Origin of the sequence: Psychrobacter sp. DWR1-2-3 (assembly GCF_049896465.1) — a bacterium.
GTDB lineage: Bacteria > Pseudomonadota > Gammaproteobacteria > Pseudomonadales > Moraxellaceae > Psychrobacter > Psychrobacter maritimus.
Map to the genome: position 1 here is coordinate 383,528 of NZ_JAFCUJ010000001.1, position 57,671 is coordinate 441,198.

Annotated in this window: 49 protein-coding genes and 1 tRNA gene (2 of these 50 running past the window's edge); 21 read left to right on the forward strand and 29 right to left on the reverse strand. The window is 43.2% G+C overall.

The features are described 5' to 3' along the window. Together ACP7AA_RS01500 and ACP7AA_RS01505 are read left to right on the forward strand one after the other, a co-directional pair. Positions 1-1,056, forward strand: the 3' portion of a protein-coding gene (locus ACP7AA_RS01500) for an isocitrate lyase (RefSeq protein WP_201544899.1). 531 nt of this gene lie to the left of the window's left edge; 1,056 of the gene's 1,587 nt are visible here — the last part of the coding sequence; its start codon lies off the left edge, out of view; it ends in the stop codon at positions 1,054-1,056. Between the two features lie 278 nt (positions 1,057-1,334). Continuing rightward, complete coding sequence (locus ACP7AA_RS01505; RefSeq protein ID WP_426222428.1) at positions 1,335-3,014, forward strand: CYTH domain-containing protein; 1,680 nt, start codon at positions 1,335-1,337, stop codon at positions 3,012-3,014. Positions 3,015-3,131: 117 nt separating this feature from the next. On the opposite strand, the gene ACP7AA_RS01510 is transcribed toward ACP7AA_RS01505, so the two are convergent. Both ACP7AA_RS01510 and ACP7AA_RS01515 read right to left on the reverse strand, forming a co-directional pair. After that, positions 3,132-3,746, reverse strand: a complete 615-nt coding sequence (locus ACP7AA_RS01510; RefSeq protein ID WP_406947538.1) for a nitroreductase family protein — start codon at positions 3,744-3,746, stop codon at positions 3,132-3,134. 210 nt (positions 3,747-3,956) lie between these two features. Beyond that, positions 3,957-4,484 (reverse strand): L,D-transpeptidase, encoded by a 528-nt coding sequence (locus ACP7AA_RS01515; RefSeq protein WP_201620141.1) that lies wholly within the window; start codon positions 4,482-4,484, stop codon positions 3,957-3,959. A gap of 146 nt (positions 4,485-4,630) precedes the next feature. Here ACP7AA_RS01515 and ACP7AA_RS01520 point away from each other — a divergent pair, with 146 nt between their 5' ends. Next, entirely contained in the window at positions 4,631-5,908 is a 1,278-nt protein-coding gene (locus tag ACP7AA_RS01520) for a hypothetical protein (RefSeq protein ID WP_426222429.1), read from the forward strand. 277 nt (positions 5,909-6,185) lie between these two features. On the opposite strand, the gene ACP7AA_RS01525 is transcribed toward ACP7AA_RS01520, so the two are convergent. Further along, positions 6,186-7,424 (reverse strand): argininosuccinate synthase, encoded by a 1,239-nt coding sequence (locus tag ACP7AA_RS01525; RefSeq protein WP_201620143.1) that lies wholly within the window; start codon positions 7,422-7,424, stop codon positions 6,186-6,188. Positions 7,425-7,871: 447 nt separating this feature from the next. Between ACP7AA_RS01525 and pyrC the strand changes: the two genes are divergently transcribed. From pyrC to ACP7AA_RS01540, 3 genes are all read left to right on the forward strand, one after another. Next, a complete protein-coding gene (gene pyrC, locus ACP7AA_RS01530) occupies positions 7,872-8,942 on the forward strand; it encodes a dihydroorotase (protein WP_426222430.1) in 1,071 nt (356 codons plus the stop codon). 477 nt (positions 8,943-9,419) lie between these two features. Further along, a complete protein-coding gene (gene rnt / locus ACP7AA_RS01535) occupies positions 9,420-10,115 on the forward strand; it encodes a ribonuclease T (RefSeq protein WP_414706339.1) in 696 nt (231 codons plus the stop codon). Between the two features lie 348 nt (positions 10,116-10,463). After that, a tRNA-Glu gene (locus ACP7AA_RS01540) sits at positions 10,464-10,539 on the forward strand. Positions 10,540-10,822: 283 nt separating this feature from the next. On the opposite strand, the gene ACP7AA_RS01545 is transcribed toward ACP7AA_RS01540, so the two are convergent. From ACP7AA_RS01545 to ACP7AA_RS01595, 11 genes are all read right to left on the reverse strand, one after another. After that, complete coding sequence (locus tag ACP7AA_RS01545; protein ID WP_201563076.1) at positions 10,823-11,446, reverse strand: BLUF domain-containing protein; 624 nt, start codon at positions 11,444-11,446, stop codon at positions 10,823-10,825. A 491-nt stretch (positions 11,447-11,937) separates the two neighbouring features. After that, positions 11,938-12,735, reverse strand: coding sequence for a 2-C-methyl-D-erythritol 4-phosphate cytidylyltransferase (ispD, locus tag ACP7AA_RS01550; protein ID WP_426222431.1), 798 nt, complete (start codon positions 12,733-12,735; stop codon positions 11,938-11,940). A gap of 132 nt (positions 12,736-12,867) precedes the next feature. Beyond that, positions 12,868-13,176: an FtsB family cell division protein gene (locus tag ACP7AA_RS01555; RefSeq protein WP_183620640.1), complete on the reverse strand. Its 309-nt coding sequence runs from the start codon at positions 13,174-13,176 to the stop codon at positions 12,868-12,870. Between the two features lie 149 nt (positions 13,177-13,325). Next, on the reverse strand, positions 13,326-14,642 hold the full coding sequence (gene eno / locus ACP7AA_RS01560) for a phosphopyruvate hydratase (protein ID WP_426222432.1): 1,317 nt from the start codon (positions 14,640-14,642) through the stop codon (positions 13,326-13,328). Between the two features lie 331 nt (positions 14,643-14,973). Next, entirely contained in the window at positions 14,974-17,322 is a 2,349-nt protein-coding gene (locus ACP7AA_RS01565; RefSeq protein WP_191692423.1) for a heavy metal translocating P-type ATPase, read from the reverse strand. A 313-nt stretch (positions 17,323-17,635) separates the two neighbouring features. Then, a complete protein-coding gene (locus ACP7AA_RS01570) occupies positions 17,636-17,860 on the reverse strand; it encodes a heavy-metal-associated domain-containing protein (RefSeq protein WP_068407122.1) in 225 nt (74 codons plus the stop codon). Positions 17,861-18,132: 272 nt separating this feature from the next. Beyond that, on the reverse strand, positions 18,133-18,387 hold the full coding sequence (locus ACP7AA_RS01575; protein ID WP_068407125.1) for a hypothetical protein: 255 nt from the start codon (positions 18,385-18,387) through the stop codon (positions 18,133-18,135). A gap of 45 nt (positions 18,388-18,432) precedes the next feature. Next, positions 18,433-19,308, reverse strand: coding sequence for a 3-deoxy-8-phosphooctulonate synthase (gene kdsA, locus ACP7AA_RS01580; RefSeq protein WP_426222433.1), 876 nt, complete (start codon positions 19,306-19,308; stop codon positions 18,433-18,435). A gap of 256 nt (positions 19,309-19,564) precedes the next feature. Further along, entirely contained in the window at positions 19,565-21,199 is a 1,635-nt protein-coding gene (locus ACP7AA_RS01585; RefSeq protein WP_087814434.1) for a CTP synthase, read from the reverse strand. A gap of 229 nt (positions 21,200-21,428) precedes the next feature. Beyond that, positions 21,429-22,580, reverse strand: a complete 1,152-nt coding sequence (locus ACP7AA_RS01590; protein ID WP_426222434.1) for a porin — start codon at positions 22,578-22,580, stop codon at positions 21,429-21,431. A 577-nt stretch (positions 22,581-23,157) separates the two neighbouring features. Continuing rightward, the gene (locus ACP7AA_RS01595; protein ID WP_426222435.1) at positions 23,158-25,356 is read right to left on the reverse strand and encodes a malate synthase G; all 2,199 of its coding nucleotides are present in this window, start codon (positions 25,354-25,356) and stop codon (positions 23,158-23,160) included. A gap of 714 nt (positions 25,357-26,070) precedes the next feature. Here ACP7AA_RS01595 and ACP7AA_RS01600 point away from each other — a divergent pair. Further along, the gene (locus ACP7AA_RS01600) at positions 26,071-26,784 is read left to right on the forward strand and encodes a tRNA-(ms[2]io[6]A)-hydroxylase (RefSeq protein ID WP_426222436.1); all 714 of its coding nucleotides are present in this window, start codon (positions 26,071-26,073) and stop codon (positions 26,782-26,784) included. A gap of 183 nt (positions 26,785-26,967) precedes the next feature. Here ACP7AA_RS01600 and ACP7AA_RS01605 read toward each other — a convergent pair whose 3' ends face one another. From ACP7AA_RS01605 to mtgA, 6 genes are all read right to left on the reverse strand, one after another. Then, positions 26,968-27,204, reverse strand: a complete 237-nt coding sequence (locus tag ACP7AA_RS01605; protein ID WP_426222437.1) for a hypothetical protein — start codon at positions 27,202-27,204, stop codon at positions 26,968-26,970. A 129-nt stretch (positions 27,205-27,333) separates the two neighbouring features. Then, on the reverse strand, positions 27,334-27,708 hold the full coding sequence (locus ACP7AA_RS01610) for a hypothetical protein (protein ID WP_426222438.1): 375 nt from the start codon (positions 27,706-27,708) through the stop codon (positions 27,334-27,336). Positions 27,709-27,831: 123 nt separating this feature from the next. Then, positions 27,832-28,089 (reverse strand): hypothetical protein, encoded by a 258-nt coding sequence (locus tag ACP7AA_RS01615; RefSeq protein WP_426222439.1) that lies wholly within the window; start codon positions 28,087-28,089, stop codon positions 27,832-27,834. A 130-nt stretch (positions 28,090-28,219) separates the two neighbouring features. Then, positions 28,220-28,390 carry a hypothetical protein gene (locus ACP7AA_RS01620; RefSeq protein ID WP_426222440.1) on the reverse strand — a complete coding sequence of 57 codons (171 nt, stop codon included), beginning with the start codon at positions 28,388-28,390 and terminating at the stop codon, positions 28,220-28,222. Positions 28,391-28,735: 345 nt separating this feature from the next. Next, positions 28,736-31,030 carry a polyphosphate kinase 1 gene (gene ppk1 / locus ACP7AA_RS01625; RefSeq protein ID WP_426222441.1) on the reverse strand — a complete coding sequence of 765 codons (2,295 nt, stop codon included), beginning with the start codon at positions 31,028-31,030 and terminating at the stop codon, positions 28,736-28,738. A gap of 170 nt (positions 31,031-31,200) precedes the next feature. After that, positions 31,201-31,887, reverse strand: a complete 687-nt coding sequence (gene mtgA / locus ACP7AA_RS01630; protein WP_201563101.1) for a monofunctional biosynthetic peptidoglycan transglycosylase — start codon at positions 31,885-31,887, stop codon at positions 31,201-31,203. A 464-nt stretch (positions 31,888-32,351) separates the two neighbouring features. Between mtgA and ACP7AA_RS01635 the strand changes: the two genes are divergently transcribed. The 4 genes from ACP7AA_RS01635 to ACP7AA_RS01650 all read left to right on the forward strand — a co-directional run bounded on the left by ACP7AA_RS01635 (position 32,352) and on the right by ACP7AA_RS01650 (position 36,096). Next, a complete protein-coding gene (locus ACP7AA_RS01635; protein WP_426222442.1) occupies positions 32,352-32,675 on the forward strand; it encodes a glutaredoxin family protein in 324 nt (107 codons plus the stop codon). 80 nt (positions 32,676-32,755) lie between these two features. Next, on the forward strand, positions 32,756-33,943 hold the full coding sequence (locus ACP7AA_RS01640; RefSeq protein WP_191692416.1) for an alpha-hydroxy acid oxidase: 1,188 nt from the start codon (positions 32,756-32,758) through the stop codon (positions 33,941-33,943). Positions 33,944-34,208: 265 nt separating this feature from the next. Then, positions 34,209-35,207 (forward strand): rhomboid family intramembrane serine protease, encoded by a 999-nt coding sequence (locus ACP7AA_RS01645; RefSeq protein WP_426222443.1) that lies wholly within the window; start codon positions 34,209-34,211, stop codon positions 35,205-35,207. 76 nt (positions 35,208-35,283) lie between these two features. Beyond that, positions 35,284-36,096, forward strand: coding sequence for a MipA/OmpV family protein (locus ACP7AA_RS01650; protein WP_426222444.1), 813 nt, complete (start codon positions 35,284-35,286; stop codon positions 36,094-36,096). Positions 36,097-36,244: 148 nt separating this feature from the next. Here the strand turns inward: ACP7AA_RS01650 and ACP7AA_RS01655 are convergent, their stop codons facing one another. The 3 genes from ACP7AA_RS01655 to fumC form a co-directional block, all read right to left on the reverse strand. Further along, entirely contained in the window at positions 36,245-36,940 is a 696-nt protein-coding gene (locus tag ACP7AA_RS01655; RefSeq protein WP_426222445.1) for a hypothetical protein, read from the reverse strand. A 285-nt stretch (positions 36,941-37,225) separates the two neighbouring features. Continuing rightward, complete coding sequence (locus tag ACP7AA_RS01660) at positions 37,226-37,657, reverse strand: DUF7606 domain-containing protein (protein ID WP_426222446.1); 432 nt, start codon at positions 37,655-37,657, stop codon at positions 37,226-37,228. 423 nt (positions 37,658-38,080) lie between these two features. Next, entirely contained in the window at positions 38,081-39,484 is a 1,404-nt protein-coding gene (fumC, locus tag ACP7AA_RS01665; protein ID WP_426222447.1) for a class II fumarate hydratase, read from the reverse strand. A 141-nt stretch (positions 39,485-39,625) separates the two neighbouring features. Between fumC and ACP7AA_RS01670 the strand changes: the two genes are divergently transcribed. Both ACP7AA_RS01670 and ACP7AA_RS01675 read left to right on the forward strand, forming a co-directional pair. Further along, positions 39,626-40,348, forward strand: a complete 723-nt coding sequence (locus ACP7AA_RS01670) for a 5-formyltetrahydrofolate cyclo-ligase (protein WP_426222448.1) — start codon at positions 39,626-39,628, stop codon at positions 40,346-40,348. Beyond that, the gene (locus ACP7AA_RS01675) at positions 40,345-40,602 is read left to right on the forward strand and encodes a hypothetical protein (RefSeq protein ID WP_426222449.1); all 258 of its coding nucleotides are present in this window, start codon (positions 40,345-40,347) and stop codon (positions 40,600-40,602) included. The genes ACP7AA_RS01670 and ACP7AA_RS01675 overlap by 4 nt, the downstream gene beginning before the upstream one ends. Positions 40,603-40,742: 140 nt before the next feature. Here the strand turns inward: ACP7AA_RS01675 and ACP7AA_RS01680 are convergent, their stop codons facing one another. After that, positions 40,743-42,104 (reverse strand): Na+/H+ antiporter family protein, encoded by a 1,362-nt coding sequence (locus tag ACP7AA_RS01680; protein ID WP_426222450.1) that lies wholly within the window; start codon positions 42,102-42,104, stop codon positions 40,743-40,745. Between the two features lie 514 nt (positions 42,105-42,618). Here ACP7AA_RS01680 and lon point away from each other — a divergent pair. The 4 genes from lon to ACP7AA_RS01700 all read left to right on the forward strand — a co-directional run bounded on the left by lon (position 42,619) and on the right by ACP7AA_RS01700 (position 47,285). Continuing rightward, positions 42,619-45,054: an endopeptidase La gene (lon, locus tag ACP7AA_RS01685; RefSeq protein WP_426222630.1), complete on the forward strand. Its 2,436-nt coding sequence runs from the start codon at positions 42,619-42,621 to the stop codon at positions 45,052-45,054. A gap of 143 nt (positions 45,055-45,197) precedes the next feature. Beyond that, positions 45,198-46,220, forward strand: coding sequence for an META domain-containing protein (locus tag ACP7AA_RS01690; RefSeq protein ID WP_426222451.1), 1,023 nt, complete (start codon positions 45,198-45,200; stop codon positions 46,218-46,220). A gap of 123 nt (positions 46,221-46,343) precedes the next feature. Beyond that, entirely contained in the window at positions 46,344-46,556 is a 213-nt protein-coding gene (locus tag ACP7AA_RS01695; protein ID WP_426222452.1) for a hypothetical protein, read from the forward strand. 171 nt (positions 46,557-46,727) lie between these two features. Beyond that, positions 46,728-47,285 (forward strand): superoxide dismutase family protein, encoded by a 558-nt coding sequence (locus ACP7AA_RS01700; RefSeq protein WP_183620600.1) that lies wholly within the window; start codon positions 46,728-46,730, stop codon positions 47,283-47,285. 130 nt (positions 47,286-47,415) lie between these two features. Here the strand turns inward: ACP7AA_RS01700 and topA are convergent, their stop codons facing one another. Beyond that, positions 47,416-50,094 (reverse strand): type I DNA topoisomerase, encoded by a 2,679-nt coding sequence (topA, locus tag ACP7AA_RS01705; RefSeq protein WP_281491070.1) that lies wholly within the window; start codon positions 50,092-50,094, stop codon positions 47,416-47,418. Between the two features lie 282 nt (positions 50,095-50,376). Continuing rightward, positions 50,377-50,937, reverse strand: a complete 561-nt coding sequence (locus tag ACP7AA_RS01710; RefSeq protein ID WP_271134556.1) for a hypothetical protein — start codon at positions 50,935-50,937, stop codon at positions 50,377-50,379. Positions 50,938-51,278: 341 nt separating this feature from the next. Between ACP7AA_RS01710 and ACP7AA_RS01715 the strand changes: the two genes are divergently transcribed. Beyond that, positions 51,279-51,818 (forward strand): DUF2799 domain-containing protein, encoded by a 540-nt coding sequence (locus tag ACP7AA_RS01715; RefSeq protein WP_426222453.1) that lies wholly within the window; start codon positions 51,279-51,281, stop codon positions 51,816-51,818. A gap of 255 nt (positions 51,819-52,073) precedes the next feature. On the opposite strand, the gene ACP7AA_RS01720 is transcribed toward ACP7AA_RS01715, so the two are convergent. The 3 genes from ACP7AA_RS01720 to ACP7AA_RS01730 all read right to left on the reverse strand — a co-directional run bounded on the left by ACP7AA_RS01720 (position 52,074) and on the right by ACP7AA_RS01730 (position 54,363). After that, positions 52,074-52,475, reverse strand: a complete 402-nt coding sequence (locus tag ACP7AA_RS01720; RefSeq protein ID WP_201563135.1) for an ExbD/TolR family protein — start codon at positions 52,473-52,475, stop codon at positions 52,074-52,076. A gap of 106 nt (positions 52,476-52,581) precedes the next feature. Then, positions 52,582-53,289, reverse strand: a complete 708-nt coding sequence (locus ACP7AA_RS01725; RefSeq protein WP_426222454.1) for a MotA/TolQ/ExbB proton channel family protein — start codon at positions 53,287-53,289, stop codon at positions 52,582-52,584. Between the two features lie 111 nt (positions 53,290-53,400). After that, a complete protein-coding gene (locus tag ACP7AA_RS01730) occupies positions 53,401-54,363 on the reverse strand; it encodes an energy transducer TonB (RefSeq protein ID WP_426222455.1) in 963 nt (320 codons plus the stop codon). A 428-nt stretch (positions 54,364-54,791) separates the two neighbouring features. Between ACP7AA_RS01730 and ACP7AA_RS01735 the strand changes: the two genes are divergently transcribed. The 3 genes from ACP7AA_RS01735 to ACP7AA_RS01745 form a co-directional block, all read left to right on the forward strand. Further along, positions 54,792-55,844 carry a siderophore ABC transporter substrate-binding protein gene (locus tag ACP7AA_RS01735; RefSeq protein WP_426222456.1) on the forward strand — a complete coding sequence of 351 codons (1,053 nt, stop codon included), beginning with the start codon at positions 54,792-54,794 and terminating at the stop codon, positions 55,842-55,844. 70 nt (positions 55,845-55,914) lie between these two features. After that, on the forward strand, positions 55,915-57,015 hold the full coding sequence (locus ACP7AA_RS01740; protein WP_426222457.1) for an ABC transporter permease: 1,101 nt from the start codon (positions 55,915-55,917) through the stop codon (positions 57,013-57,015). A gap of 120 nt (positions 57,016-57,135) precedes the next feature. Then, positions 57,136-57,671: the 5' portion of an iron chelate uptake ABC transporter family permease subunit gene (locus tag ACP7AA_RS01745; protein WP_426222458.1), read on the forward strand. The gene runs 559 nt beyond the window's last position; the window shows 536 of its 1,095 coding nt (coding positions 1-536); it begins with the start codon at positions 57,136-57,138; its stop codon lies beyond the right edge, outside the window.

Consider the following 57,671-nt stretch of genomic DNA (forward strand, 5'->3'; position numbering starts at 1 on the left):
CCAATCATTGCTGATATCGATGCAGGTTTCGGTAACGAAGAAGCGACTTACTTGCTAACTAAGCAAATGATCGAAGCTGGCGCTTGTGCTATTCAGGTTGAAAACCAAGTATCTGACGCTAAGCAATGTGGTCACCAAGCCGGTAAAGTAACGGTACCGCATGAAGACTTCATCTCTAAACTAAATGCGATTCGTTATGCATTCCTAGAGCTAGGTGTTGAAGACGGCATCATCGTTGCTCGTACTGACTCTGAAGGCGCATCACTAACGCAAAAAATCCCAGTATCAAATGAGCCAGGCGACCTTGCTTCTAAATACATCGACTTCATCGAAATGGAAGAAGTGACTTTAGAAAATGCAAAAGAAAACGACAGCTTACTTAAGCACAACGGCAAACTAGTACGTCCAGTTCGCTTGCCAAACGGTCTATATCAGTTCCGTGAAGAAACGAACATCGACCGCGTTGTCCTTGACTGTGTGACCGCTCTAGAAAACGGTGCTGATCTACTATGGATCGAAACACCAACTCCAGACGTAGAACACATCAAAATGATGGTTGACCGTATCAAAGAGCAACAGCCTAAAGCCAAGCTTGTATACAACAACAGCCCATCATTCAACTGGACGCTTAACTTCCGTAAGCAAGTTATCGCTCAGTGGGAAGAAGAAGGTAAAGACATCTCTGCATACAATAAAGATGACTTGATGAGTGCTGATTACGATGGTACTGAACTTGATACCGCAGCTGACGAAGCGGCTAGAAACTTCCAACGTGATGCATCACGTGAAGCAGGTGTATTCCATCACTTAATCACGCTACCTACTTATCACACTACTGCTCTTAGCGTTCATGAACTTGCTAAAGGCTATTTCGGTGATGACGGTATGCTTGCTTATGCAGCTGGCGTACAACGTAAAGAAATCCGTGAAGGCATCGCTTGTGTTAAGCACCAAGCAATGGCCGGTTCTGACCTTGGCGATGATCACAAAGAAATCTTCTCTGGTGAAAACGCCCTTAAAGCTGGCGGCGGCAAGAACACGATGAACCAGTTCTAATGTCCGACCACTTATAAGTACACTTTATAAGTAAAAGTTTTAAGAAAAGCCGTCCTACTTTGTAGGGCGGCTTTTTTATGCGCTATACATAACCCCATCTCCTGCAATAACAGTGCTACTTAAGCAATCGTTTCATTAACTGCCGTTCATTTACTCACTACTCCTATTACTTGAGTCAACCAAAACAAAAGTTTTACTTGTTATTCACCGATAGCTTTCATACGATGGTAATCACTTAGATAATAATTTACATAGTATTAAAATAATCGGGAGCCATCATGCAAGAGATAGAGCTAAAGTTTTTGGTACCAGAATCACGACTAAAAGGCTTGCTGCGTCAAGCGCAAGTTAAATCATCTGAAGTAACGCAACTGGCGGCCCATTATTACGACACCCCTGACCAACAGCTTGCACAGGCGGGTATTGGCTTACGTATTCGTAAAGAAGGCGATGCATGGGTACAGACCATCAAAGCGGGTGGCGACGGTATTGCGGCACGTTTAGAGCACAATGCGCCACTGGATAATGAGCAGGTACAGGCAATGCTCGATAGTAATACGCTTATGCCCGATTTAAGCATTTATAAAAACACCTCTGTCGCTCCTGCTTTGGCTGAATTTAAACTAAAAAAACTGGCCAAAAATCTTACTCGGTTATACGTGACCGATGTCGAGCGCACCACACGATTGCTGGTAGATGAGAGTGACGATGAAGCAAATAACCATATCGAGATGGCATATGATTGTGGAGAAATTATCCACGGTAATGATGATAGCCAGCGCGACGCTATTCAAGAAATTGAGTTTGAGCTAATATCAGGCGATATAGACTTTTTATTTGCCACTGCTAAAACGTGGTGTAAACGCTATAAGCTTTGCCTGTCTACGGTGACCAAGGCTGAGCGCGGTGGTTTGCTGATTACAGGGCAACATCATAGCCCAGCCGTCAGTGCTGACCTTGACCAGCTGACTATCAACAAAGACAGCAGCATGCCTGCATTTATACGGGCAGTAGTGCATAACTGTCTGTTGCAAATACTGCCAAACAGCAGTGCTATCGTCGCGGGCAGCGAAGATGATGACCATATCCTGCAACTGTACATTGGCATTGCCCGCTTGCAAGCTGCCCTACAAGCATTCGCCAGCTATTCTGACGAAATCAATCCAGACTGGCTACCAATAATAAAACAAACAGCGGCTTTAATTAATGACTACCAAAAGCTTGCCTATCTCGCCTCCGATATAGAGCCTGATTTACAACAGCACGGCGCACCTATCGTCGATTGGACAGCTGACATTGATACGCTCAAGATTACCCCAAAAGATGCCGTCGGTGCCAATGATTTTCAGCTGACCTTACTTGAGCTGATTGCCTTTACCATGAGCGACCCAAGCCTTGAACCGCAAGCGGATAAACCCGTCATCGATAAGCTGGCAAAAACGCTATCTAAACAGTATGCAAAGCTTGGCAAAGTGGCGCAAATAATAGAGAGTAAAAAGGCTACGGACTCAGATAGCATTACTGTAGAGAATAATGATTTAAAAAATGATGAGTCACGAAGTGTTGATTCAGAAATTACTGACTTAGAAAACGTCAATTCAGAAAGTGACGATATAGAAAAGATTGATACAGATGACAAGGATGCAGAGCAAGCAATGCATAAGCTGCATCAGCAGTTAACAGCTTTACTTTATATCAGTGAATTTGCCGCGCCATTATTAGAGAAGAAAAAGTCAAAAAAGAAAACCAAGCGCTGGCTAAAACGTTTGGTCAAAGCGCAAACAGCTTTGAATCACTATCGCAATCATATAATGTATCAACAGCGCTATCAGTTGAAATCAGAGACAGACAGCAATGCGCTATATGGCGCTGGTTGGTTTGCAGCCATGCTAACAAGAGACCATAAGCGCAGCGAAAAACGCTTGGCTAAAGTGATAGACAGCTCAATATTTTGGTAAAAACACTCTTAGCAGTATGGATAAAGCTTAGAATAAACACAGCTCCAAACAAAAAAAATTAGCATAAAAAAGACAGCTCATTATATATGGGCTGTCTTTTTTATAAACTTAGCGCTTTTATAAACCTAGCACTTTCATACGCTCATTGACTGGCTGATAGGTTTTCTCGCCAGCAGGCTCAACAATGTTACCGAACGGCATTTGCGCAACCAATTCCCAACTATCTGGGATAGCAAAAGCTTTAGCGGCATCTTCATCAACAAGCGGATTGTAGTGCTGTAGGTTGGCACCAACGTTCAAGGTACGTAGCTCTGTCCACATGGCATATTGATGCATGGCCGAGGTTTGCTGAGCCCAAACGGGGAATCTGTCTGCATATAACGCAAATTGTTCTTGCAGCGATTGAGTCACGTTTTTATCTTCATAAAACAGCACAGTACCCGCGGCAGCACGGAAGCCGTCTAGCTTTTGCTTACTGCCAGAAAAGTCGCCATCACCAACGGCTGCACGCAGTTTCTCTTCGGCGATATCCCACAGCCGCTGATGCTCGGCACCAAACAATACCACCAAGCGCGAAGATTGTGAATTAAAAGCAGAAGGCGTATGCAATAAAACACGCTCGGCCATATTGACAATCGCTTGGGGCTCTACTGGTAGCTCATTGCCCAAAGCATATACCGAACGGCGTTCATCAAAGGCTTGTTGTAAAGTGACTAGACTTTCTTTAGACATCATCATTATCCTGATAATTATAATAGAATGTAGATTAAACGTGCCGTATTTGGCATGACACGTTGATATTAACAAGGAGGCTATTATATCAATATACTAAATAACGTCTAGACTCTATAAAGTTTATTTTATCAATCACTCTATAAAGTTATTCTGTTTTACTTAAGCTTGAATGAGTAATAATAAGCTTGAATGAGTAATAAATAGCAGTTAATTAGCGATAATCGTCACTGCTGTGCCCTCTTTAACCTGCTCGAATAATTCCATAATATCCTCATTACGCATACGTATGCAGCCATGTGAGAGTGGCGCGCCCATCGGCTCGCTGTCTGGTGTACCATGAATATAAATATAGCGCTGATAGGTATCACAGCCACCTTGGCTATTGCTGCCTTTATTAAGCCCCTCTTCCAGTCCACTTAACCAGAGAATACGGCTTAATATCCAATCGCGCTCAGGATGGCGCTTGCCAAGCTCTGCACTATATATCTCGCCCGTAGGAATACGGCCAATAAATACCGCATTCATAGGTTCATTTGCGCCGATTTTCTTGGCGATAAAATGTTTACCAAGGGGCGTACAGCCGCTATCTTGCTGACTGCCAATGCCATTTTTAGCAGTAGATACCGTATATTGAGTCAATTCTTTATCGTCTTGGTAAAGAGTTAAATTTTGCTGAGCAATATTAATCACTAAATGCACATTAGATTTTTTGTTAAAGTTTTTATTATTTGTCATAAAGGGATTCCAGCGGTCATTCATCTAATGGATGTCATTATTGACCGCGTGATGAGTAAGTTGATTGAATTTTTCTATTATTAAGGGATTGTATCAAGGCTTTTGGCACCGTAATATAGGGGCACACTTTTTGATGCTAGCAGATTATGACGACTATTTCACCGACACGTGTGTCGATGTATGATTTTCTCTATCAAGATACCAAGCCGATGGTGTCCTTATTGGCAGATGCGGCCAAGCTTTCATTACCGCAAGCACGCTTGGCAATGGATGCCAGCTTGCAAGCCATTGTCAGTGCCTTGCTTGCTTATCAGCAGCATAATGATGGGCAAGCGGTGAGCAAAAAGCTGTTTGGGCGCGGCGCGGTTAAAGAGCTGCGCCAATATAACTCGATGAATTTTTCCACCATCAATGCGACGTTATATCATCGCCATGAAGCGGCGGATGCGATATTTTATGATAATGCTCGCGTGATTAAAGCCAGTGAAGCCATTGCCAAACAGATTGACGCGACGACATCGCAAGTGCAGATATTGCTCACTTCTCTATGCGTGATTGTCTTACGCGAGCTGGCTATTTTAGCCGAATATAGCCAACTTGATAACGACGAGATGGATAAATGGTTCGCCTTACAACCGCAGTTTTTATCAGCTGCTCGTTTTGCCGCCAATGAACCAACTTCTATCGAATCGAATGAAGCTAAAGCTCTAATTACAGCGCCACAAGGTGCTCTAGACTCGGCAGCAGAAATAAAAGCAGAAGTCGAGAATAGCCCTAATACAGAACGTACCTTATTAAGTACAGAGCAGCTCGCTGATACCCCACCAGCTTTTAATCCTTACTGGCATGAATTGACGACATTTAAACCTGAACGTCATGAGCCGGTGCAAGATATGCAGCTGGCGACCGGTAATTATTTAAAAGTCATCGGGCGCTCATCTGCAAATGCTCAGCAAGGCAAACATAATGACTTATTGATGTTTGCAGAAATGACCGCTATCAGCTTACCGCACCAACGCTGGTTGCTGCAATTGGCTAAAATTTCAGAAATATACTTGCAGCGTAATCGCCTACGTATTACCTCCGAACCTGCCAGCGCACCAAAACCACCTTTGGTCAGTTTGGGTCTAATCGGTAGCAATAACGACAATACGCCGACCACCACCAGTGAAAAGCCCATCGAATACGACGCGCCTATACCCCTCTGGAAAAATCCCGTTATCTTGATTATTATAGCTGTTATCGGGGTGCTTGGCGGGCTTGCCGCTCTTAAATATCAAAGCCAAAAATCTGATGGCGTGTTACTGGCGACAGAAGAGGTCGTAGAGCAAGACCTTATTAAGGAGCGTCAACAGCAAGATGTGGCTATCGTCATGGTAGACGATGATGAAGATGGTGCTGAAGAAGCAAAAACGGCTCAATGATAAGTGGCAGCAATTAATACATAACTTTTTAATCATCAAAAAATAGTCGAACAAACCTGCAAAAACCCATAAAAAAAGGCGCTATCTTAATAGCGCCGTTTTTATTTCTTCTTGCTTATGTTGTGTCGCTAGTAGACTGACTTTAAAATCGATATAGTGCGACTGGAATGAATTTTTCGTAGCCTCTGTGATAACAGCAAGCAAGGAAAATTTATAACAGTCGCACGTGACTATTAACGTATCATTTTTATCTCGAACTGACTACCGCAAATCTGGCTTACTTCGATAAATCACGACCACGGCTGGCTTCAATCGCCAAACGTAAACCATTTAGACGGATGAAACCTTCGGCGTCTTTTTGATCATAGGCGCCTGCATCGTCTTCAAAAGTGGCGATTTTTTCATCAAATAATGAATCATCTGACTTACGACCAACGACGCTTACCGCACCTTTATATAATTTAACGCGTACAGTACCGTTGACATATTCTTGTGATTTGTCAATCAGAGCTTGTAGCATCATGCGCTCAGGGCTGAACCAATAACCGTTATAGATAATCTTAGCGTAACGTGGCATCAGCTCATCTTTTAGATGCGCCGCTTCACGGTCAAGCGTTAATGATTCGATACCGCGATGTGCTTTTAGCATAATAGTACCCGCTGGGGTTTCATAGCAGCCGCGTGACTTCATACCGACATAACGGTTTTCGACGATATCTAAACGACCGATACCATGCTTACCGCCAATCTCATTAAGCTTAATCATCACTTCATAAGGCTTAAGCGCTTCACCATCGATAGCAACGATGTCGCCTTGTTTGTATTCTAATTCTAGATATTGTGCTTCGTCAGGTGCTTCTTCTGGGCTAACTGACCAGCGCCACATATCGTCTTCTGCTTCGGCGTATGGATCTTCTAAGATGCCGCCTTCATATGAGATATGCAGTAAGTTGGCATCCATTGAATACGGAGATTTTTTCTTATTGCCGGCATAATCGATAGAAATATTATGTTCTTCAGCATATTTCATCAAGCTTTCACGGCTCGATAAATCCCACTCACGCCATGGCGCAATGGTGACCACATCAGGAGACAAAGCAACGGCGCCAAGCTCAAAACGTACTTGGTCGTTACCTTTACCGGTCGCACCATGGCTAATAGCATCGGCGTTATGTTCTTTAGCAATTTCAACCAAACGCTTAGCGATTAGTGGGCGCGCGATAGAAGTCCCTAGCAGATACTCGCCTTCATAGATGGCATTGGCGCGGAACATTGGGAATACATAATCACGGGCAAATTCTTCACGTAAATCTTCGATATGGATATGCTTGATACCCATCGCTTCAGCTTTGGCGCGCGCAGGCTCAACTTCTTCACCTTGACCAATGTCAGCGGTGAAAGTAATCACTTCTGCGTCATAGGTTTCTTGTAGCCATCTGGCGATAATTGAGGTGTCAAGACCACCTGAATATGCCAAGACGATTTTATTAATAGTTTTTGGATCAAGCTGAGCCATGAAGAACTCCTAATATAAGAATTTATTGTCGAATACATTTAATGGGACGTAAAATGCGAATGATGGGATGAAATCAATAAAAGATAGATTGCCTGCTCAGTGTACATCATATTTACTAGCGGCAAAAGTAGCACTGCCATCAGGCACTGGGTTTTCCCTTATATTTGAGGTTAATTCTATAAATCCGGTTATTTCAAATAACAGTCGCTTTCAAATAACAGCTACTTTCAAATAACAGTCGCTGTAAACAACCATCATTAAACAACCCTCGTTTTTAACAACGTTCTTAAAACTCTGGCAAAAGTTAATCCGGTAAAAAATCGCTTATCATTTATGTACAGATATTTTTCCGCATATTTAGTCAGGTAGGCAAATCTGTTATGATAGCAGCACAGCAAGACTCCCCCCTTCACTCCCGTATATCACGATATAGAGCGCGATGACACCATGACTGATTCGATTAGAGAATTAACCATCCTGCAGCCAGATGATTGGCATATTCATTTGCGCGATGATAAAGCGTTAGCAACCACCGTTCCGCATGCCGCCCAAAGCTTTAACCGCGTCATCTGCATGCCAAACCTTGTGCCACCTGTTAAAAATGTTGATGATGCCCACGCTTATCGTGCGCGCATCATGCAGCAGTTAGAAGCAAGTAATTTGAGTACTGAGCGCAAAGCAGCTTTTGACCCACGGATGACCTTGTATCTCACGGATAACACCAGCGCCCATGATATCGAAATGGCGGCAAAATCAGGTATCGTCCAAGCGGTCAAGCTCTACCCTGCTGGCGCAACCACCAACTCTGCTGATGGCGTTACTGATATCAATGCCCGCGTCGATATCTTTGAAGCGTTAGAAAAATACAATCTGCCATTACTGCTACATGGTGAAGTGACTCACGACCATGTCGATATTTTCGACCGCGAAAAACGCTTTTTAGACGAAGTATTGGCACAAATCATCGTTAAATTTCCAACCATGAAAATTGTAATGGAACATATCACTACCAGTGATGCCGCTGACTTTGTTTTAGCCCAAGGTAACCAAGTTGCTGCCACCATTACGCCGCAACATCTGATGTTTAACCGCAATCATTTATTGGTCGGTGGTATTAAGCCGCACTTTTATTGCTTGCCTATTTTGAAGCGCGAAAGCCATCAAAAAGTATTGTTAGATGTCGCCACCAGTGGCAATCCGAAATTCTTTTTAGGCACAGATTCTGCGCCTCATGCAACGGACGCAAAAGAATCTGCTTGTGGCTGTGCCGGTTGTTATAGCGCCGCTAATGCGATACCGCTATATGCCACCGCTTTTGATAGTGTCGGTAAAATTGATAAGCTTGAAGGGTTTGCGAGCCGCTTTGGCGCTCAATTCTATGGCTTACCAGTCCACGAAAGCACCATTACTTTGATAAATACGTCGATGCAAGTACCAACCGACTACCCTTATTTTGATGGTTCGTCGTTAACGCCATTAATGGCGGGCGAGATATTACCTTGGTCTATTAAAGACTAGCCTTGGTCTATTAAAGCCTAATAGTGATGACGTAAAACTGCCTGCGTCTCTATTATCTATTCGATCCCCTATAAAATAAACATCGTGCTATTGGTATAAATTTTGCGCAGCCTCTGGAGTGCGAAGCGCACAGCAAGCAAGGAAAATTTATACCAATAGCACATTATAATATTTGTACTTATTTTATTTAGGGCTATCTCCTATGATAGACAATGTGCTTCTGCTAAAAGGTAACTTCATTAACAAAAGCAATACTCGTATCATAAGATGTTTATTTTTTAGCTATTTTTAATTTAATTCTTTAACTTAATTTTTTACTTCAATGCCACAGCACGACTGATAAAAGCGATTTAACTTGATATGACCATTCAAAACGATGCCGCCCTACCTGAAAACAACGCAAACAATACTAGCAATGTCACTAATACTAGCAATGCAACCAACACGACCGATGGCAACACAGACGAACAAGCGCCAATGACCTTAAAAGAGCGTTTTCGTAAGTTCTTGCCTGTCGTCGTCGATGTCGAAACAGCCGGCTTTAATGCGCAAACCGACGCCTTATTAGAGATTGCCTGTATTCCTGTGCTGCTAAATGAGCAGGGCGTGTTTTATCCGGGCGAGGCTTTAAATGCTCATATCGAACCCTTTGAAGGGGCAAACCTTGAGCCAAGCGCCCTCGCCTTTACCGGTATTGACCCTAAAAACCCACTACGTAAAGCCATTGCCGAAGATGAAAAAACTGCCCTACGCCGTATTTTTAAAGGTTTAAAGGAAGTACGCCGTACTGAAGACTGCCGCCAATGCGTCCTAATCGGCCACAATGCGCATTTTGACTTGGGTTTTTTAAATGCGGCGGTACTGCGTACCAATAGTAAAAACCATAACCCATTTCACAATTTTTCAGTCTTTGATACCGTGACCCTGTCTGCCTTAGCATTTGGACAGACAGTATTAGCACGTGCCTGTAAGGCGGCTGGCATCGACTTTGATGGTAAAGACGCTCATTCAGCGCTCTATGATACCCAAAAGACCGCTGAGCTGTTTTGTCATATCCTAAACAGCTATCCTATGCTATCGAATGCGATGCATCTTGAGCAGAGTAACTCGGAGGTGACAGAAGATAGCACCGCAGACACTACCGTACAAGCAACCGATAGCGACACCAAATAACATAAAGCACACGCCGTCCATTGTTAAACGCAAATAATAGTGCTATCTATAGTTAATAACCTGCTATGGATTATTTGAGCTTAACAAAAGGGACTTTGCTATGGAGCCACAGTTTAAGTTATGGGCAACCATCATCGGTTATATGCTGCTCGCTTTAACCATTAGCACTTGTACGTCATTATGGATTCGGCATCATTTAAAGCGTAATGACCTACATCCACGCCGCGCGCTCAAAAAAAGATATTTAATTTTAAAAAGACGCAGAAAAAGGCTTGACAGAAAACGCAGACGCCATTAGAATACGCACCACTTCAGCATAAAGGTGAAAGCAGCTGAAGCGTTGTACTAGTCCCCATCGTCTAGAGGCCTAGGACACCGCCCTTTCACGGCGGTAACGGGGGTTCGAATCCCCCTGGGGACGCCACTATTTGGCGTCACTTGTTAGCAAGTTTGCTGTAAAGCATTGATAAGACTAATAAGCGCACCATCAAAAAGCCCATTCACATTTTTTGTGAGTGGGCTTTTTTTATGCCTGTTTTTATAGCTGCTCATTTCTTATGCGTTGTTATAATTTCGTATCAGTGACAATGCAGCGGTTTATGATGACTTTTTATGATAAATTTATAAAAGCAAAACGCTTATGACAGCAAAAAGCCAGCGATTAATGCTGGCTTTTTTAATATATGAGTTTTATTTTTTAGAAAAGCCTACCAAATCTTATCTGCTAGCATCAGCCAAAGTAGCGCCAATACAATCAAGCCGCCCAATATGGTCTGAATAAGGAAAAAGGCTTGGTGCTGTCCGACTACTTTGCCCAAGGTTACCCCTAAGGTATTATATTTTATCGGCTGCGTATCAAGCTCGCCGGATTTTTCTTGTTCTTCATAATAACCTTGCAGAATATCCAAAAACCGCTGCCATTCATTAGCGCCCCACGTATTGGGCTTAAACGGCATAAAGGCTTTAAGCTTAGGCTCATTCACCATCCAACGCTCAAGCGTAATAGAACGTAGTGACCAGCCAGCAAAACGGCGCTCAGCAATCGCTGAAAAATCCAATATCTTTAAATCTTGATGTCGATCATCTACCAATAAGCGATTTTTGAGATTGGTTAATGCTTGCTCAGAACCTTCCACACACTGGAAAAAGTATCCGTTGCCGTAGCAAAGAATACCAGTAATGTTATCGGCTTTGTTCAGCTTAATGGCGACTTCTGCGATGTCGTTAAGCGTACTCGCACTTGCAAGACCAGTCGACGTAATGTGGCTCAGATATACAAGCTGGCAGAGATCTGGCGTTACTGGATTTGTCGAATCATTGACTGTTGACAATCAGCTTCTCCCTATTTTCAGGTAAATGTAGCTAAGACAACCATACTAACTTTCGATAAAAAATACTGACAAGACGTTTGAGGATAGCAAATCCGCTTGTTATATTATTGATTTATAAATGTTTATATTAATTGTATTAAGTTGGTTACATCATAGGCTATTTTCGTCATCAAAGCAATATATGTTTATCTTAAGCCTCTACTTATTAATACTAAGCTATGCTTTAGAATTATTTATATACAAAATATGATATGAATATGTCTTCCTAGAATAAGCAATTTAAAATTTTTAGAGACATAAAAAGAAAAAATAGGCGCATGAAGTTATAAGCGCTCAATTTAGTTATTGAGAACAGTAAAATTTATAGCAAAATAGTTTAGATGGAAAATAGTTTAGATGGAAAACAGATTAGATAGAAAACAGTTTACATAGAGAATAAGAATAATAAATCAAGAATGCTTTATCGCTTCTTATAGGTGCTTTATCGTTTTTTATGATAGTTCGGACTGGGCGGTAAGAATCGCTGCGAGCAAGATAGCGTCGTCAGGATAAGTCAGTTTGATATTTTGTCGACTGCCAGACACTAAGCGAATCGGCAGCTCTAAATGTTCAAAAGCGCTGGCCTCATCGGTAATTTCTAGCTGATTCTCAGCAACATAGGTTAATACTCGCTGCAACTCACCGAGGCGAAATACTTGCGGCGTTTGTGCTTGCCACATATGACTACGGTCGATAGTTCGCTTAGCGTAAGAGTGGCTGCTGCTGCTATTGACAGGCTGATCTATAACGCCGTTTGTGGTCTTAGATTGAGCATGAGGCTGGGTGTAGGACTGTTTTAAGGTATCCGCTACTGGCGTGGCGAGAATAGCGCCATAAGGCTCTAGCATCGCCGCTTCAATCACCTTATCAATATCCTGTTGCGGCACCGCAGGACGTGCAGCATCATGTATCACGACCAAGTCTGAATCTTTAGCACCTGTCTGACGAATGGCTTCTACCCCTGCATGTACCGATTGCCAACGCTCAGCGCCGCCAATGGCATACTGTATCGGCAGCGCAAAATTGAGTGTCTTTGCCGTGCTGTCATCTGCCGCTATAACCAATAAGCACTTATCAATATAAGCACTATTAGCAAGCCGCCCCACGCTATGCTGTAGCAAGGTCTGCCCTTGTAGCATGGTATATTGCTTGGCGATAGAGGCACCAAAACGACTACCGCGACCAGCAGCGACAATCATGGCATGTATATTAGGTGTGGTATTCATAAGGTGGTTTTGATTGATACTCATGGTTGGATTCCATGATGATAGGACTGGGGAGAAGTGAAAAAGAGGTTTAGATTTTAACAAAAAATATTTTAAGACCAATAATGTGACTACTGTAGATAGTAGAAAACACTCATTTTGTAAAATTAAGAGCGATTAATAACGGCTGTGCGTCGTCGGCGCTGTTGATACTTGTACAAAGGTCTCATTTGGCTTAATTAAGCCCAAATCTAAGCGCGCATGCTCTTCTACTGCTTCAAGACCGGTCTTTAAGTCATGAACGTCAGTGCGTAGCAAGTTATTTGCCGCTACTTGGTTGTCATTTAAGCGCTGCTGCTCATCAATTTGTGTCAGTAATTTATTATGCTCAAACTGACCGTTTTCACCCAGCCAATACTGATATTGCAGTCCTAAAAGGACGGCAACGGCTAAAGCAAGTAGCATAAATTGGCTAAAATATTTCATAAATTGATCACGCCAAACGATAAAGAGACAATAGAAAACAGATAATAGAATAAAGTAAAAAACTAAGTAGGCTTATTAAGCGATATATCATCACATCAATGACGATATATCGCTTAGCTTTAAGCCTAACTGCTTAGCTGTATAGCTTATTAGCCACGTAGACCGATAAACTCTTCACGGCCACGGTAGCTTGCACGTACTTGTTGCTCGATACGTAATAACTGATTGTATTTTGCAACGCGGTCTGAGCGGCATAGTGAGCCAGTTTTAATCTGACCAGCAGCCGTACCCACTGCCAAGTCTGCAATGGTGCTGTCTTCAGTTTCACCTGAACGATGCGAGATAATCGTTGCATAGCCGTTTTTCTTCGCCAGATAAATCGCATCTAGCGTTTCTGATAAGGTACCGATTTGGTTAAACTTAATCAAAATCGCATTAGCAATTTTCTTATCGATACCTTCTTGCAAGATAGCAGGATTGGTCACAAATAAATCATCACCGACCAATTGGACTTTATCACCAATCTGCTCAGTCAAATACTTCCAGCCATCCCAATCCGACTCATCAAGACCATCTTCGATAGAGATAATAGGATATTGACGCGCCAAGCCTACTAAATAGTCAGAGAAACCTTGGCTATCAAAGGATTTATTACCCTCGCCTGCCAAGATATATTGCCCGTCTTTATAAAATTCACTGGCCGCGCAATCTAAAGCCAAATGAATATCTTCTCCAGCTTTATAACCAACTTGCTCAATCGCTTGCATGATAACGGTGATAGCTTCTTCGTTGCTACGTAGGTTTGGTGCAAAACCGCCTTCATCGCCGACGGCAGTATTTAAACCCTGTGCTTTTAGGACAGATTTTAAGCTATGAAAAATCTCTGTACCCGCACGCAGCGCTTCTGAGAAGCTGGTGAAACCAACCGGCTCAATCATAAACTCTTGGATATCAACGGTATTGTCTGCGTGCTCGCCACCGTTCAAGATGTTCATCATCGGTACCGGCATGGTCAATGATGTCTGATTGCGCAAGTTTGCGATATATTGATGCAACGGTAGGCTTTGTGACTTAGCAGCTGCTTTTGCCGTTGCCAAAGACACCGCCAACATGGCATTAGCGCCAAGGTTGTCTTTATTTTCTGTACCATCGAGCGCAATCATAGCGTCATCAATCGCTTGCTGTTCAGTGACGTCTTTGTCCATAAGCGCGCTACGAATCTGGCTATTGACATTGGCAACGGCTTTTTTGACGCCTTTACCCATGTAGCGATCTTGATCGCCATCACGCAGCTCAAGCGCTTCACGTGAGCCAGTTGAGGCGCCACTTGGGGCAGCAGCACGGCCAATTGTGCCGTCAGCTAAGATGACATCAGCTTCAATCGTTGGGTTACCGCGCGAGTCTAAAATCTCACGAGCGCGAATGTCTATAATTGCGGCGAAGTTGGTGGTTTCTTCAGCGTACATAATGTCTGTTAATTCCTATGGTCATGCCAAGTTTGAGGGATAAATAACGGCAACTACAATACAAAAAAGGTAAAGCAAAATATCGTATAGCACTTATAGCAAAACCAACAATATCTATTCATATAATTGACTGGTTTCATGCCTTATTAAAGCTTCATCTAATACTTTAACTGTCAGCTATCGTGCTTGGCATCATAGCATAAATTTTGCCAAACTTCCCTTATCTTACCCCAACTTGCGCCCATAAAATGAAATATAGCCTGTAATATCAGCCATTAAAGAGGGGGTGCAATCCCTCTTAACAGCGACGATATGACAGGCGGTTTGGCATTTATGTTTTTGTTAAACGCTTACTGTCAGTCTGAGTATTAGAGACGGTGTTATTTAGCTCAACCTCGGTTTTGAAACGCGTCAGACGTAGCGCATTCATCAATACCGAAATAGAGCTCAGCGCCATTGCTGCAGCGGCAATCATAGGATTTAAAAAACCAAAAGCGGCAAGCGGAATACCTAGGCAATTATAGATAAAAGCAAAGAATAAATTTTGCTTGATATTGCGCACCGTTGCATTGGCAATTTTTTGCGCCGCATCAATATGCATGAGCGACTCACCCATCAAGCGTGCAGAGGCACTATGCTGGGCGACATCCGTACCCTCAAACATCGCAAAGCTGGCATCGGCGGTTGCCATTGCTGGCGCATCATTGACGCCGTCGCCCGCCATCGCCACTTTGTGACCCGCTGTTTGCAATAGGGCAATTTGGCTCGCCTTATCACGTGGGCTCATTTTACCGTACGCTTGCTCAATACCCAACTGCCCTGCCACATGGTCAACAACCGACTGCTTATCACCACTCATTAATATAACATTGATACCCGCATCTTGTAGCGCAGTAATTGCCTGCGGCGTGTCGTCTTTTAAATCGTCAGCTAAGGCAAACGCGCCTAGCGGCTCATCGTTGATACTAATGGCGACAGTACTGGCAATTTGCCATACTTTTGGCATCAGTTTTGGCAGGGTTAGATTAGCAAACTCTGCCGTACCAACTTTTACCACACCTAAGCCTTCGATATTGGCTTGTATACCCGCACCTTTGATGACACTGATATCCGTGACAGTCATCAGTGGTAAGTTACGCTCGCTAGCCGCGTTAATCAACGCCGTCGCTAATGGATGGCTGGCGTGCGCCTCAACACTTGCGGCAATTTGCAGCACATCATCGACGGCAAGCGATTTATCCACCATGACCTGATCGACGATGGTTGGCTTACCGATAGTTAATGTGCCCGTTTTATCGAGTACCACGGTATCAATATTACCTGCCGCCTCTAAGCTTTGCGCGTCTTTGAACCAAACGCCATGACGGGCGGCGACGCCCATACCGGCCATAATAGCCGCTGGCGTTGCCAACCCAAGCGCACATGGGCAAGCAATGACCAACACCGACACCGCATGCATCAAGGCAGTATCAACCATACCCGTTAGCCACCACGTCAGCCCAAAAGTAACCAAGGCAATCGTTACTACCACAGGGACAAAAATAGCCGTTACTCTATCAGCAAGGCGCGCTAGATTGGCTTTTGAGCCTTGCGCATCGCTCAGCGCTTGTACCATGTCACCGAGCTTGGTATCGCTGCCCTTTGCACTGACGCGATAGAGTAAGCTGCCATTTTCGACCAACGCCCCTGCTAGCAGTACATCACCTGCTTCTTTTTTAAGCGGTACGGACTCGCCGGTTAAATGACTCTCAACGCACCAGCCAGCACCGCTGATAACGACACCATCGGTTGCCACACGGCTGCCTTGTTTGGCACGCAGGATATCGCCTACTTGCACCGCTTGTAGCGCGACATTATGAAAATCACCATTTGGCTGTTGCTGCTCAACCTCATCAGGTGTTAGGGATAATAATAAATCAATACTGTTTAAGCTATGCTTTTTGGTGCGCTCCTCTAAATACTTACCCGTACGCACAAAGGCAATAACCATTACCCCTGCTTCAAAATAAACAGCTGGTCCGTGTCCGCCTGCATGCCCGCTTTGTAATAAGCTGCTTAACGTGCCATCGCCATGGGTCAGCCATAAATAAGTAGAATACGCCCAAATGGTTACCGTGCCAATGACCACCAATACGTCCATATTGGCAAGACCACCTTTGATAGACGCCCACGCGCTTTTGTAAAATGGCAATGCCAGCCCAAATTGGACAATGGTCGCTAAGATAAACTGAATCCAAACAGGCGGCATCCACGCCATACCTTGCCCAACCAGCATGCCTGCCATACCAACCAAGAACGGTAGCAAACAAACCCACAGCGCAATCAGGCGCCATGGATAAACAGTTGCGGTATCTTCATCCGACTTAGCAAACAAACTATCAGCGGCCTGCAAATTGGCCACAAAACCAGTTTTATTCACCCATTCTGTTACCTGCTCAGGTGTGGTTTGCGTTGGATCATAATCGACGTTAGCCGTCTCGCCAGCGAAGTTAACATTGACTTCATAGACCGCCGGCTTCTTATTAAGGACTTTTTCAATGCGAGACGCACAAGCCTGACATGTCATTCCCTCAATCGCCAGTTGCAGGTGCGCACGCTTGGGCGCAAGCGGCGTATTTGACTGGATATCAGTCTCAACTTCATAGGGGTCATTGTTAGCGGTACGGGTAGCGTCATTCATAGAGAGAACTCGTTATTGCGTTAAAGCGCGTGATAGCGTTTAGATATTTAGGCATTCGTTTGCGCGGAAAAAAAGCTCAATAGCTTGATAAAGGTGTTAGACGAAAGCGTATTTGAATAGCCCTTTTCTAAACCTACTGATGATAAATACTAAATGGTTATGATTGGCGGTAATTCAACTTTTTCTATGCTTGCAACTCATCAAGAGCTATTGGCGTATAAATGAAAAGACATTAGTTATTGCTGCCTCGTTATTTTTTAGCCATTAAAAAAACCAGCCATGAGAGCCGGTTCTTTTATAAATACAAATAATCTTAAGAGTTAGCAACGGTGGCATCGAAACCTGCATCATCGATAGCAGTTGCTATCTCCTCGATAGTGGTCTTAGTGTCATCAAAGGTCACGGTCGCTAAATTATCAGCCAAATCAACAGAGATTGTCTCTACGCCGTCTATGCCGTCAGTCGCTTTATGTACGCTTGCCACACAACCACCACAAGTCATGCCATCGATATTAATAATTCTAGTTTGGTTTGCCATGAGAGGCTCCTTATTCTTATAACGGATTTTTTATTAGTGAATTTTTTATAATGTGCAAAAACTGTTTTGATAATGCTCTTTATGCGCTTAATTACCAATACAGCATGCAACTAGCATAAGCCGTATTACTGTTAACAACAAGTCCGTTTGGTTGTAAGTTTATTAAAGCGTTGTTGCTTCAAATATTTTTATAAAAACGAAATTTGTATAAACATGGCTTATGAAACTATCAAGCGTTAAAAATACCGCAGTAAATAGTCACTCACTAAACGTTAATCATGATAACGCGGGTTTTGCGGGGCATCGATAGGAAACGGCTGAGTCACGTAATCAACCATGCTGATTGCCGCAACAAATGCATGCACCGTCGTTTTGGTATCATCATAATGGATAAATGCCATTCTGTTTTCAGGCTGTAGCTCAATTTCTGTGACACCAGTAATGTTTTTTAGCGCCGTCATCACGCTCTCAAACCCTTCGGTATCATCGATATTCTCGATACTGACTTGTGCAACTTTAATCGCCATGATCTTATCCCCTCGTCATTTATAGCATTTATAGCATTTATAGCATTAATGCGTATCCAATACCTCAAAGCCTTTAACCAAATCATCTATCTGCTTGAGCTGCCGTAAAAATGGCTCTAACTGACTGGTTCGCAACGCACAAGGGCCATCACATTTTGCAACTTCTGGGTTTGGATGCGCCTCTAAGAACAGCCCTGCTAGCCCTGTCGCCATACCTGCGCGGGCAAGGGTGGTGATTTGCTCACGGCGTCCGCCGGCACTATCACTACGCGCACCCGGTTGCTGCAAACTGTGCGTTACATCAAAAAATACCGGAATATCCATCTGCTTCATGGTATCAAAACCAAGCATATCGACGACCAGATTATTATAACCAAAGGCACTACCGCGCTCACAAAGTATCAGCTTATCGTTACCACCTTCAAGACATTTATTGACGATATGACGCATCTCATGCGGCGCTAAAAACTGCGCTTTTTTAATATTAATAATCGCATCGGTCTTTGCCATCGCATGTACCAAGTCAGTCTGACGCGACAAAAACGCTGGCAGCTGGATAATATCGGCAACTTCAGCGACGGGCGCTGCTTGATACGGTTCATGGACGTCAGTGATAATCGGTACTTGGAATTTTTCTTTAATTTGCCCAAGCCAATCGATACCTTGCTCTAACCCAGGACCTCTATAAGAATGTAAGCTTGAACGGTTGGCTTTATCAAAGCTGGCTTTAAAAACATAGCCGATACCCAAACGCTGGCATATATCAACATACTGCTCGGCAATTTCAAACGCCAATTCTTTTGATTCTAAGACATTCATACCACCGAATAATACAAACGGCTGATCATTACCGATATTGATTGTATTGCCATTTGGCGTCTTAAGTTGAATATGCGATTGCGCCGTTAATAGATTTTCCATGAAGCGGTAACCCTCATTATTGTTATTTACTGTTATTACGAACAGTTATTATTAATGCTACTTCCCCGTATTGTAACCGATAGCCCCATAAAAAAAAGTATCTAAGCGTAATTACATCTCGCTGATACTGTAGATTACTTAATAAAAGCGCTATTGCTAGAAACCGCTATTAAAAAATGGCTAAATAAAGAGTAAAAAAAAGACCAATCCGAAAATCAGTCTTTTTTATAACTATCAAGCTGTCATACGATAACGATTATTTATTATCGCTATAGGTTCTTGCTGCTTTTACAAAGCTGTTAAACAGTGGATGACCACCGCGTGGCGAGCTGGTAAATTCAGGATGGAACTGTACCGCGACAAACCAAGGATGGGTAGGAATCTCAACCGACTCAACCAAATGCTGCTTAGCCGAATAACCAGATATGCTCATACCTGCTTGCTCTAATGGCTCAATATAACGATTGTTCATCTCATAACGATGGCGATGACGCTCAGTGATATTGGTAGAGCCATAGATTTGGGCAAGCTTACTACCAGCAACCAGTTCCGCTTGCTGTGCACCTAAACGCATGGTGCCACCAAGGTCTGAATCATCGCTACGAATCTGCAATTCGCCGCGCTCATCTAACCATTCGGTAATCAGACCAATAATAGGTTCAGCCGCCGTACGATGGAACTCAGAAGAGTTGGCATCGATATGTAACACATTGCGCGCATACTCAATCACAGCCAACTGCATACCAAGGCAGATACCAAGATAAGGTACGTTGTTTTCACGCGCATAAGTAATGGCTTTCATTTTGCCATTGGTACCGCGCTCACCAAAACCGCCCGGTACTAAAATAGCATCGGCATCGTTAAGACGGGCAAATAAAGTATCATCCGTTTCTAACAATTCAGCATCGATATAGTCGATTTTAACATCGGCTTTATGGGTGATACCAGCGTGTAGCAAGGCTTCATTGATAGACTTATAGGCATCCGGTAATTCAACATACTTACCAACCATCGCTACCGTCACCGTCGCTTCAGGATTCAGCTGTGCTTCAACCACTTTATCCCAATCGCTTAAATCCGCTTCTGGTAAATCAAGACCAAAGCGCTCACAGATTAAGTCATCAAGATCCTGCTCATGCAGGGTGCGCGGAATCTGGTAAATACTTTGCGCATCTTCACACATGATAACCGCACGCTCTTCAACGTTGGTAAATAGCGCAATCTTGCGGCGATTGTCTGGTGAGATATGGTGATCTGAGCGGCAAATTAAGACATCAGGCTGCAAACCAATCGAACGCAGCTCTTTTACTGAATGCTGGGTCGGCTTAGTCTTAGTTTCACCAGCACTGGCGATATAAGGTACTAATGTTAAATGCATCAGCATGGCGCGATTGCGACCTAGCTCTACTTGCATTTGGCGTACAGCTTCCATAAAGGGAAGTGATTCGATATCACCAACTGTGCCGCCAATCTCGATAATGGCGATGTCATAGCCTTCGCCACTGGCAAGAATTTTGCTTTTAATTTCATCAGTGATATGCGGAATCACCTGTACCGTACCGCCTAAATATTCACCGCGGCGCTCTTTATTCAAAACGTTTTGATAGATACGACCACTGGTGAAGTTATTGCTCTTACTCATCTTTGAATGGCGCAAAAAACGCTCATAGTAGCCCAAATCTAAATCGGTCTCAGCGCCATCTTCGGTGACGAACACTTCGCCGTGCTGGAACGGGCTCATCGTACCTGGATCGACGTTAATATACGGATCCATTTTGGTCATCGTCACTTTTACGCCACGTGCTTCTAGCACGGCAGCAAGGGATGCGGCGGTAATACCTTTTCCTAGTGAGGACACTACCCCACCGGTCACAAATATAAACTTGGTCATAGTACTCTGTCGGTAATTGGTAAAGAAGGATTTTACTAAAAATACGCCACAAAATATAGGGCAAAAGCGCAAACTCTTTAAAACACTCAGTTTTTAACGCTTAATTGTCATAAGTGCGTAATCATCGTAAATACGTAGCTATTATAACCCACTGCCGCTTTAAAAAGGGCATAACAAAAAAACTCACCCCGAAGGATGAGTTTTTTATAATACGTTTCTAATGTTTAGATTAGAATAAGTATTCTAGACCACCACCAAGAGCGAAATTATCAACATCAGCTCTTTCTTTGTATGAATAACTGCCAACAACTTCAGAGTAAGCATAGTCAGCTGAGTTTTGACCAACATAAGCATGAGCAATCAAGTTATCTTTAAACATATATTTACCGCCAACAACGATTTGATCAGAATCGAAATTGTTAACACCACTTAGGTTGTCAGTCTTATTGTACTGAGCATATATAGATGCTGGACGTGCAAAGTTAGTTAGACCCATTTCAGCGCTAACTACTAGACCTTTTTCTTTCTTAGCGTCTTCATAATCATAATCTGCTACTTGATATAGCGCGCCTAGAGTTACTGGAGCGGCAATATATTTACCTAGGTCAACAGTAGCAGTACCACGAATGATGTTACCACCAATAGTCTCATCATCATATGAAATACGAGTATCCATATCTTTAGTATATGCTAGACCAGCAGTGAAACCAGTACCTTGGTCAAACAATAATGATGCACCAAAGCCGTGATCACTTTCACCTAGTCTTTCATCAGCGCTATATTGCAGTGCTAATTCTACTGGTACACCATTGTATTTTGGTGCAATCCATACGATAGAGTTATCTTGACGACTAGAATCAGTCATGTTAAAGCCAGTAGTAAGCGCATCTACGAGATCTTGTTCGTTTTCATCATCAATAGCAGTTAGAACATCGGCGGCACTACCTGCACCTAGGTTATCCCAGTAAGCATGTGTAACGATAACATTGTTTACATAGTCAAGTACTGACATATTGCGACCAGCACGGAACTGACCAAAGGTTTTATTATTTAAACCTAAGTATGTATCACGAGAGGTAAACTGCTTCTCTGCACCACTATCAATATTTACGCCATACTCTAACTGATAGATAACATCAGTATTAGCAGTCATGGCTTCAGAGCCCTTAACGCCAATACGAGAAGAGTTTGAGTTAACCTGTACAGTATCTTCACTACCGTTAAGTCTTATGTCAGGACTTCCAGTTTCTACAACACTTAAATCAGCATCAACATCAACATAATCAGCAGTAACGAATGCTTTACCATATACGGTAGGTGCAGCTTGAGCAGCTGATACAGATAGGGCAGCGATTGCTGTAGCTAAAAGTAGTTTTTTCATGGGGGTATCTCCACTTTACAATTTTAGTAATGAGCGAGCTATTATTAGCCGGTGCCCAAAATGGTATCGTCACAAATCCTCAAAGATATAATGTGTAACTGGCTACCGAGATTAGTCAGAAACAAGTGTGGCGAAGTTCTATTACCGTAAGATGAAAAAAACCATGACTTACATAACTGGGATCGAAATCGTAACTGCCATGTAAACGTTGGTCTTTATCGCTCTGTTGCGTAACATCCGTTACCAAACTCATACTTCGAGTACAAGCATAACAACTTTGACATAATTTGCAACATATTTTTTACGTCTCTAATGACAAAAAATCTTCAAAGCCATGTCCACTATGAGGTTTAACCTATATTTAATTAGGGACAAAAAAACACCCCTACTCGTCATGGACGAATAGAGGTGTTATTGAGAAATATCAGTAATAAGAATATAAACTATATTTAATATGCTTATTAAAGACAAAACGTTAGCAGGCTACTTATACATAAATAAATAGCCTTAAAGCAAAGCCCCTTAATAATAACTAACGCTAGTTATATTATTTAATTAACAATATGGCTCGATTAATTTAGCAGTTGGCTTTTAAGTCAAGGCGTGCTTGATGTAGCAATGGTTCAGTGTAACCACTTGGCTGCTCGCGACCTTTAAACACCAAATCACAAGCCGCTTTAAAGGCATACGAGTTATCGAAGTCAGTTGCCATGGGCTGATAGCCATTATCGTCAGCATTTTGCTCATCGACGACCTTTGCCATGCGCTTCATGGTATCCATTACTTGTTGCTCACTGATGACCCCATGATGCAGCCAGTTAGCGATATGCTGGCTTGAGATACGCAGTGTCGCACGGTCTTCCATTAGACCCACATCATTAATATCAGGTACTTTAGAGCAACCAACACCTTGGTTTACCCAGCGTACGACATAACCTAAGATGCCTTGAGCATTATTATCAAGCTCTTGCTGCTTCTCTTCTTCCGTCCAGTTGGTGTTTTTTGCCAATGGAATGGTCAAGATGTCATCTAAGCTGGCACGCTCACGTGATTTTAGGTTGTCTTGCACCTCAGCGACATTCACTTGATGATAATGCATGCTGTGTAAGGTGGCACCCGTTGGTGATGGTACCCACGCTGTGCTAGCGCCCGCTTGTGGATGAGCGGCTTTGGTTTCCATCATCTCTTTCATCTCATCAGGCTTCGCCCACATGCCTTTACCAATTTGAGCGTGACCTTGTAGACCCGTCTCTAAACCGATATCAACGTTCCACTGCTCATAAGCTGGCTGCCATGCTTCTGACTTCATATCGCCTTTACGTACGAAAGGTCCGGCGTTCATGCTGGTATGCATCTCATCACCGGTACGGTCTAAGAAACCGGTATTAATAAAGATAACGCGCTCTTTGGCTTGGCGAATCGCTTCTTTTAGGTTGACCGTCATACGGCGCTCTTCGTCCATGATACCGATTTTAAGGGTATTACGTTCTAAGCCCAATAAGTCTTCTGAGGCATTAAACAAGTCGTTCGCCATTTTGACTTCTTCAGGACCATGCATTTTTGGTTTAACGATATACATCGAACCTTTACGCGAGTTTGATAGCTGGCTGTTACCTTTTAAATCATTTAAAGACAATAGCGGTGTAATCAAACCATCCATCAAGCCTTCAAAAATCTCTTCTTGACCATTACCCAAATCGACTAAAATCGCAGGGTTTTGCATCAAATGGCCAACGTTACGGATTAGCAATAATGAGCGACCTGGTAAGGTAAGGGTGCCACCAGCTGGCGTAGTATATTCGCGATCTGGGTTTTGTTTACGTGTACGGGTTTTGCCGCCTTTTTCAAAGGTTTCTTGCAAATCGCCATTCATCAAACCAAACCAGTTGCGATAGACTTCAACTTTTTCTTCAGCATCGACCGCAGCGATTGAATCTTCACAATCTTGAATTGCTGTAATGGCTGATTCTAGTAGCACGTCTTTAATATTGGCTGGATCGTCTTTACCAACTGGATGGCTGCCATCGATTTGAATTTCAGCGTGTAAGTTATTATTCTTTAATAAGATACCGGTTGGGCTTGCTGCATCACCGACAAAACCTGCAAATTGAGCAGCATTTTTTAGCTCAGTGCTGCTATCACCTTGCAGCACTTCAAGCTTGCCATCGACAACTTTAAAACCAGTTGCATCGTTGTGTGAACCTGATGCTAACGCAAAGTTTTCATCTAAGAATTTTTTGGCATATGCCACGACAGCTGCGCCGCGAGTTGGGTTGTAGCCACCTTTTGCTTCTTGACCATTTTCATCGCTGATCACATCTGTGCCATATAAGGCGTCATACAAGCTGCCCCAACGAGCGTTGGTCGCGTTCAATGCGTAGCGCGCGTTACGTACGGGTACGACCAACTGCGGTCCTGCGATATGGGCAATCTCGTCGTCGACGTTTTGGGTGCTGACTTTGAAATCTTCGCCTTCTGGTAACAGATAGCCAATTTCTTGCAAAAACGCTTTATAAGTAGGATAGTCAATGTCGCCGTCTTTGGCAGGATTGTCTAGATGCCATTGATCAATCTGGGCTTGGATTTTGTCACGGGTCGCAAGCAGCGCTTTATTACGCGGCGTAAACTCCTTAATGACCTTTTCAAAACCTGACCAATAACTGTCTGAATCCACACCGACTTTCGGCAGCACTTCGTTTTCAATAAAATCGAACATCTGCTTATCGATGGCAAGAATGCCCTTTTGAATACGATTGGCGTTAGAAGACTGGCTCATATTGTTATCCTTATCTGTTCGTGAAGTGTGTTAATCCCGGGTTACTACTATCGCAGTTAAGATCTAAGTTGCTACTATTTAGACCAGCTTTGAGCAAATACTAAGGCGATAACCCTTACTTTTTGCGCTAGCATGGATAGTTGATATAATGCTGAGTATCAACTACTCACTAGCAATCAATAGTAAGACAGAATGTCCCAAAAGCAAAATCTCATCCTACTATCAAATAATGAAATAAACAAGGAAACATCATTCAGCAAGTAAATACTTAGGCTGTAGATAAATGATACCCTATAAGACGTATGGCTTTAGATGCTATAAACGCCTTGTTTAAGCACAATGATGGAAACGATGGATAAACTGTAAGTAATCATTACCATAGTAACTTATGCTTAACGGTTATCTATTAAGCTAAGGCGTTTAAAAGTATCAAACACGTCAAATGATCCATTATGCCAGATGCTATTAAAGGTATTTGCCGTTATATAGTCAGTTCAATATAAAAAAGGCAGGTTAAAAATAGCCTGCTGCTGGGATAAATTTTTCTTGCTTGCTGTGCTCTTCACTCTTTTCGATGCTTCGCAAAATTTATCCCAACAGCCATGTATTCTTTTTAAGTTGAATCGACTATAGCAGACTTATTTATTTTCAGACCTTTTTATCATTATTCAATAAATGCTGTTTTACAACTACTCAATAAAGCCCAATAAAACTATGACTATCAATACACAAAACCTTGCAACTTTAACCCAAGAAAATGGCGCTCAAGAAGAAAATAATCAAGAAGACAGCGTCGATATTGCGCAATTACGAACGCCTATAAAGGTAGACTTATCCCCTATTTATGAGTTTTTGGGTGCGCGAACCACACAAGCGTGGGTAAATGCCGCCATTGCTGACTTGCCATTAATCATTCAAGACCATGCCAATTGTGAAAAAAAAGCAGCTGGTACAGCAATGAACTTATTATTTCGCTATGAGTTTTCTTATGATTTACAACGTAAATTGGCGCAGTTGATACGCGAGGAGATGCTGCATTATGAGCAAGTACTCGGCATCATGAATGAGCGCGGGCAAGCGTGGAGATATCTAAGTGCCGGACGTTATGCTAAAGGTATGTTGAAACATAAGCGTACCTACGAGCCAGCAGCGATGATAGATGTATTGATTATCGGGGCGTTTATTGAAGCGCGTTCTTGTGAGCGTTTTGCTGCATTGGCTGAAGTCATCAACGATGAGCGTTTGGCGAAATATTATCGCTACTTGCTTAAATCAGAAAGCCGTCATTTTGAAGATTATTTGGCATTGGCGCAGTCATTGTCAGAGGATAATATCGACGAGCGCGTGGCATTTTTTAAAGCGGTAGAAGCGGAGCTGGTATCGAGCCCAGATACTGAGCTGCGTTTTCATAGCGGTGAACCGGTTTAGCTATAGAATCTGTGCCATATCTTAATGGCTAGGATTTTAACCATTCTAAAAGGCGGTTTAAAAAGAAAAAGGTACAACAATTAGTCGATATGAGTATCGGCTAATTGTTGCACCTTTTGGCTTTATACTTCTTCACTTCACACTGTCTAAGTGTCTACTTTCTTAGCATACTGTCTAAAACTGTTATTTATCGCTCTCCATTAAAGCGCTGTCGTATTCTTTATGACTTTTTCCGACATGATGCGGATCATGGTCATCCGTTAACCTTGCTGCTTCTGCTGGATTGGCTGTTTGCAATGCATCATCAGCAACAATCCCATTATTGTCATTGTCATCGGCATCTTTAAGCGGCATATTATCTTTTGAATGAGCCGTTTTTAAATTACTCGTTTCTGCATCCCTATCATCTGGCATATTCATGGCAATTCCTTTTCTAACGTTGTTAGCATCACTATTATATAAAGTAGTATATAAACTGCTATCTAAACGAAAAACAATGTGCACATTAACGTCTAGCGCCTCATTAAATTAATGCTGAAAATATAAGTGTTAAAAATCTTTTTCATCAGGATTTAGCACGCGAGTTTGAGCATTGTCAACGTTGGCATAGCGGTTTAAGTCATTGATACCTGCACTTTTAGCCGCATCACCAACCATCGTATGCTCATTGATACCTTCGTCAAAGGCATTGCCCTCTTGGTCACGGCGATCTGGCTGACGTGCAGGATTGTCATTATCGTTGACGTGCTCTGAATTAATCACGCCTTCTTTAAAGGTATCTGTCCCTTTATTTTCAGTAATGCTATTGTCAATTTCAGTATGAGCATTATCTGTATGATTATTAGTACGATTAACATCAGCGTCGTCTAGACGCGTTTTGGTTAAAGCGGGATCTTTGGTTTGCATATCTTCATTTTGCATCATGCTATCCTTATCATGTGTAATTATTATCATCTTCTGATCATATTGGATTATTGCGGTTATCGTTATTATTATTGGTCATTGAATTTCTAATATTGCTTACTTATTTGTAAATTAAACAACGGCTTAACGCGGTTCATTACCTTTTTTCGATAAATCATAAGCGTTTAAATCCGCGACATTTTTGCCGCCTGCTGGTAAGTCCTCTTCTTTACGAGGGTCGGAATATATCTCGTCCGTTTCCTGTGATTCCTGCTGTGGTCCATCGATATTAGGCTCGTGTTTACGACCTTCATAACTGTCTTGGGCATTGTCTGGATGTAAGGCTGCTGGATCACGAACGGGTACCGCTTCTTCATGGTTTGGATGGGTATTAGTTGGCATGGCGCGTCCCTCGCATTTATGGTTTAGAGCATTATTTATTTTTTATGCAGTAATAAATATGCTCATTGCTACTAATTTCTTTGTGGCACTGGTTGCTTTTTTAGATAAATTAAAATTAGTTAAATTAAAATCACTTATCAGTACGCAAATCATCATCAATAAAAGAAGTCTGTTCTTCTGTACTCAATTCTTCCGGCACATCGACTTGTTTATTGTCGGCTAGGTTTTTTTCGATTTGCTGACTATCGGCTTGCTCTGCTGCTTTTTTAATATCTGAGGTATCATTTTTAGTATTGCTCATGATTCATTCCTATTTTTTATAATTGAGGTATCAGTAATAAAGCCTGTATCAATTATAGGAAGAATTCTCAATCGCTAACCAGTGCACTGCGGTATCAATGTGTGAATAAATGTGAGGTTACCAGACAGTTTGTAACGCATGTTTCATCTTTATACTTATCATCATTCTCAATAGAGATTATTAACACGAAAAAGCCAAGCGTAGGCTAAATCCACGCTTGGCTTTAATTTAGAATATTTTAATTGGGAATATTAAAGGTGAATACTATCTAGGTTCATCCAAGATAGCAGTAAGCAACGCTAATAAAAGCAGATTAACTAAAAACTGACTATTAAAGCCATTTCGCTAAACTGACTCGCCAACGCGGTTGATAACCTTTAGTAAATAATCTTGCGCGATATGCGGCAGCTCACCTGCAGCAGGTTCAATCTGCTGCCAAACGCCATTACCGTCAAGTGTCCACGCTTGCACATTGTCTTTCAGGTAGTTTAATAACCCATCTTCATAAATCTGTTTAAAGAGCTTCTTATCTTCAATGGGAAATGCCACCTCGACGCGATGGAACAAGTTGCGATCCATCCAATCGGCACTGCCGCAATATAAACGCTCGTCCCCATCGTTATGGAAATAATAAATGCGCGTATGCTCCAAAAAACGCCCGATAACAGAACGCACAGTGATATTTTCAGACAACCCTTTTACTTGTGGGCGCAAGCAACACATTGAGCGCAAAATTAGCTCAATTTTAACCCCTGCTTGTGACGCATCATATAATTTATCAATCAGGCGACGTTCGGTCAGCGCATTAACCTTAACCATGATATGAGCGCGCTTGCCTGCTTTCGCATGGGCAATTTCATCATCGATAAAGCTCATTAGCTTTTCATGCAAGGTAAAGGGTGCATGCAGGAGCTTTTTCAAATTGGCAGGTTTGCCCATCCCCGTCAGCTCTTGGAAAATTTTATGTACGTCTTCTGAGATATCGGGGTCGGCACTAAATAAACCATAATCGGTATAAACTTTGGCATTGGCCGCGTGATAGTTACCAGTACCTAGATGCACATAACGACGGATTTTATCGTCTTCACGGCGAATGATAAGCATCAGTTTGGCATGGGTTTTGTAGCCAACAATACCGTAAACCACCACCGCGCCAGCTTCTTGCAAATAATTGGCAACCGCGATATTAGACGCCTCATCAAAGCGGGCGCGTAACTCAATCACTGCCGTGACTTCTTTACCATGACGCGCTGCTGCCGCTAGGGCTTTGACGATTTCTGAATTGGTACCTGAACGATATAGCGTTTGCTTAATGGCCAAGACTTTTGGGTCGCTTGCCGCTTGCCACAACAGATTGATAATCGGTGAAAAGGCATGGAATGGATGATGAACCAAGACATCGCCTTTACGCATCGCCGCAAACATGCTGGTCGCTTTATCGAGCTTATCGACTTCACGGCGAAATGGTTTGGGTACGACATAAGTAAACGGCTGATAACGCAGTGCTGGAATATTAAAATCAAACAGCAGCCGCGTTAGGTTCACCGGTCCATTGACGCGGTATAATTGATTGTCATGCAGCTCAAACTCATTGAGCAGATAATCACTAATGGGCGTTGGACAATCGGTGGTGACTTCTAAGCGCACCTTGTCACCAAAGCGGCGATTTTCAAGCTCGCCTTCTAATGCTTTGGCAATATCATCAACATCGTCTGCCAAATCCAAATCAGCATTGCGCGTCAGTCTAAACTGATGGCAACCCGTGACATTCATCCCAGGGAATAGCTCACCAATATGCTCATGAATCACGGCTGATAGCATCACATGATGCTCTTTACCACCTGTCAGCTCATCAGGCAGACGAATCACGCGCGGCAAACTGCGCGGCGCTGGCACAATCGCCAAATTGATATCGCGACCAAAGGCATCTTTGCCTTCCAAGGTAGCGATAAAGTTTAGGCTTTTATTTACCAAGCGTGGAAATGGATGCGCCGGATCAATACTGATAGGCGTCAAGACCGGTGATACTTGCTCGGTGAAATAACGCTTCATCCATGCCGATTGCTCGCTATTTAACTCGTCCCGTTTTAAGTAGCGGATATCTTCTTTGGCAAGTGCTGGCAGGATATCTTCATTTAAAATACGGTATTGCTCAGCGATGGCAGCGTGAGTGATAACGGATATCTCTTCTAATACTTCGCTTGGGCGCATACCGTGGACACTGGTCGATACATCACCCAGATTGAGCTTTTGCATGATACCGGCGACGCGAATCTCAAAGAACTCATCGATGTTGGATGAAAAAATAATTAAGAAAAATAAACGCTCTAATAAAGGATGACGCGGACTGGCTGCCTGCGCTAAAACCCGCAAATGAAACTGTAATAATGACAGGTCGCGATTGATATAGCTGCTCGGCGAATAGCTGCCATCTTCTGAACGTTGCCAATCAATGTCAGTCAAGCTCTCAGTTAAGACCTCAGTTAAACTGTTAGTCACACTATCGGTTAAACCATCAGTCGAATTGTCACTCACTTTATTGTCACTCACTTCAATAAAGCTTGGGCTTACTTCATTGTCATTTTTTATACTCATATCAACACTGTCATTAACTTCATGCTTATTATCTATCTCTGCCATCTTCCCACTCCTTTAGCGTTATCGACACGCCATCATCTTTTATTTTTATACTCAAACACGGTTCAGAAGTTTTTATACTAATTTTTTTAGAGCGGCTAATTTCATATCCTATAACATAGCACAATTAGTCTTACCGCCATTTGAAATCACTAACAGTTTAAGCGAGCAATTTAAGCCGATTGTGGCAAGACGGCATTTTTCATCCGTTTTTTAATGATACGTTGTTTGTTACGCAACCGTTTGTCGCTTTGATGACTTTCATAGTATTTCGGATTGGTCAGCATGGCGATGAGTAAAGCAGATTCGTCACGGTTTAGGTTGGCAGCTGATTTATCAAAATAATGATGGGCGGCGGCATCGATACCGTAAATGCCATTGCCAAACTCCGCCACGTTGAGATAAGCGGTCAAAATGCGCTGCTTATCCCACAAAGTTTCTATCATGACAGTGATAATCGCTTCCTCAGCTTTACGGCTATAAGAGCGATGCGAAGTGAGAAATAAGTTTTTAGCCAATTGCTGGGTGATCGTTGAGCCACCCGCTGACATTTTGCCAGTTTCTTCGTTCTTTTTCTGTGCCGCCTTAATGCCTTTCATATCAAAGCCATTATGCTGGCTAAACGTCGAATCCTCACTGACAATCGCCGCTTGTTTGGCAGATTTGGCAATGGCGTCATACTCAGCCCACGTCTGGGTGACCGTGCCGCCCGTTAAACGATGGGTCAGCATAAACATACTGTTATTAATCGGCTGAGTCTTCCAAATCAACAGTAACCCTGCGACCAATATATGGAATGCCACGACCAACAACATGAATGCCAATAATAAACGTTTGATAAATTTGCCAAAACTTGTCATGCGTGCGATATCCGAGTGGTGAAAAAATAGTCATATAAAAAGCGGCTGTCTATAAATGGCGCGCTATAAACGGCAAGCTATCAATAAGATGCTAATAATGCGCAATGATAAATAGCAGGTCATCTTACCTAATCTCACAATCGCTGTCATTATTTACGCCATTTCTTTATCATGTAAATATTGCCAAGTGATATGAATAATTTTTCTTAAAAGACTTAAGATAAATACTTAGCATTACGCCAATCTCAACTTATCGTAGGCTTTTGATTTTTATAGAATTTAAAATTTTAATTGTTTTAACTGAAATTTTAAAAACTAAGTAAACCAATACCTTAGAAAAATAAGTTGAGAGTGGGGTTTAGCATTAGACATTATTAGCGCTAGACATTATAAACAGACGTGAGAAGCAAATATCTTAAAAGGTAGCAACTATCAAAAATAGAAATCAGTATAAGAGTAAAAATATGGATAATGATAATGGCAATTATAATACGATGCTACGGGCACGTATGATTGCCACCAACCCCAATCTTGGTACGGCTGAAAATCAGGATAAATGGTGGCTACTCGGCACCTCTGGCTGCCACCTTTGTGACATTGCTGAGCAGTTGCTCACCCAATTTCAAGCGGTGCAGCCGATAAGCTATCAGTATGTTGATATTGCTGATTTTGATGAGTCAATGATGATGGAGTTTGCTACCACGATTCCTGTGATATTGACGCCATCAAAACGCTTGAATTATCCGTTTTCAGTGTTGGATTTGCAGCAATTATTAGTAGCGTCATAAAGCACTTTTTATAAAGCAGTCTTTATAAAACAGCCAGCATAAGAGCGCTATTATAAAACAATCATAATAATGAGAAACCTATGAAAGATTTAAAGAAAATAACGGAAATTGAGGATTTGCGCCGTGTTGCCGAGCGTAAAGTACCGAGGATGTTTTATGATTACGTCGATTCGGGCTCATGGACTGAGACCACTTATCGCAACAATGAAACCGACTTTGACCGTATTAAATTGCGCCAAAGGGTTCTGGTGAATATGGAAGGGCGCTCGCTTGCCACTGACATGCTGGGCTCAAAAGTCAAAATGCCCGTTGCTATCGCACCAACTGGCTTTACCGGTATGATGTGGGCGGATGGTGAGATTCACGCCGCACGCGCAGCGGAGAAATTTGGCGTGCCCTTCTCGCTTTCGACTATGAGTATCTGCTCTATCGAAGATGTCGCGGAAAATACCAGTGCGCCGTTTTGGTTTCAGCTATATGTGATGCGCGACCAAGAGTTTATGGCAAACCTGATTCGCCGCGCTAAGGCGGCCAATTGTTCCGCGCTTATCTTAACCGCGGATTTACAAGTCCTCGGACAGCGCCATAAAGATATCAAAAACGGTCTATCCGCGCCGCCAAAGCCTACCCTTGGCAATATATTGAATCTCATGACCAAGCCACAATGGTGCATGAATATGCTCGGCACCAAACGTCATAGCTTTGGCAATATCGTCGGTCATGCCAAAAACGTCGAGGATATCTCATCGCTCTCGGCATGGACAGCCGAACAATTTGACCCGGCGCTAAGCTGGGATGATGTCGCGCGCATTAAAGATATGTGGGGCGGCAAGCTGATTATAAAAGGTATCATGGAACCTGAAGACGCCATCATGGCTGCTCGTAGCGGTGCCGATGCATTGGTCGTCTCAAACCATGGCGGCCGTCAGCTCGATGGGGCGCTGTCTTCCATTGCCGCGCTTGCTGATATCGTGCAAGCGGTACGAGCAGAAAATAGCAATATTGAGATTTGGCTCGATAGTGGTATTCGCTCTGGTCAAGATGTACTCAAAGCACTAGCTGTAGGCGCTACTGGTACAATGATTGGTCGCGCATTTTTATATGGGCTTGGCGCTTATGGCGAAGATGGCGTGCGCCGTGCGCTAGAGCTTATTTATAACGAGTGTGATATCAGCATGGCGTTTTGCGGTCATACCGATATCAATCAAGTGACGGATGACATTTTGGTCAAAGGCACTTATGAGAACCTTAAAACTCATGCTTATTAAAAAGCTAGTCCTTATTAAAAAACCCAACTTTATTAAATATTGATATATTCAGTTCGATGTAAAAAGGATATGCTTAAAATAGCGTGCTGCTAGAATAAATTTTCCTTGCTTGCTGTGTGCTTCGCACTCCAGAGGCTTCGAAAAATTTATTCTAGCAACCCTATATCGTTTTGAAGTTGAATCGACTATAACCCACTTATGGGTGACACGCCCTAACCCTAGCCTTTATACTCTACTCATCACTTTTTATTGATAGTTTGCGTTTATGACCATTCAACAATTATTAAAAACCGCGCCCGTCACCACTTTGCTATTAGTCAGCTTTATCGGGCTATTTATCATGCAGGTGCTGAGCGGCGTCGATGCCAATAATCCATCGACTGAAGCATTGCTAAAATGGGGTGCCAATGCCTTGCCTTATACCATGGACAGTGAACCATGGCGCTTGGCAAGTAGTGCGTTTTTGCATATCGGTCTGATGCATTTATTGTTTAATGGTTTTGCCATGTATTTTTTTGGGCAAATCGCCGAGCCGATGTTTGGCTCAGCGAAGTTTTTGGCGTTATTTTTACTGGCGGCAATCGGTGGCAACCTACTGAACAACCATATTACGTGGCAAGGTATCTTAGATGGCACTGGACAACCGGGCATATCTGCGGGCGCGTCTGGCGGTATCATGGGTATCGGTGCCGCGCTATTGATAGCTGCGCTGTTTAAAATATCAGTCAATGGTATGGTGCTCAATCTGAAAAGCCTAATCATTATTATGGGCATCAATTTGGTATATGGCTTTGCCGTACCGGGGATTGATAATGCCGGTCATATTGGTGGCGCGATAACAGGATTGGTGATTGCATTGGCGTTTGCCATTGCCTACCGTCAGCGGTTGGCTGCTACGCTACAGCATGTACCTAGCGCACCTCAAGACATTTATCAAACGACGTATATCAATTCTCCCGTAAGTAGCGATACTGACTTTTCCACCCCCACTTCTACCCACGCTTCTCGCTTTGATAATGAGGGTAATTTTAATAATAACAGCAGTTTTAATCACGACTCTGCTGTAAACTTACCTATAAATGTGAATGCTAATCACGCAAGCCTTAATCACAGCAAAATTAACGAACAACAAACAGCGACCAAATCGACGCTTATTTGGCAATTGCTACCGTGGCTGGTCATGCTGCTAATCAGTATTGGTTTTATATGGTGGTGGCAAGATATTCATCAGCAAATATTACAAGTGCTAGCAGCCATTGAGTAAAGTGCCAGACTTATTTATTATTCTATTTATCGACTCTGTTTCTATCATTTATCCCACCCACTTATGAGAGCAAACCATGTTTAAATCATCAGCGCTATCGAAACCGTTGACGCGCACTGTCCTTAGCGCATTTACCGCCACGGCCCTATTTAGTGTCGCCAGCATCTCTAATGCCGCACTGTTTAAAAACAACTTACCGACTGATAAAGATGCCATTTTAAGTGTCGGCGTCAACGTCATGGCGGTCAAGTCGGCTTATGATTTGGAAGACAGCACCGACATAAAAGTATTGCCGGGTGTATTTTATGATAACAACAGAATCTATGCACGCGGTGCGCAAGCGGGTGCTTATATCATCAATGATGGCACCAATCAGCTAGCCGCTTATGCTCAGCTCGATGGCAGTGAATTCGATCCTGATGATGCGACTGGCGCGCTGCAAGGTCTGGATAAACGTAAGGCTTCAGCTGCTGCCGGTCTATCGTATCTGCGTCGTACGCCTGTGGGCGGCTTCCGCCTGCAAGTCGCGACTGACGTTTTAGATAATAGTGGCGGCAATACGGCGCGCTTGACTTACCTTGCCAAAATCACTAAAGATAAGCTGACGGTCTATCCAAGCATTGGCTTTGAATATCATGATGCTGACTACAATAACTATTATTATGGCGTTAGTGAGCAAGAGTCAGCGAAGACAGGCGTCGCTGCTTATGAGTCAAATAATAGCTTAAACCCTTATATCAATATTAGCGCTAATTATGATTTTAATGAGCGCTGGGCAGGATTTGCCAATCAAAGCTTAAGCTATCTGCCAAATGAGCAATATGACAGTCCAATGGTTGACTCGCGTACTGATGCAACAACGACGCTAGGATTACTTTATAAATTTTAGTTAAGCAGGTATATGCAATAAAAAAAGACCTTGTCGCGTTGTGTGACAAGGTCTTTTTTTATCTCTACTTTAATTGTAGGGTGCGCCTAGCGCACCGATAGTATAGCTATTTCTTAAAAATGGTGCGTGGGACGCACCCTACATTACTTTAAGAAAGCTCCATGTTTGTTGATCTTTTCAGAAGTTCTAAGATATCTGGACGTTCTTTGAGAAGGACTTCATTTGCCATTTCTTGAATGAATGGAGCTACCCAGTATTGACTATTTTCAGGTGGGGACATACCAAGGTTCAGATGGTCTAAATAATCAGAAGACACCATATAGTGTTCATTAATCGTCAAAATGTATGCAATATTAAGTATAAATACATCTCGAATATCGTTTCGTAACTGCTCAAGATGCTGAAAACGCTCTTTTAAATATACTCTGCCATCGTTGAGCAGTATCAAGGCAAAAAAATTGTAGTGCATATTATCATTACAACGATCCCGAATATCTTCATAGCGCCTGTCTAAATCAATTAACTCATTAATTTTGGATAAAGATGAAGAGTTATTTAGATATTTTGCCATCTTAGACATTCTTGGTAACGGTTTTTTTCCATGAAGCCAATTGTTGATCTCAGTAACATAAAAATCTGCTATTCCTGAGTTTTGATTGATATATAAGTTTGTATATGCATTAATCATGACTGAATCATAATACTTTCTTAATAATGCATAGGCATCATTTAAATTACCATTCTTTAAAACTAAATTTATAGACTCCAGAGTACTTCTCATTGACATATAAACATAGGTATCCATATTGGCTACTGCTGTTGTACCTTTAGTTGCAAAGCTCATAACAGAATTCGACAAGGACTCATAAAAGTTGACGTAATAATTAAGTTCTTCAAATATTGTATGGTTAGTATATTTGGTATCAGTCGAATTCATAGTCTAATGCTCTATAGATTTGGTAGTTTATTATCTTTTAATAAGGTTTTTTATATCATAACTTAAAAACATAGATGAAATCGTTGGGTATCACAGGCTCTACCCTTAAATCTAAAAAATGAAAAAAAAGACCTTGTCGCGTTACGTGACAAGGTCTTTTTAAACTCTCTAAATCTATCAGGCTGCTAAAAATTAGCCTTTAAGCTTTTTGACAGATTTAACATTACAGCCTTTATAGATGATTTCACTGCTGGCATCTTGGATATTAGCCGATGATTTATGATAATTATTTAAACGCAGTGCGCCAGTCATAACACTAAAGTTTTCTTCATCACCAAACACGGTATCAACCATGTCAGAACGACCTAAGTTAATGGGTAAAAATCTTTTTTTGCCATTCAGATTGGCTTCTGCAAAAGTCGGTAGGTTTTGCTTGTTAAAACCATAAGTCACGCTAACTTTCTTGTTGTTTTGGCAAGTATAGTTGACCTGTCTGTGTTTAACAGCGCTATCATAGCTCTCGCTTGGTTCCATTACTTTGTTCGAGTAGGCCATGGCAGAACCAGAACCCAACATTGATATCAAAATACCAGCTGATGATAAAGCGGCAGTTAATTTTTTCATAAAATCACCTCAATGATATAATTAGAATCGTCATAGATAAGAGAAATATGGACGTTAGCGGCGAACTATTTTTAGTTGGTCTGATTGTTCGCTCTTATTGTCTTTGTCGTAATTTATAACTGTTATTCACGAACTCTTACCTATGCGCTCATTATAAGAAAAATTTTTGTTGATGCTGTTATAACTATTGGTTTGCTTGTTGTCTGAGCGTAAGACATTGTTTCTCTCGATGTATGTGCTTCAACTGATAGATAAAAAAAAGACCCTGCACATTCCTCTATAAAGGATGGCAAGGTCTTTTTAAATAACTTACTTCTTAGTGGAACAAATATGACACTGCTACAATGAAGACGGGCAAAAATTGTAACTATCGTAAATTAAACGATGTCTGAAATCGTAGCAGGTCGTTATTTATTTTACGAATTAAGAAGGATGCACCATATCAGCAGGCGTTACCCACTCATCAAACTGAGCTTCAGTTAACAGTTCTAACTCAACGGCAACTTGCTTCAAAGTTTTGTTTTCTTTATAAGCGGTCTTAGCGATTTTTGCTGCGTTTTCATAACCAACATGACGGTTCAATGCGGTGACTAGCATTAATGAGTTATGCAAAAAGTCATCGATTTTGTCTTTGACTGGCTCGATACCAACGGCACAGTTTTCATTAAAGCTGTTGCACGCATCACCCAATAGCTTGATAGATTGCAATAAGTTAAAGGCAATCACTGGCTTATAAACGTTAAGCTCAAAGTTACCTGACGCGCCAGCCATGCTGATAGTAACATCGTTACCCATCACTTGCGCGACAACCATGGTCATTGCTTCTGACTGGGTTGGGTTTACTTTACCCGGCATGATAGATGAGCCTGGCTCATTTTCAGGAATCGTCAACTCGCCTAGACCACAACGAGGACCTGATGCCAACCAACGGACGTCGTTAGCGATTTTATTTAAGCTGCCAGCTAGGGTTTTTAGTGCGCCAGAAGCAAATACTTCAGCATCACGAGCGGCTAGCGCTTCAAATTTATTTGGTGAGGTGACAAACGGCAGACCAGTCAAGGTTGATAACTGCTCAGCTGCTTTTACCGCATAATCAGGGTGAGCGTTTAGACCTGTACCAACCGCAGTGCCGCCTAGTGGCAATTCATATAGACCTTGTAGCGCGTTATCGATACGAGTCAATGAATGGTCAAGTTGGCTCACATAACCGCTGAATTCTTGACCTAGGGTCAAAGGTGTGGCGTCTTGCAGATGCGTACGACCGATTTTGACGATGCTATCAAATTCTTTGGCTTTGGCGTCTAGTGTATCGCGCAATGCTTTTACCGCTGGAATCAGTAAGCTATTGATTTCACGAGCAGCAGCAACGCGAATCGCGGTTGGGAAACTGTCGTTAGTAGATTGCGCATGGTTAACATGGTCATTTGGGTGAATTGGCGTGTAGCTACCGCGCGCGTTCCCTGCGATTTCGTTAGCACGGTTGGCCAATACTTCGTTCATGTTCATGTTTGACTGCGTACCAGAACCCGTCTGCCATACAACTAATGGGAACTGATCCGTTAGACCACCGTTGATGACTTCGTCAGCAGCTTGGACGATTAAGTCGCGCTTATCGCCTTCGATACGCTCAAGGCTCGCATTGGTAATCGCAGCGGCTTTTTTCACTAGCGCCATTGCTTCAATCATCGGACGTGGCAAGGTCTCGCCACCGATTTTAAAGTTCTCACGGCTACGCTGAGTTTGCGCACCCCAATAAGCGTCAGCTGGGACTTCCACGTTGCCCATGGTATCTTTTTCGGTACGAGTTGCCTGATTCTGTGTCGACATAACTACCCTCTTTGATGGTTTGTTGTATAGCTGCTTTGAAAAAAGTGCAACACACGCTGCACATAAAGGAAAATACGCTGTAAAGTGGCGTTATGATAGCATGACTTATCACAAATTTCTCCAAGTCCGTGAGGCTAACTGATGTCTAAAAACACGAGCCAACAACATTCTGCTACTGCATTATCTGATTCTTTATCTCAGTTCGCGACTGATGACGCTCGCTCTAAAAAGGATGTCAAAATTGCTAACAGCTTAAGCAATCCGCCTAGACGACAATTTACCCGCCAGCGTCGGCAATTAACGGCTGGCGAACGTAGACATTACGCGCGCCTGGCAAGCTTGCATTTAATCAAGTTGCAACAGCGCTTACCTCCGCGTGCGCGTATTGGCTTATATTATGATGGCTTTGGTGAGCTACCCACTCAGCCACTGTTGGACTGGTGTCAACGCTTAGGCTATTTACCTTATCTGCCTGTGGTTGGTTCGCTCGGTCGTACTAGAAATGGTAATGATGATAAACGTCTGCGCTTTGTGCCTATTTATCAGTCGAAACTGCTGAATATACCGACGCGCATTCATAGCTTAGGGATGAAACAAAACCATCACCGCCGATTGCTTTGGGCGCGTGAGTTAGATGTGATTATCTGTCCACTCGTGGCGGTTGATAAAAATGGTAATCGTATGGGGATGGGTGGTGGCTTTTATGACACGACACTTGGTAAAAGCCATCAGGCAGGGTTAAAAAAACCATTGAAAATTGGTTGGTGTTACGACTTTCAAGTGGTAGAGCAATTAGAACGTCAACCATGGGATGTACCATTAGATGGCATAATTACGCCAAGTGGCTTGAGGTGGTTTCGATGAAAAATGACAAACAAGCGATGGATGCTAACTCTAGCGCTGATAATGTTGAGGAATATTTGCAAACATTGGGAAATGATGATGCTAGGGAGATGCTCTACTACAGTCAAGAACAAGCCTTTAGCTCTGATGAGCTATCGAGCGTAATCAATGAAGCGCGTTTAAATGAGTTGCTGGCGCAGAGTGATAAGTTTTTAAAAAGCTTGAATGGTGAAATTGGAGATTTTGATGAGGATAATACTGATAGTGGCGAATGAATAATATCGAGCAATTTGTAGGGTGTGCCCTACGCAACTGAGAAAAATATAAATTAAGCTTTTATAAAAAATCAAAAAAGGCGAATGATTTTATAATCATTCGCCTTTTTTATATCTATTGTCAAAGTTTAGATTATGAATTAAAGCACCATCGCCGCAATCCAACCAAACACCAATAACGGAATATTGTAATGGATAAAGGTCGGCACCACACTGTCTTTGATATGGTCATGCTGACCGTCAACGTTTAGACCAGAGGTTGGTCCAAGCGTTGAGTCTGACGCTGGCGAACCGGCATCACCAAGCGCGCCAGCTGTACCAATAATCGCAACGGTTGCTAAAGGTGAGAACCCTAAAGAGATACATAGTGGTACATAAATCGCCGCCAAAATAGGAATAGTCGAAAAAGACGAACCAATACCCATGGTTACGATCAAGCCAATCAATAGCATAATAAATGCGGCCATCGCTTTATTACCCGCAAACAAAGACGCTGCACCATCAACCAACGGCTGAATCTGTTCGGTCGCTTTCATCACTTCGGCAAAGCCTTGGGCGGTAATCATAATAAAGCCAATCATCGCCATCAGCTTAATACCGTCATTAAAGACCGTATCGGCATCACGCCATTTAACCACGCCCGTTGCCATAAAGACGCCAAAACCAAACATTGAGCCTAGCAATAATGAATCAGTATAAAGCTGTACGACAAAAGCGGTGACGATAGCAATCAGCGCGACGATGGTTTTAAGCTTACTTTGCGTTTGTGCGCCGGCTGCGGTTTTGCTTAAAGCATCTTTTTCTACTACCGCATCGCGAGCTTGTTTATCGATTGCCAACTGCTGATACTGGCGCGGCTTACGATAGCTGATAAATACTGCCACTAGCAAACCAACGAGCATGCCAAGTGCTGGAATCGCCATGGCTTTGGTGACCGAAATATTCGATACATCAATACCGGCTTCACCGACGTTTTTTAGCATGATTTGATTGAGATAAATATCGCCAAAGCCATAAGGGATAAACATATAAGTGGTCACAAGACCAAAAGTAATCAGACAGGCAATCAGGCGTCTATCAATGTGCATGCGATTAAAGGCGAGCAATAAAGGCGGTACAAGCAATGGAATAAAAGCGATATGAATCGGGATTAAGTTTTGGCTAAAGCAGCTCATGGTAACCAGACCGGCAAACAGCATGTATTTAATCATGCCACTAGTGCCACCGGCATCAATGCGCTTGATGACCGCCCCTGCCAATGACTGCGGCAAGCCCGAATGCGCAATCGCTACCGCAAAAGCACCCAATAAGGCATAAGACAGCGCGATTTGCGCGCCATTACGGATACCTTCTTGAAAAGCATTTAAGGTATCGGTCATACCAAGACCCGCAATCAGCCCACCTGCCAGCGCCCCGATTAATAAACTGAGTACCACGTGTACCCGCGCTAAAGACAGCCCTAGCATGATGACTACCGCTAGTAGCACCGCATTGATGGTCATATTCTCGCCCCTTACCCTATGTTTTGTGGCCCGCTATTGACACGCTATTGTCACATTGCCGACCTATTTATTTCGCCCTAGCGTTTTAACTCACACGTTAATCCATATAGTTGCTATTTGAACGGAGCGGTTAAGACGCGCGTCATTTTACCTGATTTTAGCCATAAAGCCCACGCGCAAAACCTAGCAGACATCAGCGACAATGCAAATAAAGGCGCAATATTCTCCTTGCGGTTGGTCATATAGCCTTGCAATTTCATTTAGCAGCACCATTTATCTAAACATGAACCACTAACTTGACTTTACAAGTCTGGTGAACGAGGAAGAATATATGAGTGAACATAAAATTGCCCAAGACAATATCGACATCGATGTCGACGTTTCATCTAACGTTTCTGATGATAATGCGCTAAATACTTCATCTGACGATATGTTGGAAAACGAGTCGGCGTCTGAAACGGTTAAAAATGAAACTGTCGAAGACAATGAGAGTAAAGACAGCGATTCTGAAGACATTAAAGCTAAAGATGCTGAAGAAAACTATCTACCGCTACTGGCATTGCGCGATGTGGTTGTTTATCCGCATATGCAGATTGCCTTGTTTGTCGGTCGTGCGCCCTCGGTAAAAGCCGTGGAATTGGCACAAGCCGAATATGGTAATAAAGTATTGGTCGTGGCGCAAAAAGACTCGCTGACCGAAGATATTGATCAAGACAACTTGTATCAGTACGGAACTGTGTGCCGCATCGTCAGCACCATGCCGCATGATAGCGACGAGAATTGCATCAAAGTATTAATTGAAGGTCAATACCGCGCGCGCGTCAATAACATTGAAAATCATGACGAGCTATTGATGGCAAGCTTTGACCGTGCTGACCTCGATGTCAGTATGGATGAGAGCCAGCAAAAAAACACCATCCAAGCCTTAACGACTTTGTTTGAAGGCTATGCCGACGCCCGTCTACGTAATGCTCGTGAGCTAACTCGCGTGGCCAAACGCATCGATGATTTGCTTGAACTGGTCTATTTCATCTCAACCCGCGTGTCGATGGATTTGGATATTAAGCAGTCGTTTTTAGAAGAAGACGATATCAAAACCCATATCAATACCTTGACCGAGTACTTAGTTAAGCAAAGCGCTGAGCAAAATATCGAGCAAGATATCCAAGATGCGGTTCGTCAGCAAATGGAAGACAATCAGCGCGAGTACTTTTTAAACGAGAAGATGAAAGCCATTAAAAATGAGCTGTCAGATATGAATGACGGTGCATTCGATGGTGAAGACGACGTGGCTGAGCTTGAACAGCGCCTAGAAGATGCTGACTTGCCAGAAGATGTGCGCAAAAAAGCAGAGCAAGAGCTGAAGAAACTCAAAATGATGCCACCTGCATCGAGTGAATCGTCAGTGGTGCGCAACTATATTGAATGGATTTTGGATACGCCGTGGAATGCGACGACCAAAGTTTCGATTAATTTAGAAAAAGCTAAAACGGTATTAGACGAAGACCATTATGGTTTACAAGATGTCAAAGACCGCATCTTAGAATACCTCGCTGTACAGTCGCGGGTGAAAAAACTGCGCGGTCCGATTCTTTGTTTAGTTGGTCCTCCGGGTGTTGGTAAAACCTCATTAGGTGAATCGATTGCGCGTGCAACGGGTCGTAAGTTTGTACGTATGGCGCTTGGCGGCGTCCGTGATGAAGCGGAAATCCGTGGTCATCGCCGTACTTATATCGGCGCGATGCCGGGTAAAATTGTGCAGTCATTGGCTAAAGTCGAAGTTAAAAACCCGCTATTTTTATTAGATGAAATCGATAAAATGGCGCAAGACTTCCGCGGCGATCCAGCGTCAGCCTTGCTTGAAGTGCTCGATCCATCACAGAACGATACCTTTAACGACCATTATTTAGATATGGACTTAGATTTATCGCAAGTGATGTTTATCTGTACCGCCAACAGCATGGATATCCCGCCTGCCCTGCTTGACCGTATGGAAGTCATTCGTCTACCGGGTTATACCGAAGAAGAAAAGGTCAATATTGCGCAGAAATATCTTGTGCCAAAAGCGATTAAAAACAACGGTCTCAAAGAAGGTGAAATTGAGATTGTAGAAGCGGCATTGCATAGTATCGTGCGTAGCTATACCCGTGAAGCCGGTGTGCGTAACCTTGAGCGTGAAGTCAATAAAATCTGCCGTAAAGTCGTTCGCGGTTCGGTTGAAACCCATGGCGCACGTGCTCCGAAGAAAGCAGAACGTCAGCTAATCGTGGTCGATGACAAAAACATCGATGACTATCTAGGCGTCCATCAGTACGATTATGGTCTAGCAGAAGAAGAGCCTGAGATTGGTCGTATTACGGGTCTTGCTTGGACACAAGTCGGTGGCGAGCTATTAACCATCGAAGCGGTGGCGATGAAAGGTAAAGGCGAGCTAAGCTTTACCGGTTCACTCGGCGATGTCATGAAAGAGTCGATTCGTGCAGCAATGAGCGTGGTCCGTGCTCGCGGTGATAGCTTAGGGATTGATTACGAGACCTTTAAAACCACTGACGTCCACGTGCATATGCCAGAAGGTGCGACCCCGAAAGATGGTCCATCGGCTGGTGGTGCGCTTACCACAGCGCTAGTCTCTGCCTTGACTGGTATTGCGATTCGTCCAGATATTGCAATGACAGGCGAGATTACTTTACGCGGTAAAATCCTACGCATCGGTGGTCTAAAAGAGAAGCTACTTGCTGCGCATCGCGGTGGTATCAAGCATGTGTTGATTCCAGCGACCAACGAGCGTGACTTGGCCGATATCCCTGATAACGTCAAAGCTGGTCTGACTATTCAGCCAGTGGCAACGATTGATGAGATATTAAAAGTGGCGTTGGTCAGTATGCCAGTGCCACTAAAACCTGCCAAAGTGACGGTTGATAAAACCTCAAGCAAAGCGCTGCATAACTAATCTGATTCGTTACTAATCCAGTCTTACAAATTAAAGAGCCGCTCATCGTCATGATGGGCGGCTTTTTTTGGTAATAATAAAAAACAATCTAGTTAAGACCCTGTGCTATATTTTAGACAAATGTTTATTTGGTAATAGCCATAATGTTAAACCACCTGATTTTAAACCGCTTAACTCTATCCTTATTGCTCGCTATCTCTTTTCCGGTAGCGTTAGTAGGTTGCCAGTCCACACCTATTAAAAGCCCTCAACAAACGGATACAGTAGATAATACAACCGTCAACACCATCTACCCTACTGACAAGGCTGTCATAAGTGAAGCGCAAGTAATGCAATGGGTAGCTCATTATGACTGGCAATTGGCACAAGTAATTAATCAAAACGGTAACATAGTCGATATCGAAAATTTCGCACCGATTACCTTAGCAATAGAACCCAGTGCAGTCAGATTTTATCAAGGTTGCGAGCAATATATGCTGGATTTCTATGCGATGTCCGCGCCGCCTTATCCCTATTATTCTCATCTTGCTAAAGTACCCACAACTTGTCATAACGACACTAACTCTGATAATAAAACTGTGATTACAGAGGATAATAGTATTCAATCGTTATTTGTTAAGTACGCACCTGTTAGGCTTAATTTTGAGTTATTGCCAACTTCGCATTTAACATCAGAATCAGCGCCAGTCGCCATACAAGCTGCCCCTAAACGTTTGGCACTTAATATCGAAAACGGTAATCGCCTAATTTTTATAGGTTCGCCTAAAGCATTAGCAGCTCCCACTGGATTGCCCATTACTAACGAGTTATTGGAGCGCTACGATTGGCAGCTGGTCAGCGCCGTCAGTAATACTTATGATGCAAAAGGGGAATTAACCAGAAAATCTTTGGGCAATTTTTATCACCCCGATCACCCTATTTCAGCGAGCTTTGAGAGTTGGCCTAACAATCAATACGCATCCTTTAGCTCAGGCTGTAACGGCTCACGCGCGCCCTATTTTTTACTCAATGATAATACTTTCAAAGTCGGCACCATCATCAGCACTGTAATGGGCTGCGGTGAGACAGGCAATCGCATTGAAAGCGCTTTGTTTGATTTGATGCGTGATAGCAGCAGTCAGCTAATGATAATACTTTCAAAGTCGGCACCATCATCAGCACTGTAATGGGCTGCGGTGAGACAGGCAATCGCATTGAAAGCGCTTTGTTTGATTTGATGCGTGATAGCAGCAGTCAGCTAATGCGCTAATGATAATACTTTCAAAGTCGGCACCATCATCAGCACTGTAATGGGCTGCGGTGAGACAGGCAATCGCATTGAAAGCGCTTTGTTTGATTTGATGCGTGATAGCAGCAGTCAGCTAATGCTAAGTTTGCAGCCTTCACAACCGATATCGCCAACAGCAGACAATCAAACTGATATGCCTCGTTATAATTTATTGCAAACGATGGCAACAGGCGAAACCTTAGTATGGCAAAACGAAGTAAAGAAAATACCGTAAACAACTTTCAAACCCATACGATACTTACATTTATTAACCGATTGTTGCGCATTTGATGAATAACTATATCTAACGCTTGGCTATACTGGTTGCGGTATTAGGCAATATTTGAATATCTTAACTAAAACTATAGAAACTCATCATAACGATTAAATATAAATGGAGATAATAATGAATAAGACGATGCTTGCAAGTGCCCTATTATGTGGTTCAGCGTTGGTAATGACGGGTTGCCAAACCGTCGAAGGACAAATGCAAACCGGCAATCCACTGAGCCAACCTGCGCTAAAATCTACTATCAATGCAGTCGCTGGTAATAAAAATGAAGTGGGTCAAGTATTCCTACGTCCAGTTGATGGCGGTGTACAAGTCTACGGTAAGCTCATGAACCTGCAACCAGGTAAAACAGTATCACTACACATCCATGAAACGGGTAGCTGTGCTGATATGGGTAAAGCGGCAGGTGGTCACTTTAACCCAGATAATAAACCGCACTCTAACCCTGATGATATGAATGGTCATGCGGGCGACTTGCCGAACTTAACCGCCAATGCTGATGGTGTTGCTACTATCAACTTTGTAAATAAGAAAATCTCCGCTGCTGATGCCGGTAAATATAGTGTTAACCGTCTAGCCTTTATCGTTCATAGTGGTGTTGACGACTATACTAGCCAGCCCGCCGGTAATGCAGGCGATCGCGTTGCTTGCGGTATCATCGAAAAGAACTAATCGTATTTAGCCAATAACTTTTAAAGCTTAATACTGTTAGTATCATTAAAATTGATAGCATAAAAAAACCTCTTAGATTATCTAAGAGGTTTTTTTATTTAAAGTGATTTATGGTAAAAGTAAAACAGGTTTACTCTTCTACCCATTCACCATTACGCCAATACACACCCCAACGCGTGGCTTTGCCGTTTTTCTCAGAGCCGATATACTGCTCTTTTTTCTTCCGCGACCAGCGCAAAATAGTTGGATTACCATCAGGGTCTTCATCTGGACCTGCAAACAGATACTGGAACTTATCTTCCATCTTATCTTTGATTTCGCGTAGCTCAGCAAGCTTTGGCGGACGCGTTTCGCGTACTTTCGGGAACTTAGACGCCGCTAAGAACATCCCAGCCGCGCCTTCACGCAAGATAAAGTAATCATCGTGCTTGGTTGATTTTAGCTCTGGCAGATGAATAGGATCCATACGCGGCGGTGCAGCTTCGCCAGTTTTGAGTACCTTACGAGTATTGTCACATTTCTGACAAGCAAAGTAAGGACCAAAACGTCCGGTTTTTAGCTCCATCTGCCCATCACATTTATTACAGTCGATGGTTGGGGCGTCTGAACCCGGTACTTCAAATTTACCTTCTTCTAAGATATAACCGTCGCAATCAGGATTATTACCACAGATATGCAGCTTGAGACCACCGTCGACGATATAGCCATTCATGGCCGTACCGCATTTCGGGCAACGTTTTTTCTCCATCAAATCTTTAACTTCGGCCGCTTCGTCATCGCTGTCGCTATCATCAAGATTGGCAAACGCTTCGACTGGCATTAAGTTCTTAGTGCCTTTACAGCGCTCTTTTGGCGGTAAATTATAGCCAGTACAACCTAAGAATACACCCGTTGAGCCGGTACGCAGCTGCATCGGACGATCGCAAATATCGCAATGCACATCTGGCACATCGGTTGGATCATTCGGGCGCATACCATCTTTTTCTTTGGCACGATCTAGGGTCTTTTTAAAGTCGCCATAGAAATTATCGAGGACATCTTTCCAGTCGGTATCGCCCTCAGCGACATGGTCAAGCTTGTCTTCTAATGCGGCGGTAAAGGTATAATCCATCAAGTCTGGGAAACTTGCTGTCAATCTGTCAGTGACGATATCGCCCATTTTTTCGGCAAATAGACGTTTATTTTCAAGCTTTACATAACCGCGATCTTGAATGGTCGAGATGATAGAGGCATAAGTCGATGGACGACCGATGCCTTTTTTCTCCAGCTCTTTGACCAAGCTTGCCTCGGTATAGCGCGGTGGTGGCTTGGTAAAGTGTTGACTAGGATCAAGCTTATCGAGCGTTAATTTATCGCCTTGTTTGACATCTGGAAGCAAAGTATCGTCGGTTTTCGCTGGTGGCATGACTTTAGTAAAGCCATCAAACACTAAGGTACGACCGCGGGCTTTTAGCTCAACATCATTGGCAGCGACGAATAGATTCACTGATAAGTATTTTGCTGGCAGCATCTGACAAGCCACAAACTGACGCCAAATCAGCTCATATAGGCGGATTGCATCACGCTCAACCCCTTTTAGCTGGGTTGATTTCATATTGACGTTAGACGGACGAATGGCTTCATGCGCCTCTTGTGCGCCTTGTTTATTGCCATAGAAGTTCGGCTTTTCTGGCACATATTTTGCGCCATAGCTGTCTTCGATATAGCCCCGTACCGCCGCCAATGCATCACCAGACAGGAAAGTCGAGTCGGTACGCATATAAGTAATATGACCGGCTTCGTATAAACGCTGCGCCAAAATCATGGTTTTCTTAACTGAAAAACCTAAGCGCGTGCTTGCTGCTTGCTGCAACGTCGAGGTAATAAAAGGCGCACTGGGACGCGATTGCGTTGGCTTCTCTTCACGCTCTTTAACAATAAAGTCGCTTGAGTTAAGCACTGCTAAGACTTTATCGGTCTGTTCTTTATTGACAAGCTTTAGCGTTTTGCCGCCTTGCTTGGTCGCTTCTAGACGAATGGCAATTTGCTCAGCGTCTGTGGCTTTTTTGGCTTTACTATCGGCAATATGGGTATCAGCATGAATCTGCCAGTATTCTTCTGGAATAAAGGCGCGAATCTCATGCTCTCTTTCCACAACCAAACGCATGGCAACGGACTGGACACGACCTGCTGACAGACCGCGAGCAACCTTTTGCCACAGCAGCGGCGATACCATAAAGCCAACCACGCGGTCTAAAAAGCGCCGCGCTTGCTGCGCATTCACACGGTCAATATCAAGTTTGGATGGTTGCTTAAAGGCATTTTGAATGGCGGATTTGGTAATCTCGTTAAAGACCACGCGCTCATATTTGCTGTCTGCGCCGCCGATGACTTCTTTTAGATGCCAAGCAATCGCTTCCCCTTCTCTATCCATATCCGTTGCGAGATAGATTTTATCAGCGTCTTTAGCTAAGGCTTTAAGCTCTTTGATGACCTTGGTCTTGTTGGGCAATACTTCATAGACTGCCGCCCAGTTATGTTCTGGGTCGACGCCCATGCGCCGGACCAATGCTTGTTGGGTTTTTTCTTCTTTGCTCAGGCTGTCATCTTTTTTGCTCGCCGCTGGCTTCTTCGCGCTTTTACTCGCGCCCACTGGCAAATCACGGACATGACCGATACTTGAGCGTACGATAAAGTCATCGCCCAAGTATTTGTTAATGGTTTTTGCCTTGGCGGGTGATTCTACGATCACCAAAGACTTGCCCTTTGGACTGTCTTTAGTTTTGTCAGCAGCCGCAGCTGGACTTTTTTTGGTTGCGGGTTTTGCCATAAGTGACGACACCATAATAAGTAAATTAAAATAAGGATAAATTCAGCAGCATGGCAATTTATAATAGTTAGTTATAATGGCTCAGCGAATTATTGTAGTAAGGGCTGCTGATAAAAACGGTTATAAAACAAACAATAACCATAACGCATACATACAGTTATAAAGACGTTACACTGCTAAGCATTAAGCTGTCAACTGAAAATGACTGAGAGTTTGCCAAAAGGACTTGCATATTGCCTCTTAATGGAGACGAAAAACTAATTTGCTAGCTTGCAACGATTTTTATAGCTGCTTTTGCATCTGTAATGCCCATCTCTCAAGGTTTTCTTTCAGTATTAATAAGTCGGTTTCAATGGCTTTTTGCTGATAAGCAGGGTTGGTTATGGGGCGCACATAGGCAATATCTTCCCAATAAATAATAATGCTATTCGACTTAACCAATAATGCTTTTACAAATGGCTCAATACCAACGGGCAGCGCTAAAGGCTCTTTATCTAAGCTAAAATTGGCTTGTACGGGTAAGCTTTTATTGTCGCCGCTATTATTAATGTCATGACTGCTGGCATTGCTAGCCGGACGCCATTGTCCATCTATCACCTGATAGCGCGTCAGTGGCAGTTTTATATTCTCCAGCACCAAACCATATTGCCCAATCATGCCGCGACCATACTCATTGTCTTTGCCCTTTACCCAATCTGGGCAAGTAACTAACTTGGGATTAAGTTGTAAGCGACGCGCCGTCATACGCAGCTTATCCAAACGCTGGTCGATTCCGCTAGGTTTGAGCGCCATCATACTCCCTAATACGAATAGTACAATGGCGATCGCAATCCATATTCCCATAACAGTCTGACCTTTTAGCTTAAATGAAGTAATGCTATAAATTAAAATAGGGCTAATAACCTATAAGCGTGGTTATTGATATAAAAAACTTAAATACAAACGGCTGCTAGCTGGGTGCTTATAATGAGCGCAAACCATTAAAAATCAAGCGCCCTGAAATGCTATCGTTGATAACTAGCGAAATGCTGAGCAAACCTGACACTTAGCAACGCCTTATTATTTATAGTGGCATATCAAATACTTAGTACAGAAAGCCACTGATTCGATAACAAGATGCAAAAAGTTGACCGCCTAAAAAAGTGCTATGATAAACCATAATTTTAAACACGCGCAGGTTTATTATGAATTATCATCTTAAGCGAAACTCATCGACCGCCTCACAAGTAAGTAAATGCGTCGGTAAAATCATGCGTAAACCGCGTCTTGCTATCTCGCTAATAGGCGCGGCTTTGTTTACATTATCCGGCTGTGCGACGACCCAAAACCTAACGCCCGAACAATGTCAAAGCAGCAATTGGCAAGAAGTCGGCTATGCCGATGGTATCCGTGGGCGCTCAGGTGCTTACTTTGGGCACTATACCAATCAATGCGCAAGTGTCGTTGGCGCAACGCCAAACCGCGTATTGTGGGAACAAGGTCGCCAGCAAGGGTTGAAAAACTACTGCACTGAGCTCAATGCTTATAAGCTTGGCCGCGAAGGCTATGATTGGCAGCCTGTCTGTCCGCTCGAAGGCATCGAAAAGCTCGAGGAAGCGTACTCCCAAGGACGTTACTATTATATCCGCCAGCGTGACCTTGATTATCTGCGCTCGCCTTATCCGTTTGGTTATGGCTCTGGACGCTTAGGTTATGATTATCGCCCATTTGGCTATGGCTGGTAATCGTTATATAAAGCATTTTCCGTATCAGCCACTTGCTTAGCTCAAAGGCAGCTAAAAAAAAGATAACCTCGCAAGGTTGCCCAAGCGAGGCCGGAGAAAAGAGTTATTATTTTAATTATTCTTGTTATTGTCTTGGTTATTTTTTTATTAATAAGCCTACTGGTTTATCTTGGCAGTCTGTTTTTCTAGAGACTGTTTTTCTAAAGGCTGCTTTTCACAGCCTATTTACTCTTAAGTCCTGCACGTTTTAAAAAATTACTCGTTAACAAAAGCAATCTTACTTAGCCCCGCTTGACTGGCAGCCGCCAATACTTGCGCCACGGTATCATACTTACCTTCTTTATCAGCTCGCAGCTGGATAGACGGATCCTTACCGCTCGCCGACTGCGCTTGCAGACGCGCTGCTAACGCTTCCATACTGATAGGCTCATCATCCCAAAATAAGCCAGCATCTTTATCAATGCTAATTTGAATGGCTTCTGGCGGCGCTTGGTTTAGCTCAGCACTGGTCTTTGGTAAATCTAAGGGTACGGTTGGGTTTAGCACCGTCGCCGTCAATAAAAAGATAATCATCAATACCAGCATGATATCGATAAGCGGAATAAGGTTCATCTCATTCATGCTTTGAACGTCATCATCACCCAATTGAAATGCCATAATTATTCTCAATATCATTAATTAGAATCTTTGCCACTCGTGCTTTTAGCTGATTTTCGCATTGCTTTTCTAAACTGCTTTAGCTTAGCGCTTTATTGTTAAACAATCATGACAACTGCGATGGCGCTGACTTACGATAAAGTTCAGATGACTGAACAGCTTGTTGCTCAGAGCTCACACTTTTGGTTGATTGTGTTTGAGCCGTACTAGACGTACTTTTTGCTGTTGATTGCTGAGCTGATGGTTGCTGAGAAGCCGCGATGTCGGCAGATTGCGCCAATAAATCATGCGCTCTATCGTTGGCATGGTACATCACGCGGCGATTGATACGCACCGCTAGGTTATAAAACACCACCGCTGGAATGGCAACAGCGATACCCAAACCCGTCATAATAAGGGCTTCACCAACTGGCCCTGCTACTTGCCCCAAGCCCGCTTGCCCACTAACGCCAATATTATGTAGCGCATGAAAAATACCCCACACCGTGCCAAACAATCCGATAAATGGTGCAATTGCTGCCGTTGTACCAAGGATAGGTAGACCGCGCTCACTGGCAAAACGGTAGCGACCGATATGCTTAAGTAAGGTCTGCTCAATCACCAAACGCCACGTCGCACCATCCGTATCAATCAAACGTGCGCGCCTGCTATGAATCTGCGCACTCAAATCATCGGCAACACTAGCGGCCAGTTTGCGACTTTGCAGTATACGAATGATACCGGTCACCCAAGAGACGATAGATAAGGCAAGGAGCAAGAAGAATAAGGTTCTTGTCACCATATCGCTATATTGCCAGTAGGTCGTAAAGTCCATGTCAGACTCCTTAAAGTGGGATGTCATTACTTGTTATTTTATAATTATCGATAACAGTTGGCGGCAATAATGTGTGCCACTTAGATATCTTGATAACTGGTTTTTGTATCTCTATGGAACTGCATAAGCGATAGGCAAGGTCACATTACCGACCACTGGCACACCGTTTTTGCTAAAGGGTTTAAATTTACCAGAGCGGACTTGGCGCTGTGCCTCTTTATCGACCAGTGAATTTCCTGATGATTGGGCAATTCGCACGCTATCGATACCACCTTGTTTATTGACCCTTAGCACTAATACCACATTAAGCGTATCGCCTGAACGGGCTCGCTTGGCGGCACGCTCAGGGAAGCTAAAGTTTGGCGCTGATGCCCAATTGGCATTGCTGGCGGTAAAATTGACAGGCTCATTACTCGCCGTCGCCGCTTTGGCGTCAGCATCTGCTCGAGCAGCGGTCTCTGCTGCTTGTATTGCAGCCTTTGCCTGTGCTGCTTTTTGAGCGGCCTCTTTTGCTGCTTTGGCATCTGCCTGCGCTTGTGCCTCGCGGGCAGCTTTGGCGTCTGCAACTGCCCTAGCGTGGGCGTCTTGAGCGGCTTTTTCCGCTTGTGCGGCTATTATCTTACGTTGCTCATCCGCCATCGATGTATCTATTTTAGGGGGTTCTTTTTTAATAATGTCAGGCTTTTTGTTTTCTACTTTAGCAACAGGTTCGACATCAGCCGTTTTGTTCTTTATCTCTGTTGGCTTTGCTGTCACTACTTTAGCTTTCGGTTCTGCTATTGGTTTTTGTTGTGGCTGTGGCTTAGGCGGCTCTATGCGCTCAGGCTCTACTATTGGCTGAGGCTTTTGCTGAACGACTGGTTGCTCCGCTTTTACCTCAGGCTCGGTATTTGGAGCAGGCAATGAGATTAACTCTATCTCGATAGGTGGCGTTTCTTTGATAGGCTCAATTTTAGGCTCAGACGGTTTTATCGTTACCAAAGCAACGGCCGTGAGCACATGTAATCCCACCACAACGATAATAGCGATAAGTATTGCTTTCAGTGGTGGCGCGTCTAAATCCGTTGAACTCATAACACCCTAACATTTAACCGTCATAGAATGGTGTCGATAATAATGCAAACGATAATTATTATCAATAGTAAATTTCCAATATCTTTAGTCTAATCTCTCATATTCTAGAAAATCCTGATCAGCAAAACCCAATCTAACTAATCGCTACCACCTTATAGCGTAAGCATTTTATAAGATTAATATAGTAAAAACTGTCAACGTTAATAAAAACCATTATCATTGTTATTGATAATAAGTCTCAATTACTTTATCATGATGACTGTTTTATAATACTTACTAGAATCAACTTATCATAAAAAACCAATTATAAAGCAACGATAGAAAACAGCCTTGATAAGTTAGCCTTATAAGTTGACTCATTATTTAGCAGTTTTTATTTAGTATTTTTCCTATAAGACTGCCCAACCCTTTGATAAACCGAGTTATTTATGCCTACTACTTTATGCTCAAACCACAACGCTAGCCCCCTTTTTAAGCGTTCTTTATTAGCTGCCATGATGACAGCGCTGATTGCCAGCATTGGCATGGCGGGTTGTAGTTCGCCTGAATCCAATGACTCTGAGCCAGCAGATGCCAAGACTGAGAACCAAACGGCTGACAAATCCTCAAATGTTGCCAATAATGACAATGTTTCTGTGGCGACTATTGCCGTCGATACGACAAAAGGTAAGGTCGACTTGGCAATGAATCCATCACCATTGGTCGTTTATGACATGACCTTGATGCAAGATTTGGCGGCACTTGATGTGGCGGTCGATGGCATGCCAAGTGGGCTGCTTTTAAATAATTTACACTCAAAAACTCAGCCTGAACCAAAATCAGTCGGTACGGTATTTGAGCCAGACCTTGAAGCCTTGAACGCTATGCAGCCACAAGCTATTTTGGTAGGCTCACGGATGGCAGAAAAATATGATGCTCTCTCTAGCATCGCGCCAACGTTAGACATGACCATTGATACGGCAAATATTTATGAGTCGAGCAAGCAACGCCTGCATGATTTGGGCGCTTTATTTGGTAAAAGTGCTCAGGCAGCAAAACTACAAGGCAATATTGATGGTCTTATCGCTGACACTAAAACCTTAACCAAAGATAAAGGCAAAGGCTTAGTGGTCATGGTGAATGGCAATAAGCTGTCTGCCTATGGTGATAAGTCGCGCTATGGCTTTATTCATACGGTATTAGATATTCCGATGGCCGATGACCAAATCGCCGACGCGCGTCACGGTCAGCCAGTATCTTTTGAGTATCTACAAAAAACCAATCCAGACTGGCTATTCGTCGTCGATCGCAGTGCAGCAATTGGGGAAGATGGCGCTGGTGCAAAAGCAGTATTGGACAATCCATTGGTCGCGCAAACCAATGCTTGGAGTAAAGGACAAGTGGTTTACCTTAGCCCAGACTCTTACTTAGCATTCGGTGGTTATTATCAATGGATGCAGGACTTGACCACGATTAAAGATGCTTTTGCGAGCGCGAAATAAACGTTATTACTGTTCAAGCAACTGTTACTGCTTGCATTTTTAATCATCCATTTCTAAGCCAGTAGACGTTATGTCGTTATTTTCCAATCGCGCTCATGCCCGTGTCAAAGCCAGTCCTGCTTTGCCAGCTGCACCATCAAGTTGGCAAAAAAAGACCCGTAGTGGCCTGCGTCCTAAGTATCAACGTGCCGCTATCCCGCCATGGTTAATAAACACAGCCAGCCTCATTATTATGGGGCTTTTGGTGTTATTAAGTTTATCAATTGGAGTGGCGGATTTTTCGTGGTCAGGTATCTTGCACAGCATTATCAATCATAGCGCCAACTCAGATAGCTCGCTGTTATTGGTCAGCCGCATACCGCGTACCATTGCCATTATTTTGACTGGTATCGCCATGGCAGTTGCTGGGATGATTATTCAAGTGGTGCTGAAAAACCGCTTCGTTGAGCCATCGATGGTTGGGGCAACCCAAAGCGCCGCATTGGGATTACTGGTAGTCAGTTTATTGTTCCCAGCCAGCGCGCTACTGGTCAAAATGGGTGTCGCAACTATTGCGGCAGTCGCGGGCATGATGCTCTTTATGCTGCTGATACATCGCGTTCCGCCGACGGATTTTTTGATGATTCCACTGATCGGTATTGTCTTTGGTGGCATTATCGAGGCGATAACCACTTTTATCGCCTACCAAACTGAATCATTACAGATGCTCAGCGTTTGGCAATTTGGCGACTTCTCTTCAGTATTAGCCGGACGTTACGAACTGCTTTGGTTGACGGGCGCGCTGTGCGTGCTGGCTTATATTATCGCCGATAAACTGACCATCGTCGGTTTGGGCGACAATATCGCGCTAAACTTGGGGATTAGTAAACGGCAAGTAACGTGGCTTGGCGTTGGCATGGTGGCGATGATGAGCGCTGTCGTCGTCGTAACCGTTGGTATGATTCCTTTTATTGGCTTGGTCGTACCCAATATCGTTAGCCGCATCATGGGCGATAAATTACGTCGCAGCTTGCCCGCAGTCGCGCTCTTGGGCGCATCAGCCGTGCTACTTTGTGATATTATCGGGCGCTCCATTCGTTACCCTTTTGAAGTGCCTGTGGCGACAGTTTTTGGTGTGGTCGGCACGGTGATATTTTTATGGTTGTTATTACGTGCGCCTGCTGAGCAATAAGCCCTAGCGCAATCTTGTCGCTGCCTGATTATTAACACTTTTCTTAATTTATTCGTCCTGTTGTCTGATTAGATAAGCTTGGCGTTGTTACTATTAAAGGTAGCATAGTAGGATTTATTCATGTTCTCATCGTCTAAGCATAACTTTATAAATGACAATTCTACCAAGACTGGCTCGGCAAAAAAGAGCACTCTAGCAAATGCTACTTTAGACAATGACAGCCTTGAAGATACTTGTCGTCACAACCTTTTAGCAAAACTTTGGACCTTTATCGCTGGTCATCCAAAATCCATTGCCGCGATTATTTTACTTATCTCAATGACGCTGTTTTTGACACTTAACGTCAATGGCTATTGGGACTTTGCCCTGCCGTTACGGGGCAAAAAACTACTGGCACTGATGGTCGTCGGTTATGCCATCGGCGTATCAACCCTGCTCTTTCAAACCTTGACCCACAATCCTATTTTGACGCCCTCCTTATTGGGCTTTGACTCACTGTATGTGTTATTACAAAGCTTATTGGTGTTCTTTTTAGGCGCAATTAGTTTTACCAGCATCAACCCCATTACCAAATTTACCCTTGAAATCGTCCTCATGTTTGGCGCGTCGTTATTGTTGTTTCGACTGTTATTTTCAAAAAGCAGTCAGGATTTGAC

Coding starts and splice junctions, on each gene's coding strand:
- ACP7AA_RS01660 (WP_426222446.1), bottom strand. CDS start 37,657: ATGAAAAAATTAACTGCCGCTTTATCATCAGCTGGTATTTTGATATCA.
- ispD (WP_426222431.1), bottom strand. CDS start 12,735: ATGAGTATCAATCAAAACCACCTTATGAATACCACACCTAATATACAT.
- ACP7AA_RS01645 (WP_426222443.1), top strand. CDS start 34,209: ATGACCATTCAACAATTATTAAAAACCGCGCCCGTCACCACTTTGCTA.
- ACP7AA_RS01675 (WP_426222449.1), top strand. CDS start 40,345: ATGAAAAATGACAAACAAGCGATGGATGCTAACTCTAGCGCTGATAAT.
- ACP7AA_RS01715 (WP_426222453.1), top strand. CDS start 51,279: ATGAATTATCATCTTAAGCGAAACTCATCGACCGCCTCACAAGTAAGT.
- ACP7AA_RS01725 (WP_426222454.1), bottom strand. CDS start 53,289: ATGGACTTTACGACCTACTGGCAATATAGCGATATGGTGACAAGAACC.
- ACP7AA_RS01710 (WP_271134556.1), bottom strand. CDS start 50,937: ATGGGAATATGGATTGCGATCGCCATTGTACTATTCGTATTAGGGAGT.
- ACP7AA_RS01700 (WP_183620600.1), top strand. CDS start 46,728: ATGAATAAGACGATGCTTGCAAGTGCCCTATTATGTGGTTCAGCGTTG.
- ppk1 (WP_426222441.1), bottom strand. CDS start 31,030: ATGGCAGAGATAGATAATAAGCATGAAGTTAATGACAGTGTTGATATG.
- ACP7AA_RS01650 (WP_426222444.1), top strand. CDS start 35,284: ATGTTTAAATCATCAGCGCTATCGAAACCGTTGACGCGCACTGTCCTT.
- ACP7AA_RS01525 (WP_201620143.1), bottom strand. CDS start 7,424: ATGGCTCAGCTTGATCCAAAAACTATTAATAAAATCGTCTTGGCATAT.
- ACP7AA_RS01735 (WP_426222456.1), top strand. CDS start 54,792: ATGCCTACTACTTTATGCTCAAACCACAACGCTAGCCCCCTTTTTAAG.
- ACP7AA_RS01510 (WP_406947538.1), bottom strand. CDS start 3,746: ATGTCTAAAGAAAGTCTAGTCACTTTACAACAAGCCTTTGATGAACGC.
- ACP7AA_RS01730 (WP_426222455.1), bottom strand. CDS start 54,363: ATGAGTTCAACGGATTTAGACGCGCCACCACTGAAAGCAATACTTATC.
- ACP7AA_RS01520 (WP_426222429.1), top strand. CDS start 4,631: ATGACGACTATTTCACCGACACGTGTGTCGATGTATGATTTTCTCTAT.
- ACP7AA_RS01505 (WP_426222428.1), top strand. CDS start 1,335: ATGCAAGAGATAGAGCTAAAGTTTTTGGTACCAGAATCACGACTAAAA.
- ACP7AA_RS01590 (WP_426222434.1), bottom strand. CDS start 22,580: ATGAAAAAACTACTTTTAGCTACAGCAATCGCTGCCCTATCTGTATCA.
- mtgA (WP_201563101.1), bottom strand. CDS start 31,887: ATGACAAGTTTTGGCAAATTTATCAAACGTTTATTATTGGCATTCATG.
- rnt (WP_414706339.1), top strand. CDS start 9,420: ATGACCTTAAAAGAGCGTTTTCGTAAGTTCTTGCCTGTCGTCGTCGAT.
- ACP7AA_RS01655 (WP_426222445.1), bottom strand. CDS start 36,940: ATGAGCTTTGCAACTAAAGGTACAACAGCAGTAGCCAATATGGATACC.
- ACP7AA_RS01680 (WP_426222450.1), bottom strand. CDS start 42,104: ATGACCATCAATGCGGTGCTACTAGCGGTAGTCATCATGCTAGGGCTG.
- ACP7AA_RS01600 (WP_426222436.1), top strand. CDS start 26,071: ATGACTATCAATACACAAAACCTTGCAACTTTAACCCAAGAAAATGGC.
- ACP7AA_RS01690 (WP_426222451.1), top strand. CDS start 45,198: ATGTTAAACCACCTGATTTTAAACCGCTTAACTCTATCCTTATTGCTC.
- eno (WP_426222432.1), bottom strand. CDS start 14,642: ATGTACGCTGAAGAAACCACCAACTTCGCCGCAATTATAGACATTCGC.
- ACP7AA_RS01595 (WP_426222435.1), bottom strand. CDS start 25,356: ATGAGCCAGTCTTCTAACGCCAATCGTATTCAAAAGGGCATTCTTGCC.
- fumC (WP_426222447.1), bottom strand. CDS start 39,484: ATGTCGACACAGAATCAGGCAACTCGTACCGAAAAAGATACCATGGGC.
- ACP7AA_RS01720 (WP_201563135.1), bottom strand. CDS start 52,475: ATGGCATTTCAATTGGGTGATGATGACGTTCAAAGCATGAATGAGATG.
- ACP7AA_RS01670 (WP_426222448.1), top strand. CDS start 39,626: ATGTCTAAAAACACGAGCCAACAACATTCTGCTACTGCATTATCTGAT.
- ACP7AA_RS01565 (WP_191692423.1), bottom strand. CDS start 17,322: ATGAATGACGCTACCCGTACCGCTAACAATGACCCCTATGAAGTTGAG.
- ACP7AA_RS01615 (WP_426222439.1), bottom strand. CDS start 28,089: ATGCCAACTAATACCCATCCAAACCATGAAGAAGCGGTACCCGTTCGT.
- pyrC (WP_426222430.1), top strand. CDS start 7,872: ATGACTGATTCGATTAGAGAATTAACCATCCTGCAGCCAGATGATTGG.
- topA (WP_281491070.1), bottom strand. CDS start 50,094: ATGGCAAAACCCGCAACCAAAAAAAGTCCAGCTGCGGCTGCTGACAAA.
- ACP7AA_RS01695 (WP_426222452.1), top strand. CDS start 46,344: ATGGGCTGCGGTGAGACAGGCAATCGCATTGAAAGCGCTTTGTTTGAT.
- ACP7AA_RS01620 (WP_426222440.1), bottom strand. CDS start 28,390: ATGAGCAATACTAAAAATGATACCTCAGATATTAAAAAAGCAGCAGAG.
- ACP7AA_RS01740 (WP_426222457.1), top strand. CDS start 55,915: ATGTCGTTATTTTCCAATCGCGCTCATGCCCGTGTCAAAGCCAGTCCT.
- ACP7AA_RS01515 (WP_201620141.1), bottom strand. CDS start 4,484: ATGACAAATAATAAAAACTTTAACAAAAAATCTAATGTGCATTTAGTG.
- ACP7AA_RS01640 (WP_191692416.1), top strand. CDS start 32,756: ATGAAAGATTTAAAGAAAATAACGGAAATTGAGGATTTGCGCCGTGTT.
- ACP7AA_RS01585 (WP_087814434.1), bottom strand. CDS start 21,199: ATGACCAAGTTTATATTTGTGACCGGTGGGGTAGTGTCCTCACTAGGA.
- ACP7AA_RS01555 (WP_183620640.1), bottom strand. CDS start 13,176: ATGAAATATTTTAGCCAATTTATGCTACTTGCTTTAGCCGTTGCCGTC.
- ACP7AA_RS01635 (WP_426222442.1), top strand. CDS start 32,352: ATGGATAATGATAATGGCAATTATAATACGATGCTACGGGCACGTATG.
- ACP7AA_RS01610 (WP_426222438.1), bottom strand. CDS start 27,708: ATGATGCAAAATGAAGATATGCAAACCAAAGATCCCGCTTTAACCAAA.
- ACP7AA_RS01575 (WP_068407125.1), bottom strand. CDS start 18,387: ATGGCGATTAAAGTTGCACAAGTCAGTATCGAGAATATCGATGATACC.
- ACP7AA_RS01570 (WP_068407122.1), bottom strand. CDS start 17,860: ATGGCAAACCAAACTAGAATTATTAATATCGATGGCATGACTTGTGGT.
- kdsA (WP_426222433.1), bottom strand. CDS start 19,308: ATGGAAAATCTATTAACGGCGCAATCGCATATTCAACTTAAGACGCCA.
- ACP7AA_RS01605 (WP_426222437.1), bottom strand. CDS start 27,204: ATGAATATGCCAGATGATAGGGATGCAGAAACGAGTAATTTAAAAACG.